The organism is Flavobacterium sp. (assembly GCF_032153895.1).
Classification (GTDB): Bacteria; Bacteroidota; Bacteroidia; order Flavobacteriales; family Flavobacteriaceae; genus Flavobacterium.
In genome coordinates, this window is the sequence record NZ_JALDYN010000004.1 from 57,672 (window position 1) to 114,315 (window position 56,644).

The 56,644-nt window shown below is 36.4% G+C and carries 48 protein-coding genes (1 of these 48 running past the window's edge); 25 read left to right on the forward strand and 23 right to left on the reverse strand.

Annotation, left to right across the window (positions count from 1 at the left end; translation table 11 throughout):
- A protein-coding gene (locus RUH60_RS03040; protein ID WP_313805226.1) for a 2,3,4,5-tetrahydropyridine-2,6-dicarboxylate N-succinyltransferase crosses the window boundary here: on the reverse strand, positions 1-162 show its 5' portion. 654 nt of this gene lie to the left of the window's left edge; 162 of the gene's 816 nt are visible here — the first part of the coding sequence; its start codon is at positions 160-162; its stop codon lies beyond the left edge, outside the window.
- Between the two features lie 131 nt (positions 163-293).
- Here RUH60_RS03040 and ruvX point away from each other — a divergent pair, with 131 nt between their 5' ends.
- The 7 genes from ruvX to RUH60_RS03075 all read left to right on the forward strand — a co-directional run bounded on the left by ruvX (position 294) and on the right by RUH60_RS03075 (position 5,779).
- On the forward strand, positions 294-710 hold the full coding sequence (gene ruvX / locus RUH60_RS03045; RefSeq protein WP_313805389.1) for a Holliday junction resolvase RuvX: 417 nt from the start codon (positions 294-296) through the stop codon (positions 708-710).
- A 107-nt stretch (positions 711-817) separates the two neighbouring features.
- Positions 818-2,320 carry a malate:quinone oxidoreductase gene (locus RUH60_RS03050; RefSeq protein ID WP_313805229.1) on the forward strand — a complete coding sequence of 501 codons (1,503 nt, stop codon included), beginning with the start codon at positions 818-820 and terminating at the stop codon, positions 2,318-2,320.
- Positions 2,321-2,372: 52 nt separating this feature from the next.
- Positions 2,373-2,960, forward strand: a complete 588-nt coding sequence (gene def, locus RUH60_RS03055; RefSeq protein WP_313805232.1) for a peptide deformylase — start codon at positions 2,373-2,375, stop codon at positions 2,958-2,960.
- A gap of 58 nt (positions 2,961-3,018) precedes the next feature.
- The gene (locus RUH60_RS03060; RefSeq protein WP_313805234.1) at positions 3,019-3,441 is read left to right on the forward strand and encodes a DUF5606 domain-containing protein; all 423 of its coding nucleotides are present in this window, start codon (positions 3,019-3,021) and stop codon (positions 3,439-3,441) included.
- 72 nt (positions 3,442-3,513) lie between these two features.
- Entirely contained in the window at positions 3,514-4,287 is a 774-nt protein-coding gene (gene mazG, locus RUH60_RS03065; protein WP_313805236.1) for a nucleoside triphosphate pyrophosphohydrolase, read from the forward strand.
- A gap of 34 nt (positions 4,288-4,321) precedes the next feature.
- On the forward strand, positions 4,322-4,639 hold the full coding sequence (locus RUH60_RS03070; protein WP_313805238.1) for an antibiotic biosynthesis monooxygenase: 318 nt from the start codon (positions 4,322-4,324) through the stop codon (positions 4,637-4,639).
- A gap of 12 nt (positions 4,640-4,651) precedes the next feature.
- Positions 4,652-5,779, forward strand: coding sequence for a hypothetical protein (locus RUH60_RS03075; RefSeq protein ID WP_313805240.1), 1,128 nt, complete (start codon positions 4,652-4,654; stop codon positions 5,777-5,779).
- Between the two features lie 336 nt (positions 5,780-6,115).
- Here RUH60_RS03075 and RUH60_RS03080 read toward each other — a convergent pair whose 3' ends face one another.
- The 17 genes from RUH60_RS03080 to RUH60_RS03160 form a co-directional block, all read right to left on the reverse strand.
- Positions 6,116-8,002, reverse strand: coding sequence for a DUF349 domain-containing protein (locus RUH60_RS03080; protein ID WP_313805243.1), 1,887 nt, complete (start codon positions 8,000-8,002; stop codon positions 6,116-6,118).
- Between the two features lie 162 nt (positions 8,003-8,164).
- Positions 8,165-8,914: a shikimate dehydrogenase gene (gene aroE, locus RUH60_RS03085; RefSeq protein WP_313805246.1), complete on the reverse strand. Its 750-nt coding sequence runs from the start codon at positions 8,912-8,914 to the stop codon at positions 8,165-8,167.
- A 64-nt stretch (positions 8,915-8,978) separates the two neighbouring features.
- Positions 8,979-10,385, reverse strand: a complete 1,407-nt coding sequence (locus RUH60_RS03090; RefSeq protein ID WP_313805249.1) for a tetratricopeptide repeat protein — start codon at positions 10,383-10,385, stop codon at positions 8,979-8,981.
- Between the two features lie 115 nt (positions 10,386-10,500).
- Complete coding sequence (locus tag RUH60_RS03095; protein WP_313805251.1) at positions 10,501-11,694, reverse strand: aspartate aminotransferase family protein; 1,194 nt, start codon at positions 11,692-11,694, stop codon at positions 10,501-10,503.
- Positions 11,695-11,751: 57 nt separating this feature from the next.
- A complete protein-coding gene (locus RUH60_RS03100; protein WP_313805254.1) occupies positions 11,752-13,401 on the reverse strand; it encodes an OstA-like protein in 1,650 nt (549 codons plus the stop codon).
- Positions 13,402-13,516: 115 nt separating this feature from the next.
- Positions 13,517-14,788, reverse strand: coding sequence for an adenylosuccinate synthase (locus RUH60_RS03105; RefSeq protein WP_313805257.1), 1,272 nt, complete (start codon positions 14,786-14,788; stop codon positions 13,517-13,519).
- A gap of 53 nt (positions 14,789-14,841) precedes the next feature.
- Entirely contained in the window at positions 14,842-15,282 is a 441-nt protein-coding gene (locus tag RUH60_RS03110; RefSeq protein ID WP_313805259.1) for a transcriptional repressor, read from the reverse strand.
- A gap of 78 nt (positions 15,283-15,360) precedes the next feature.
- Positions 15,361-17,583, reverse strand: a complete 2,223-nt coding sequence (locus tag RUH60_RS03115; protein WP_313805262.1) for a RelA/SpoT family protein — start codon at positions 17,581-17,583, stop codon at positions 15,361-15,363.
- Positions 17,584-17,671: 88 nt separating this feature from the next.
- Entirely contained in the window at positions 17,672-19,225 is a 1,554-nt protein-coding gene (locus RUH60_RS03120) for a serine hydrolase (protein ID WP_313805265.1), read from the reverse strand.
- Positions 19,226-19,252: 27 nt separating this feature from the next.
- On the reverse strand, positions 19,253-20,041 hold the full coding sequence (locus tag RUH60_RS03125) for an RNA methyltransferase (RefSeq protein WP_313805313.1): 789 nt from the start codon (positions 20,039-20,041) through the stop codon (positions 19,253-19,255).
- 80 nt (positions 20,042-20,121) lie between these two features.
- Entirely contained in the window at positions 20,122-21,054 is a 933-nt protein-coding gene (locus tag RUH60_RS03130; protein ID WP_313805316.1) for a DUF2167 domain-containing protein, read from the reverse strand.
- Between the two features lie 56 nt (positions 21,055-21,110).
- A complete protein-coding gene (locus RUH60_RS03135; protein ID WP_313805319.1) occupies positions 21,111-22,442 on the reverse strand; it encodes a DUF58 domain-containing protein in 1,332 nt (443 codons plus the stop codon).
- Positions 22,442-23,473: a MoxR family ATPase gene (locus RUH60_RS03140; RefSeq protein WP_313805322.1), complete on the reverse strand. Its 1,032-nt coding sequence runs from the start codon at positions 23,471-23,473 to the stop codon at positions 22,442-22,444. Before RUH60_RS03140 ends, RUH60_RS03135 begins: the two co-directional genes overlap by 1 nt.
- 12 nt (positions 23,474-23,485) lie before the next feature.
- A complete protein-coding gene (locus tag RUH60_RS03145; protein WP_313805325.1) occupies positions 23,486-24,682 on the reverse strand; it encodes a DUF4350 domain-containing protein in 1,197 nt (398 codons plus the stop codon).
- Positions 24,683-25,429, reverse strand: coding sequence for a DUF4129 domain-containing protein (locus tag RUH60_RS03150; protein WP_313805328.1), 747 nt, complete (start codon positions 25,427-25,429; stop codon positions 24,683-24,685). It lies immediately after the preceding gene.
- Positions 25,422-26,378: a hypothetical protein gene (locus RUH60_RS03155; protein WP_313805331.1), complete on the reverse strand. Its 957-nt coding sequence runs from the start codon at positions 26,376-26,378 to the stop codon at positions 25,422-25,424. Before RUH60_RS03155 ends, RUH60_RS03150 begins: the two co-directional genes overlap by 8 nt.
- Entirely contained in the window at positions 26,375-27,340 is a 966-nt protein-coding gene (locus RUH60_RS03160; RefSeq protein ID WP_313805334.1) for a stage II sporulation protein M, read from the reverse strand. Before RUH60_RS03160 ends, RUH60_RS03155 begins: the two co-directional genes overlap by 4 nt.
- A gap of 20 nt (positions 27,341-27,360) precedes the next feature.
- Between RUH60_RS03160 and RUH60_RS03165 the strand changes: the two genes are divergently transcribed.
- On the forward strand, positions 27,361-28,101 hold the full coding sequence (locus RUH60_RS03165; RefSeq protein WP_313805337.1) for an RDD family protein: 741 nt from the start codon (positions 27,361-27,363) through the stop codon (positions 28,099-28,101).
- Positions 28,101-28,703 carry a trimeric intracellular cation channel family protein gene (locus RUH60_RS03170; protein WP_313805340.1) on the forward strand — a complete coding sequence of 201 codons (603 nt, stop codon included), beginning with the start codon at positions 28,101-28,103 and terminating at the stop codon, positions 28,701-28,703. Before RUH60_RS03165 ends, RUH60_RS03170 begins: the two co-directional genes overlap by 1 nt.
- Here the strand turns inward: RUH60_RS03170 and RUH60_RS03175 are convergent, their stop codons facing one another.
- Positions 28,704-30,461 carry a gliding motility-associated C-terminal domain-containing protein gene (locus RUH60_RS03175; RefSeq protein WP_313805343.1) on the reverse strand — a complete coding sequence of 586 codons (1,758 nt, stop codon included), beginning with the start codon at positions 30,459-30,461 and terminating at the stop codon, positions 28,704-28,706. It abuts the gene before it with no gap.
- A gap of 339 nt (positions 30,462-30,800) precedes the next feature.
- On the opposite strand from RUH60_RS03175, the gene RUH60_RS03180 reads away from it, so the two are divergent.
- From RUH60_RS03180 to RUH60_RS03200, 5 genes are read left to right on the forward strand one after another with little or no spacing between them, the layout of a single operon-like run.
- Positions 30,801-31,634 carry a GNAT family N-acetyltransferase gene (locus RUH60_RS03180; RefSeq protein WP_313805346.1) on the forward strand — a complete coding sequence of 278 codons (834 nt, stop codon included), beginning with the start codon at positions 30,801-30,803 and terminating at the stop codon, positions 31,632-31,634.
- Entirely contained in the window at positions 31,631-32,710 is a 1,080-nt protein-coding gene (locus tag RUH60_RS03185) for a DegT/DnrJ/EryC1/StrS family aminotransferase (RefSeq protein ID WP_313805349.1), read from the forward strand. The genes RUH60_RS03180 and RUH60_RS03185 overlap by 4 nt, the downstream gene beginning before the upstream one ends.
- 1 nt (position 32,711) lies before the next feature.
- On the forward strand, positions 32,712-33,983 hold the full coding sequence (locus RUH60_RS03190) for an O-antigen translocase (RefSeq protein WP_313805352.1): 1,272 nt from the start codon (positions 32,712-32,714) through the stop codon (positions 33,981-33,983).
- A 48-nt stretch (positions 33,984-34,031) separates the two neighbouring features.
- A complete protein-coding gene (locus RUH60_RS03195) occupies positions 34,032-34,970 on the forward strand; it encodes a hypothetical protein (protein WP_313805355.1) in 939 nt (312 codons plus the stop codon).
- A gap of 28 nt (positions 34,971-34,998) precedes the next feature.
- Positions 34,999-36,765, forward strand: coding sequence for a T9SS type A sorting domain-containing protein (locus tag RUH60_RS03200; protein WP_313805358.1), 1,767 nt, complete (start codon positions 34,999-35,001; stop codon positions 36,763-36,765).
- Positions 36,766-36,848: 83 nt separating this feature from the next.
- Here RUH60_RS03200 and RUH60_RS03205 read toward each other — a convergent pair whose 3' ends face one another.
- Positions 36,849-37,991, reverse strand: a complete 1,143-nt coding sequence (locus RUH60_RS03205) for a glycosyltransferase (protein ID WP_313805361.1) — start codon at positions 37,989-37,991, stop codon at positions 36,849-36,851.
- A 37-nt stretch (positions 37,992-38,028) separates the two neighbouring features.
- Between RUH60_RS03205 and RUH60_RS03210 the strand changes: the two genes are divergently transcribed.
- On the forward strand, positions 38,029-39,126 hold the full coding sequence (locus RUH60_RS03210) for a glycosyltransferase (RefSeq protein ID WP_313805364.1): 1,098 nt from the start codon (positions 38,029-38,031) through the stop codon (positions 39,124-39,126).
- Between the two features lie 9 nt (positions 39,127-39,135).
- On the forward strand, positions 39,136-39,540 hold the full coding sequence (locus RUH60_RS03215) for an FdtA/QdtA family cupin domain-containing protein (RefSeq protein WP_313805366.1): 405 nt from the start codon (positions 39,136-39,138) through the stop codon (positions 39,538-39,540).
- Here the strand turns inward: RUH60_RS03215 and RUH60_RS03220 are convergent.
- The 3 genes from RUH60_RS03220 to RUH60_RS03230 are packed head-to-tail and all read right to left on the reverse strand — an operon-like array spanning position 39,527 to position 42,035.
- A complete protein-coding gene (locus RUH60_RS03220) occupies positions 39,527-40,462 on the reverse strand; it encodes a glycosyltransferase family A protein (RefSeq protein ID WP_313805368.1) in 936 nt (311 codons plus the stop codon). The genes RUH60_RS03215 and RUH60_RS03220 overlap by 14 nt on opposite strands.
- Complete coding sequence (locus RUH60_RS03225) at positions 40,459-41,352, reverse strand: glycosyltransferase (protein ID WP_313805369.1); 894 nt, start codon at positions 41,350-41,352, stop codon at positions 40,459-40,461. The genes RUH60_RS03220 and RUH60_RS03225 overlap by 4 nt, the downstream gene beginning before the upstream one ends.
- The gene (locus RUH60_RS03230) at positions 41,352-42,035 is read right to left on the reverse strand and encodes a cell division ATP-binding protein FtsE (protein ID WP_313805371.1); all 684 of its coding nucleotides are present in this window, start codon (positions 42,033-42,035) and stop codon (positions 41,352-41,354) included. Before RUH60_RS03230 ends, RUH60_RS03225 begins: the two co-directional genes overlap by 1 nt.
- 185 nt (positions 42,036-42,220) lie before the next feature.
- Between RUH60_RS03230 and RUH60_RS03235 the strand changes: the two genes are divergently transcribed.
- From RUH60_RS03235 to RUH60_RS03275, 9 genes are all read left to right on the forward strand, one after another.
- Positions 42,221-45,235, forward strand: a complete 3,015-nt coding sequence (locus RUH60_RS03235; RefSeq protein WP_313805373.1) for a tetratricopeptide repeat protein — start codon at positions 42,221-42,223, stop codon at positions 45,233-45,235.
- Positions 45,236-45,265: 30 nt separating this feature from the next.
- Positions 45,266-47,011, forward strand: a complete 1,746-nt coding sequence (locus RUH60_RS03240) for a TonB-dependent receptor (protein WP_313805376.1) — start codon at positions 45,266-45,268, stop codon at positions 47,009-47,011.
- Between the two features lie 63 nt (positions 47,012-47,074).
- The gene (locus RUH60_RS03245; RefSeq protein ID WP_313805378.1) at positions 47,075-47,524 is read left to right on the forward strand and encodes a GreA/GreB family elongation factor; all 450 of its coding nucleotides are present in this window, start codon (positions 47,075-47,077) and stop codon (positions 47,522-47,524) included.
- A 31-nt stretch (positions 47,525-47,555) separates the two neighbouring features.
- Positions 47,556-49,181: an amidohydrolase gene (locus tag RUH60_RS03250; protein WP_313805380.1), complete on the forward strand. Its 1,626-nt coding sequence runs from the start codon at positions 47,556-47,558 to the stop codon at positions 49,179-49,181.
- Between the two features lie 193 nt (positions 49,182-49,374).
- Positions 49,375-50,997, forward strand: a complete 1,623-nt coding sequence (gene asnB / locus RUH60_RS03255; RefSeq protein WP_313805382.1) for an asparagine synthase B — start codon at positions 49,375-49,377, stop codon at positions 50,995-50,997.
- A gap of 181 nt (positions 50,998-51,178) precedes the next feature.
- Positions 51,179-53,119, forward strand: a complete 1,941-nt coding sequence (gene gyrB / locus RUH60_RS03260) for a DNA topoisomerase (ATP-hydrolyzing) subunit B (protein ID WP_313805384.1) — start codon at positions 51,179-51,181, stop codon at positions 53,117-53,119.
- Positions 53,100-54,119, forward strand: a complete 1,020-nt coding sequence (locus tag RUH60_RS03265) for a DUF6588 family protein (protein ID WP_313805385.1) — start codon at positions 53,100-53,102, stop codon at positions 54,117-54,119. The genes gyrB and RUH60_RS03265 overlap by 20 nt, the downstream gene beginning before the upstream one ends.
- A gap of 50 nt (positions 54,120-54,169) precedes the next feature.
- Positions 54,170-55,105 carry a malate dehydrogenase gene (locus RUH60_RS03270; protein WP_313805387.1) on the forward strand — a complete coding sequence of 312 codons (936 nt, stop codon included), beginning with the start codon at positions 54,170-54,172 and terminating at the stop codon, positions 55,103-55,105.
- Positions 55,106-55,239: 134 nt separating this feature from the next.
- A partial coding sequence (locus RUH60_RS03275) for a SecDF P1 head subdomain-containing protein (protein WP_409559646.1) occupies positions 55,240-56,644 on the forward strand: 1,405 nt, incomplete at its 3' end.

Below are 56,644 nucleotides of genomic sequence, written 5' to 3' on the forward strand. Positions count from 1 at the left end.
CCATTCGTTTACTTGCCAGCCATTTTCAACGGGTTCAGCAACACGTAATTTTCCTGAATCCAAAAGTTCAATAACTTCTCTAATAGCTTTTGTTGTGTTTTCTTCCTGTAACAAGGCGCGGTTTTCCCAAGCCTGCTCTATGATTGTCTGTAATGCTTCCATGTTGTATTATTTATGATGCAAATATATGTATTGTAGCTATGATGTGCCAAAATATTTGATTTTTCATTTTACGAAATTGAAGGAAGTGGATCCGGAGAGAAACAAATAGCTTAAATTTGTCAAAAAAAGAAATGCCGAGAATTCTAGCAATTGATTACGGACTCAAAAGAACCGGAATCGCCGTAACTGATGAAATGCAGATTATTGCGTCTGGTTTAACTACTATTCCATCTGAAACCGTTTTGTCTTTTCTAACCGATTATTTCAATAAAGAAAAAGTAGGAAAAGTATTGATTGGTGAGCCCAAACAAATGAATGGACAGCCTTCAGAAAGCACTCCGATTATTGAAGCTTTTGTGGATAAATTCAAGCAAACTTTTCCTGAAATGACATTGGAACGTGTCGATGAACGTTTCACTTCTAAAATGGCTTTTCAAACGATGATTGATAGCGGTATGAAAAAGAAACAACGTCAAAATAAAGCGCTAATTGATGAGATTTCGGCAACAATTATGCTTCAGGATTATTTATCTAAAAAAATCTTCTAAAATTCCTTTAAGAATTCTTAAAAATGAATTAAGCACTGCTAAACCCTTGAAAATTAAGATAATTTTTGCAATGTAAGCCGTAAATTTGTGCATTCAAATTCATTGCAATGACAACAACAACACAAAAATCAGATGCTGATGTAGTTTTGATTGGTGCCGGTATTATGAGCGCTACTTTAGGCTTGCTTCTGAAAGAATTAAATCCCAAGTTTAAAATCGAAATCTTTGAACGCCTAGACGTTGCAGCTGCCGAAAGTTCTGATGCCTGGAACAATGCTGGAACAGGACATGCCGCGTTTTGTGAATTGAACTATACCCCTGAAAAGCCAGATGGTTCGATTGATACTTCTAAAGCGGAAAAAATTGTAGAAGCCTTTGAAGTTTCCCGTCAGTTTTGGTCGTATTTGGTAGAAAAAGGATTGCTTGAAAATCCAGAAAGTTTTATCAAACATGTTCCGCACATGAGTTTTGTTTGGGGAGAAAAGAATACCAAATACCTTAAAAAGAGATACGACGCATTACAGCAATTCCATTTGTTTAAAGACATGGAATACACTGAAGACGCTGAGCAGATTAAAGAATGGGCACCCTTAATTATGGAAGGCAGAAAAGGAGCTAAGAAATTAGCCGCAACTTCTATGAAATACGGAACCGATGTTAACTTTGGTGCTTTAACCCGCAGTATTTTCAAATATTTGGAGACCTTAGATGGCGTTTCGTTGCATTTCAATCATGAAGTGACCAAATTACGACGATATGATGACGGAGCTTGGCGTGTAAAAGTGAAAGATTTGGCAACTGGTGGAAAAAAACGTGTTAGAACCAAATTCGTTTTCATTGGAGCTGGTGGAGGTTCATTATTGTTGTTGGAGAAAGCAAACATTCCGGAAGGAGAAGGTTACGGTGGTTTCCCGGTGAGCGGTCAGTGGTTGAAATGTACCAATGAAGCATTAATCGCTAAACATCAAGTGAAAGTTTATGGAAAAGCAGCGGTTGGAGCACCACCGATGTCAGTTCCGCATATTGATACCCGAATGATTGATGGTAAAAAAGCCTTGTTGTTCGGGCCTTACGCTGGTTTTTCGACTAAATTTTTGAAAAACGGTTCTTATTTAGACTTGGCAAAATCCATTCAAATGGACAATATTAAGCCTATGCTTTCTGCCGGAATCAACAATATTCCTTTAACGAAATACTTAATTGAGCAGGTTTTCCAATCGTCAGATGATCGAATGAAAGCCTTGAGAGAATATTTGCCAGATGCAAAACCAGAAGACTGGACTTTAGAAAATGCCGGTCAGCGTGTTCAGGTTATCAAAAAAGATAAAAACGGAAAAGGGGTTTTGGAATTCGGAACCGAAGTTGTGAACTGTGAAGACGGTTCGCTAGCAGTTCTTTTAGGTGCTTCACCAGGAGCATCCACAGCAGTTTCCATTATGCTGGATTTGATAAACCGTTGTTTCAAATACGAATTGACGAGCCCGGAATGGCAGGCAAAATTAAAAGAAATGATTCCATCATACGGACAGTCGCTAAATGACAATCCGCAATTGGCTGACGAAATCCGCTACAAAACAGGAACTGTTTTGAAATTACGTCCTGTTGAATAAAGTACAATAAACTATTTTTGGTTACTTTTGCGGCATAATTAAGTAGTAGAAAATGATTTTACCAATTATAGGATACGGCGATCCGGTACTTCGTAAAGTAGGGGAAGAAGTTTCAAAAGACTATCCGAACTTAAAAGAAACGATTGCCAACATGTATGAAACCATGTATAATGCACATGGCGTTGGTTTGGCAGCACCACAGGTTGGTTTGGCTATCCGCATTTTTATTGTGGATTGCGAGCCTTTCAGCGACAGCGATGATTTGACCAAAGAGGAAGAAGAACAATTAAGAACGTTCAAAAAAACCTTCATCAACGCTAAAATTTTAAAAGAAGAAGGCGAGGAGTGGGGTTTCAACGAAGGCTGTTTGAGTATTCCGGATGTGCGTGAGGATGTTTTCCGTCATGAGCAGATCACCATTGAATATTACGACGAAGATTTCAATAAACATACAGAGGTTTACGACGGACTGATTGCCAGAGTAATACAACACGAGTACGACCACATTGAAGGAATTTTGTTTACCGACAGAATATCTTCGCTTAAAAAACGTTTAATTTCCAAGAAACTGCAAAACATAATGGAAGGGAAAGCCCGACCGGATTATAAAATGAAATTTGCAGCCAAAAAAGGACGTTAATTTTGTTTTTTGCTATAAAGATTTAGATATATTTGCTACCCTTTTAAAATAATACACAATGAGCATAGAAAGAATATTAGCCATTTCAGGTAAACCGGGATTATACGATTTGAAATTACAAACCAGAACAGGTTTCGTAGCTGAGTCCTTAATCGATGGAAAAAAGATTACTGTAGGAATGAGAAGTAACGTGAGTTTGTTATCTGAAATCTCAATTTATACCAACAGTGGAGAAGTACGTTTGTCTGAAGTATTCAGAAAAATTGCTGAAAAGGAAAACAATGGACCAGCGATTTCACATAAAGAAGACAATGCTAAATTAGAATCTTATTTTTCAGAAGTATTACCGGATTACGATCAGGACAGAGTATATGCTTCGGATATCAAAAAAGTATTGAACTGGTACAACATGCTTCAGGCAAAAGGAATCGTTTCTAAAGACGCTCCGGCTGAAACTGAAGTTGAAAAAACGGAAGAATAATTCTTTTTAAAAGAACGAAATAAAATCCTGCCTTCGGGCGGGATTTCTTATTTTTACACAAATTTTGACGCTATGAACACACGCCAGCAACAATTAGACGCTTTCAGCAGATTGCTAGATATTATGGACGATTTGCGCGAAAAATGTCCTTGGGATAAAAAGCAAACTTTGGAAAGTTTACGCCATTTAACCATCGAAGAAGTTTACGAATTAGGCGATGCGATTCTGGATAACGATTTAGACGAAATCAAGAAAGAGTTGGGCGATGTGTTGCTGCATATCGTTTTCTATTCCAAAATAGGAAGTGAGAAAAAGGCTTTTGACATAGCTGATGTAGCGAATTCAATTTGCGACAAACTGATAGACCGTCATCCGCACATTTATGGTGATGTTGTAGTGGAAAACGAAGAACAGGTCAAACAAAACTGGGAAAAACTGAAGTTGAAAGAAGGCAAGAAATCCGTTTTGGAAGGCGTTCCGAAGAGTTTGCCAGCCATGGTGAAAGCCAGCCGAATTCAGGACAAGGTGAAAGGCGTTGGTTTCGATTGGGAAGAGCCGCATCAGGTTTGGGAAAAAGTACAGGAAGAACTTTCCGAATTGCAACATGAAGTTTCAACAGGCAATCAGGACAAAATAGAAGCCGAATTTGGCGATGTTTTGTTTTCGATGATAAATTATGCACGGTTTTTGAATGTGAATCCGGAGGATGCTTTAGAACGCACCAATAAAAAGTTTATGAAGCGATTTATGTATCTGGAAAGCAAGGCGAATGAAATCGGTAAACCGCTGTCGGATATGACACTTGCTGAAATGGATGTGTTTTGGGAAGAAGCGAAGAAACTTTAGTTTTCAGTCTCGGCCACAGTAAACAGTTAGAAATATGATAGCAAAAACACAAGAAACACCCTATTACGCCGTGATTTTTACATCGGTTAGAACAGAAATCGAAGATAATTACGGGGATACTGCCAATCGGATGATGGAATTGGCGGCTGAACAGCCAGGTTTTTTAGGCGTGGAATCGGCACGAAATGAAATCGGTATTACAGTTTCGTATTGGTCTGATTTGGAAGCTATCAAAAACTGGAAAATGAATGCTGAGCATACTATTGCCAGAGAAACAGGAAGAAGCGATTGGTATCAAGCTTTCAAAGTGCGCATTGCCAAGGTGGAGCGCGATTATGATTTTACAAAATGAATTGATTAAAAGATGAGAAAAATTCTTTTATTGTTACTGATTTCGGTAACTTCTTATGCTCAAAAAACGGTTAAGATTACAGAACAAACCTTAAAATTGAAACCGAATACTACGCAAGAATGGTTGTTTGGCTTTGCTTCAGGCGATGAAGTTCAGTTTTCGTTTGTGGAAGAAAACGGTAAACTTTTATCTGAAGTTAGCGTTTCTGAATATCCTGAAATAGTAAAGTTTAGAGCTGTAGATGTAAAAAAAGTAAAGAAAGAACGTTTGAAGTTACAGCATTCGTCAGTTCTTCAATTTCAACTGAAAAATCAATCTGACAAAGAATTGGTGGTTTCAGTAGCAATCAACCGCATTCCAAAAAGCAAAGCATTGCAAAACTTCAATACAGCGGTTACTTGGGTTACGAAGCAAGATACGATTTGGACTTCGGTTGCCAAAGATGTTGTTGTGGGTTACGATACGCTTTTGGTTCAGAAAACCCGAAAAGTAGCTTATTACGATAAGAAATATGAAGAATTGGTTTTGGATAAAAATCAGCGGGTAAATGCCAAAACCACCTTCAGTTCCAGCACTTCTGAAATGGCTTTTTCACTGCCTAAAAATCAAATCAATGAAGATGAAACCAAAAAAGTCATCGCTTGGGCGTATTGGGTTGGCGTAGGAAAAGAAAGTAACGAATATTGGAACCAGAACCGGAAGATGATTGTTGGTGCGGTTCAGGGCGTCGCGTCTTATTTTACAACACCATTGGGCGGAATTGCTGCCGGAGCCATTACCAATTTAACGTTGCCGTCAAACGGGGAAGATGTAGCTTATACGTTTTTAGATGAAACCAATAAAAAGCTGTTTTTAGCCGAAAAGCCATTCAAATCCTACGATTCTGGAAAAGGAATTGCTGCTTACAAACGTTTTACAGAAACCGGTTTATTACAAGGCAATTATGTTATACTGTTGAATAACGACAACTATGTACAACCGATTGACGTGAACGTGAAAATTTCGGCTATTATGGAGCATAAGAAGTTCAAAACCGAAATGTATACCGATAAACAAATCACACCGCGATACGAAAAAAGGATAATTTCCGAACCGAGTATTGAGTCCAAGAAAATTCCGGTAACATCTAATTATAAATAATTGAGAATCGTTGATTTTTTAATAGCTTGTTCCTTTTTTCAGATTATCATGTTTATAATATCTGAAAAAAAGCATTTTTCATATTTGAAAAGTGTAGCTATTCTTTTGCTTTTTGTAGGTAACTGTTTTTTCTTTCCCAAATATTTTATTAACGAATTGTTAGATAATGAGAGTTATAGGGTAAATTGCGGAATGCCGCAAATGAGTATTTTTTTAATTTTTTGGATAATTGGAAATCTTATGATAATTGTTACCGGATTTCTTTATTGGCTATTGAGGAAGGTGATAATTAAGTATTATAATAAAAAAGCCGCAATTTAAATTGCGACTTTTTTATTACTCCTGTTTCAAACTTCTGATTTGTTTCAGTTTTTCTTTCCAGGTTTTTAACTCTTCTTTGTGGCGTTCGATACTTTTATTTACTTCCTTCACTAAAGGGTTGTCCGCTTTTGCGTTGGAAATGAATTGTACATTGTTTTCCAATTGGAAGATTTCATTCTGTACTTCATCAATCTTGCGCATAATGAACAATTGCTCGTTCTGCAACTGACGCTGATCGCCATCGGCTAACTGCTCCAAACGATTACTGAATTTTGCCATTTCCGCATCTTTTTTAGAAAGGCTCAGTTTGTCGAACAACGCATCCAGAATTTTATTGAATTTTCCTTCGATATGACGTTTGTTATGCGGCACTTTTCCGAAGGATTTCCAGGTTTCGATATGTTTTTTAATCGCGTCTAAATCGGTTTTGTGTTCGCCGATAAGCTGAAAATCTTTCAAAGAATCCAAATAGTCTTTTTTCTTGTCGAAGGCTTCATTTTCTTCCGCAGACGATTCGTTTCTTTTGGCGTGCATTCTGTCGAAATAATGGTTGCAAGCACCTTTGAATTCCCCCCAAATCGAATCGGAATATTTTCTCGGCACATGACCGATTTTTTTCCAATCTTCCTGAATTTGCTTCATAATTGGTGTGGTAGCGGCAAAGTCGTCATTATTCATAAGTGACTTAGCTCTTTCTACCAAAGCATTTTTCTTAGTCAGATTATCGTTTTGGTCTTTTTTGATGTCTTTGTAAAAAGCATTTTTCTGCGCATTAAACTGACGTACCGCTTCTTTGAATTCCGACCAAACTTCTTCATTAACTTCAATCGGAACTTTTCCTGCCTGGAAAAATTCGTTACGTAAGGCTTCAATTTTGTCAATCTGACCTTGCCATTGGCTGTGAGCCGTTACTTCTTCTTTGGTAACAGCATCAATTCTGCTGATGATGTCTTTTTTCTTGGCAAGATTATCAGTTTCAGCTTCTCTTAACTTTGAATAAAGTGCTTCACGCTTACTGTGCAATTGATGTGTAAGTTCACTAAAACGATTCCATAAATCTTCGCGATGTTCTTTAGAAACCGGTCCGATTTCTTCTTTCCAGATTTTATGCAACGATTGTAATTCGCGGAACGATTTCGTAATATCTTCTTCCTGAAGCAATTCTTCCACACGAGTGATGATTTTTTGCTTCTGTTCTAGATTGTGCTTGAAATCCAAATCTCGGGCTTCGCGGTCTAAATGCAGATGATCGTAAAAACGCTCAATGTGGAAATGGAAGTTGTTCCAAACGTGATTGTATTTATCACGCGGAATCGGTCCGGCTTTTTTCCAACGGTCGCGGATATCGTTGATATGTTTTAAAGCGTCAGCGATAGTTTCGTCGGAATTGTCAACTAAGTTTTTCAATTCTTCGATGATTGCCAAACGATTATTTAGATTGCTTTTTAAGTTGTCTTGTAACTTTTTATGATATTGATTTTTCGATTCTTTGTATTTGTTGTAAACTGAATCAAATTTGCTTTTTAATGGGAAATGATAGTCAAAGCCAGTTGTGTCGCCATTGTTTTCATGGCTGTATTCGTCACGTTTTTCATCAATGAAATGATGGTATTTGGCCATGAAATCTTTACGGATTTCTTCCACGTGATTGCGGATTGCCATGGCTTTCTCATTCTCGACCAAATGACTCAATTCGTCACAAAGCGCGTCCATCGACATCGCTTCGTAATTCTTCATCGGAATGTTGTGAGATTCACCAATGGAATCGTCTTCGTTTTCCTCTGCATTCGAATTTTCAATCGCTTCTAACGCTGACTGATTTTCGTTCTGAACCGTTTCGTCCTGAATTGTTTCGTGTTGTCCATCTGCTTCGTGCAGGTTATCGTTCTTTTCTTCTGACATTGTATAAATGCTTAAGTTTAACAAAAAATGAGTGGAAAGATAGTGAAGCAGCCCGTAAAATCAAAGAAAATTCAGTTAAATAAACGGTTTTTTCGGATTAAATGCGTGTTGTTTTTGCTACTTTTTCTAATCAGTCTAAAACGATTTTGGCCAAGGTTTATTTTAAGTATTCCAAATTTCCCATGCTTTTTCTGCCTGAAAAACTAACATGTCATAGCCGTTTTTGATGATTGCTCCATTCGCTTTTGCATTTTTCAAAAATTGAGTTTCTTCCGGATTGTATACCAAATCGTAGGCGATATGATTTTTTGTGAAAAGCGAATAATCAAGTTCGGGAGCATCATTTACGTTTGGAAAAGTGCCAATTGGCGTGGTGTTGATGATGATTTGATATTCGTTGAAAACCTCCTGATTCAGTTCGTCGTAGCCAAATTCATATTCGGAAGGCGTTCTCGAAACAAAATCGAATTCAATTTTCAGTTTTCTCAAGGCAAAGGCAATGGCTTTACTGGCGCCTCCGGTTCCTAAAATCAAAGCTTTTTTATGTTGCTCTTCTAAAAGTGGTTTAAGAGACTTTTTAAAACCATAAAAATCAGTATTGTAGCCTTTTAGGTTGTCTTCTTTTGAAATTTTGATAGTGTTTACCGCACCAATAATTTTAGCGCTTTTGGAAAGTTTGGTTAAGTAGGGAATAACACTTTCCTTATATGGAATTGTGACATTCAAACCTTTAAGATTTTTTGTGTCTTTCAGAACAGATTTTATTTCATCGATGGAAGTAAGATCGAAATTTTGATATGAAAAGTGCGTGATGCCTGATTTTTCGAACTTGTCGGTAAAGTATTTTCGTGAAAAGGAATAGTCAATATTTTTGCCGATTAATCCGAAACGTTTTTTTTTCAACTTTTTCATAAAAAAATGGTCAGCCATTTTTGATGGCTGACCATAAAGGTACTTGTAAATTGTGGTATTTGTGTTATTGTTGGTCTGTTTTTTTATGTTTCTGAATAAATGTCTGAACGGTTTTTCGATTCCAGACTACCGGGAAAAGTTCTTCCAACAAAGTGCTGTTTTCGGAATTTAATCGTAATCCGTTAGCTAAATGGAATTTACCTTTGATGTCATCTTGCAGCATGAAGTACAATCCGGCTAATCGGTATTCAACTTCAAATTCTTCCGGAAAATATTCTGCCGCTTGTAATAATGTCTGTACGGCACTATCAGATTCGCCTAAAAACTGAAGAATATCGGCCCAAAACAACCAAGTGTCTAGTTCTAAATCACCGTATTCGATGGCTTTTCGGTAGCCGTATTCGGCTTCTTCATAGAAATTTAAAGCTCGGTTGATTGCAGCATAACGTTTCCAGTACAAACGGTTTTCAGTGTCAATTCCGAGCGCTTTATTGGTGTAATACAGTGCTTTTTGGAAATCTTTCTGACGGATGTAAAAATCGGTAATCGCTATCCATGCTTTGTCCAACAACGGATCTTCGTGTACGGTTTTTTGATAAAACTGAAGCGCTAACTCTTTGTTGCCTAATCGTTCATGACATTTTCCAACGCGTAATAAAGCAAACGAAGTCGGATCATCTAACTGCATGGTAATGTTGTAGCAGTCAATGGCTTCCTGATATTTTTTTAATTTTTCAAGCGATTTGGCTTTTTCAAGATAAGCGCCTAAGAAGTTTTCATCAATTAAAGTAGCATAATCAAAAGCACGAACAGCTTGATCGTAATCTTTTACCGTATAATGTTGTCTTCCCAACTGATGCCAGGCAATTTCACTGTACGGATTTCGGTCAATAAAACTATTTAAAAACAGAATCGCTTCGTTGTTTTGATCTAAAAAGTCGAAACAATACACCACATTATAAAGTGCGGATTGATCTTCAAAATCTTCCTCTAAACATTTGATGAAATTCTCTTTTGCAGACTCTAATTCGTCCATGAAAAGATATTCCATCCCGATTAAATTGTACACATCGGCATAATCATCGGTGTATTTTAGTGCTTCTTTTAACAGCTCGATTGCTTTTTCGTGCTCATCGCGCTTGGAGTGGATATTCGCTTTCTGGATGTATATTTCTTCATTGGTGGGTTCGATGGCAAACAATTCGTTGCATAATTTTTCGGCAATGTCAAGTTTGTCTTCGAAAATCAAAAGTTCTACCTGAACCAACTTTAAACCTGTAGATTTGGGATGTTGTTCAAGACCTAATTTAAGTGCCTTTTTGGCTAAGTTTATACGCCCCGTGTCAAGATAGTGAAGAATGATGTCTTCAAACTCTTCGGAGTCAAAGAAGAATACCTTGTTGGTTTTCAACATCGATTCAAACTTTGATAAGGATAAACTGTTTTCCTCTTCCTCGTTACTCAAATACATACTCCTTTTGTTTAAATTATCCTTATTAAAATTACTAAGACTTTGCAGCCTTTTTATGATGAACGGGTTTAGGTTGTAAACAATTTAATTAACAATTTTTACATTGTTTTGATTGTTAGCTTTTTAACTCGGCCATCACTTCATTCATAGCTTCAAGAATGATGCCACAACCTTCTTCGATTTCTTCCATAGAAAGGGTTAATGGTGGTGTGATGCGGATAGCACAGCCTTCGAAGAGTAACCAGAATAATATCAGTCCTTTTTCCTGACATTTGAAGATGATTTTATTAGTAATTTCAGGACTTTCTGTCATGGGAGCGAGCATTAAGCCTTCGCCTCGAATTTCTTTGATTAACGGATGAACCAATAACTTACGGATTAACTGCTCTTTTTCTAAAGCTTGAGCCATTAAATCGGTTTCCAGTAATTCTTTTAAAGTTGCCAGACAAGCTGCGGCAATTACAGGATGGCCGCCAAATGTGGTTATGTGTCCTAATTTCGGGTCGTGACTTAATAAATCCATGTATTCCGATTTGGCCATAAAAGCACCAACCGGCATTCCGCCGCCCATGCCTTTACCCATAACTACAACATCGGGTACAATATCATAATTCTGAAATCCGAATAATTTTCCTGTTCTTCCAAAACCGGGCTGAATTTCGTCTAAAATCATCAGAGCACCTACTTCATCACAACGTTTACGAACTTTTTTCAAAAACTCGTTATGTGGTTGAATAAAACCAGCGCCACCTTGGATGGTTTCTAAAATAATTCCGGCTGTTTTTTCGGTAATCTTCAGTAAATCTTCTTCGTTGTTGAAGGTGATAAAATCAACATCAGGAATTAACGGACGGAAAATCTGTTTTCTTTCTTCAAAACCCATGACACTCATCGAACCCATAGTGTTTCCGTGATAGGCGTTGAAACACGAAATCAGTTGACTTCTTCCTGTTACACGTCGGGCTAATTTTAAAGCGCCTTCGGTAGCTTCCGTTCCGGAGTTTACCAAATAGACTTTATCGAGCGGAGCACGAGTGTTTTCGGCTAAAAGTTTACACAATTCTACAGCAGGATCTTGCGCATATTCGCCATAAACCATTACGTGCGCATATTTATCAAGCTGATTAACAATCGCTTCACGCACACGCGGATGTTGATGCCCAAGCGTACAAGCGGAAACACCGGCCACAAAGTCCAGATAAGCCTTTCCGTTGGTGTCGTAGATGTAAGAACCTTTGGCGTGTGACACTTCCATTCCTAAAGGGTAAGGGGAGGTTTGTGCCTGATATTTATAGAAATCTTTTAGCATTAATTGGGGTAATATAGATGTTTGATAAGACGATTAGCTGAAAGCTGCGACTAAAAATTATTTCTTCTTCTTTTTAGGAGTAGTTACTTTTTGCACAGGTTTCCCGTATTCCAAAGTTTCCTTTTTTATTTCCATTGGCTTTTCAGCTTCAATAGCGTCTTTTTTACTTTCGAGTTGTGCTTTTTCATCGAGCGCTAATTCTTCTTGAGAAAAAATATCTTCCAGTCGTTTTATTTCTTCGTCACCACGCCAAATGAAACCGCGCAGTTTTCTCGCATTTTCAGGAAATTCAGTTTCAGGGTAAATTTGTCCTTCCGGATCAGTAAATTTAGTAACCGTTTGAATTTGATTGTCTTCCAACTCCAAATGAATCGAACTTGCCACACCTTTGTCAATGCCAACCAATTCATTTTTGTCGTCGTACATGTAGTAAATCATTTCGGTGTTTTTGACCAAATCGACTTCATATAATTTATTGTCACGGAATTTTCCATACAAATTCACACCTTTTACCTGATTGTATCCGTTTCCGATAGTGTCTTTTTGAATGATAAACGCGTTGTTCATCACTTTTAAGGAATCCAATTTTTCAGTTTGGTTATTGCCGATTAAGTGCATTATGTCGCCCGATAATTGACTTTTCTGACTCCATAAAACTGGTCTTCCGATAAGTTGCGTTAAGCCTTTAGTTTGATCGGAATGGATGGAATCACATTTTCCGCTCATATCCGATTTGAAAATTCTGGCGTTTTTGAAACCGCGTACAACCCGTTCTCCGGTCTTTCCGGTTACCAATAATTTTTCCGCATGAATGTACACCGAATCATTTTCCACGAAACTTGCAATTAACGCTTTTTTGGTGATGAACATCGAATCTTTGGCGCGGTGCATCTCGGCGTAATGTCCGGTAACAACCATTCTGTTAATGGTATCGGTGATTTTTACGTTGTTAGTGGCGGATGAGAAATTCCGTTTGCCGTCGTAATAAATTTTGTCACCCTTTATTTTCCGGTTTTGGTAATCAATCGTTGAATTTTTAGACAAATTGGAGGTTTGGTTCTTCGTATCGTAAAAACCATTTTCAGTATAAATTACATTGCCTTTGTTGTTGATGGTAGATGGTCCGAAAACATAAGCATGACCTGAATCTTCATAATAATCCAAGTGATTGGTTTTAATGGTAGATTCCGGACTGGTAACCGTTACGGCTGTTTTAAACTGATATTTTTTCTCGTTTACAAAATAGCGTCCGGATTTGCTTCGAAGCGTATTTTCTTTGTTGATAATCGTTCCGTAAGTATTGTAGTACGCTTGTTGAATGCCGCGGTCAAAGTTGATGGTATCGGTCGTTAAAGTAGATTCCGGAGAACGTAAAACAACATCACCAGTTGCAAAGGCGAATTTTTGATTTCCGTTGTACTCAGCGTATTTACTGGACATTGTAATGGTATCACCTTGGTTCAGACGTACATTTCCGAATGCTTTTACATAATTTTCATCCTTAAAATGATACGCTTTGTTACAGCTGATTAAAACACCATCGTGCTCTACTTGAACATTTCCGGTAAATAAAATTGCGCCCGGAATTTCAGTCTGATTCATATCGATGAAATCCGAATGTAAAATTTTAATGATTTTCTTTTCCTGTGCCAAAGCTGGCAAACTGATGAAAAGAGCACAGAATATAAATAGAATATGATTTCTCAAAGGTTCAAATTTTGCCCAAATTTAAGTAAAATCCGTGAATGATGATTTTTGTTAAGAATTATTTATAATTCACTAGTAATCAAAAAAAACGCCTTCCGAAGAAAGCGTTTAAAAATTATTTTACAATCGTTTGTGTTCTGTCCGGTCCAACTGAGATTACTCGAATCGGTACGCCAACTTCACTTTCGATGAATTCTACGTATTCTTTTAATTCGGAAGGTAAATCTTCGTACTTGGTCATTCCGGTTAAATCAGCTTTCCAGCCTTTTTTCTCCACATAAACCGGAGTTACGTTTTCTTCCTCAATGTTGTAAGGTAAGTGGTTGATTACTTCGCCGTTGTATTTGTAACCAGTACAAACTTTTAAAGTATCAAACCCTGAAAGAACGTCACCTTTCATCATGTACAATTCGGTTACACCGTTTACTTCCACAGCATATTTTAAAGCTACCAAATCCAACCATCCGCAACGACGGGCACGACCGGTTACCGAACCAAATTCGTTTCCAACTTTGGCGATAGTTTGTCCCACTTCGTCAAACAATTCAGTAGGGAATGGACCGCTTCCAACGCGAGTTGTGTACGCTTTGAAAATTCCGAATACTTCTTTAACGCGGTTCGGAGCAATTCCTAAACCGGTACAAGCTCCGGCAGCTGTTGTATTTGAAGAGGTTACAAATGGATACGTTCCGAAGTCAATATCCAATAAGGAACCTTGTGCACCTTCCGCCAAAATTGATTTTCCGGCTTTCAAAGCTTGGTTCAAATATTCTTCACTATCAATGAATTGTAATGTTTTTAATACTTCGATGGAAGCAAAAAACTCGTCTTCCATTTCTTTCAGGTTGTACTGCATGTCTACATCGTAGAACGCAATCATTGCTTCGTGTTTGTCAGCTAAGTTTCGGTACCTTTCTTTAAAATCAGCTAATTCGATATCCCCAACGCGCAATCCATTTCTACCGGTCTTGTCCATATAGGTTGGACCTATTCCTTTTAATGTAGAACCAATTTTAGCTTTACCTTTTGCTGCTTCAGAAGCCGCATCTAGTAAACGGTGCGTTGGTAAAATTAAGTGTGCTTTTCTAGAAATCAGTAGTTTAGATTTTAAATCCATGTTGAATTTTTCTAAACCTTCCAATTCTTTCTGGAAAACTACCGGGTCAATTACAACGCCGTTTCCAATGATGTTGATTGAGTTTTTGTGGAAAATACCAGATGGAATCGTTCTTAAAACGTGTTTGATTCCGTCAAATTCCAAAGTGTGTCCGGCGTTGGGTCCGCCTTGAAAACGAGCAATAATGTCGTATTTTGAAGTTAAAACGTCTACAATTTTTCCTTTTCCTTCATCGCCCCATTGTAGGCCTAGCAGTAAATCTACTGTCATTGTGTTGTTGTTGTTTTAGTTGTTGTTATTGTTGAGCCAAAATCGGCTTTTGTTTATTCTTGTTTTTTAGTTCCGTAGAAATACAGCGAATGATTGTGAATTTCAATTCCGAAAATCTCTTCAATAGTTTGTTTGATGGTTTGAATACGCGGGTCGCAAAACTCGATCACTTCACCTGTATCAGTCATGATGATGTGGTCGTGCTGTTTGTCGAAATACGATTTTTCATAATGCGCCTGATTTTGTCCGAACTGATGACGACGCACCAAGCCACATTCCAGCAATAATTCAATAGTATTGTAAAGCGTTGCACGACTTACACGATAGTTTTTGTTTTTCATTTTGATGTACAACGATTCGATATCAAAATGTTCTTCACTATCGTAAATTTCCTGAAGAATAGCATAGCGCTCCGGAGTTTTTCGGTGTCCTTTTTCTTCAAGATATTTGGTGAAGACGTTTTTTACAACTTCTTGATTGTTATTATTTTCCATATTTTTCTACGAAAGACTGGCAAAGATAAGGTTATTTTTTTTGAGGTGAAAACTTTACAGATGTTAGTTTGTAAACAATTATCCGTTGGTAACCCTTGTAACCTTATCCACACCATCAATCTTTTTAATATTATCAATTAATTTTTTGAGGATAATGTTATTCGGAACGACAACTGTAACCTGACCGTTGAATAATCCTGCTTCCCCGCTTAAGGAAATACTCTGAATATTTACCGTCATTTGGTTAGAAATCACTTTAGTAAGTTCATTGGTAAGACCTAAAGTATCCATTCCGGTTATTTTTAAAGTAGCTTTGAATTCTTCCTGAGACGAATCAATCCATTTCGCCTGAATGATACGATAAGCGAAGTTTGACTGCATACTGATAGCATTCGGACAATCTTTACGATGCACTTTAATTCCTTCGTTTATAGTCACAAATCCAAAAACTTCGTCGCCCGGAATCGGATGACAACATGTCGATAGTTTGTAGTCCAGTTTGTCTTGTTCGGCACCAAAAACCAATAAATCGTAGTTTTTACTGATTTCTTCTCTGTGGATATGTTCAGGTTGCGCACTCGGAGAACGTTTGATGGTTTTCTTGAAGAAATTCATCAGCGTATTGCTCTTCTGAGCTGCGAAATCTTTCAGTTTCTGGTTGTCGATAGTTCCTAATCCGGCACGATAGAATAAATCGAGACTGGTTTGTAATTTGAAATAATTAACCAGTTCGTTTACAGTCTGTTCATTCAATGTGATTTTTAAATGACGCAGTTTTCGGGTAAGGATTTCTTTTCCGTCTTCGGCAATTTTTTTGGTACTTTCGTTCAGTACGTTTTTGATTTTGTTGCGTGCTCTTGAAGTCGAAACATATTCCAGCCAGTGTGCCGTTGGTTTTTGGTTTGGCGATGTGATAACTTCGATTTGATCACCGCTGTTTAAAACATGATTTAAAGGAACTAATTTTCCGTTTACACGAGTTCCGCGAGTTTTGATTCCGATTTCGGAGTGAATACTGAAAGCAAAATCTAAAGCAGTTGCTCCTTTTGGTAATGATTTGATTTCTCCTTTTGGCGTAAATACATAGATTTCTTTTGCGTACAGATTCAGTTTGAAATCTTCCACAAAATCAACAGCATTGCTTTCTGAATTTTCTAAAGCTTCCCGAAGTTGATTCAGCCAAACGTCCAGACTATTTTCTTCGGTTGCACCTTGTTTGTATTTGTAATGGGCTGCGTAACCTTTTTCAGCAATTTCATCCATTCGTTCACTGCGGACCTGAATTTCCACCCAACGCCCTTTCGGTCCCATAACCGTGATGTGAAGCGCTTCATATCCGGTAGATTTAGGTGATGAAATCCAATCGCGTAAACGACTTGGTGACGGACGATAATGATCAGTTACAATCGAATAGATTTTCCAAGCTAAGAATTTTTCATCATGCTGATTGTCAGATTTGTAAATGATTCGTAAAGCAAATTTGTCATATACTTCATCAAATGTAACGCCTTGGGCCAGCATTTTTCTGCGGATGGAATAAACCGATTTCGGACGACCTTTCATCGTGTAATCGATGCCTTCTTCATCCAAAGATTGTTGCAATACATCAGAAATAGATTTGATGTACTGCATCTGTTCTTCCTTAGTCTCTTTCATTTTTCCGACAATATCGTTGTACACGACAGGTTCGGTGTATTTTAAGCCTAAATCTTCAAGCTGGGTTTTAATGTTATAAAGCCCTAGTCGATGAGCTAATGGGGCATAGATGTATAGCGTTTCCGATGCAATTTTGGCTTGTTTATAATCCGCCATACTACCCATGGTCTGCATATTGTGTAAACGATCAGCAATTTTGATGAGAATTACACGAACATCATCATGAAGCGTCAATAGCATTTTACGGAAATTTTCTGCCTGAATGGAAATTTCCTGGTCGGTTTTTACCTTCGCCATTTTGGTTAAACCGTCAACAATTTTGGCGATTTTCGGGTTGAACATCCGCTCGATGTCTTCAACAGTAGTGTCAGTATCTTCAACTACATCATGCATCAAAGCTGCGGCAATTGAAGTCGCACCCAAACCAATTTCGGCAGCTACAATTTTAGCTACGGCAATCGGGTGGAAGATGTAAGCTTCTCCGGATTTACGGCGTTGGTCTTTATGGGCATCAACAGCTACGTCAAACGCTTTTCGGATGAGTTTTTTGTCTTCTTCGGAAAGGGTTTGGTAACTGATGCGAAGTAATTCTTTATATTCCTTGGCAATTGCCTTGTTTTCAGCTTCTAAATCAATTTCTGTCATGGTCGTTCATTCAGTACCTAAATATAAGCGATATCGAATGAATTTCCAAATCCAACAATTCAATTTTTAAAAGTTGTAAAAAAGTGCTTTACGGATTAACACGATAAAAATCCAAATCCTGAAAATCGTAGCTGAAATCAGTTAGCGGAGAAATCGGTTTCATCTTAATATTGGTCAGATAACCAAGATTGTCGTAGGTGAAAAACATAAAAGCGTCGGCATCAAAATAACGGTTGAACCATTTTACCACGAAAGTATTGTCTTTGTAAAAAAAGATTTCACCCGATAATTTAGGAGAACGTTTCGAAGTGAAAAACAGTTTACCTTTCTTTTCAATTATGGTAATTTCGCCCAACCAATTGTCTTTAAAGGTTCCGATTAGTTTTTTGGTGTCGGTTTTTAAAGTTTTGTCGGCTTGGTTTTTGGTAACGGTTGTCCAAACTTCTGTAGTTATTTTATCGGCTTCAGCAACGTTATTTTGTGTTAGCTTTTGATATTTCTCAACCCAATTCTGATTAGGAATGTTCAGATAACTGTCTTTAATCGTATTGGAAATAGCATTGAAAGCCGCCCCAGATTGCTGATTCGTCAAAACGACAATTCCTAATTGAAGCTCAGGAATCATAAGCGTTTGCGTAACGTTTCCCTCTAAGCCACCGGTGTGCGAAACCTGAAGTTTTCCGTTTATATCTGAAAGTTGCCATCCTAAACCATAAGCTTTGAAAAGGGTATTGTAGGGTGCAGAAGTTCGGTTAGGAAGTATTGTTTGCGGCGTCCACATTTCGGTATGTTGTTTCGCACTGAAAAGTTGTTGGTTCTCGCCGTATTTTCCTTTGTTCATCTGGCAGATTAGCCATTTACTCAAATCAGTAATGTTAGAATAAATTCCGCCGGCTGCATCCATAATCTGGCTTTTGTAACGTGTGATTACTTTTAGTTTTCCGTCAATCGGAACATGTGGAACCATAGTATTGGTCGTATCTTTTAAACGTGACCAAGTACCTACGCTGGCATTCATTTCCAATGGTTTCATGATTTGTGTTTCAACGAATTCTGCCCAAGATTTTCCACTAACACGTTCAACTACTTCGCCAGCTATAACATACAACAAGTTGTCGTAATCGTATTTGGTTCGAAATCCGGAAACCGGTTTTAAATATTGAATGTTATTGATGATGTCTTTTGGAGTGAAATTATGTCCGTCAGGCCAAATCATTAAATCACCAGCGCCCAAGCCTAAACCACTGCGATGCGTTAATAAATCACGTATGGTAAATTCGTCGGTAACATAACTGTTGTACATTTTAAATTCTGGAATATATTTGACAACTTTATCATCCCAATCTAGTTTTCCGTCGTCTGCTAAAATACCTAAGGCTGCTGCTGTAAATGATTTGCTGTTAGAAGCAATCCCGAATAACGTATGCTCGTCAACTTTCTGTTTGGTAATAATGGAACGCACACCATAACCTTTGGAGTGAATTACTTTCCCGTCTTTCACAACCGCAACCGCAATGCCCGGAACATCGAAAGCTTTCATGGTTTTTTCGACTAAAACATCAATTTCAGAAGTAGCCATTTGTGCCGATGAACTAAAACTGATAAAAAGAACCGAAATTAAGATGATCACTCGAAAATTCATAATTCGTAATTTTTAATTCGTAATTGGTTAAAAGCCTCTTTGTCTTTTGGCTTCAAAAATTAAGATGGCAGCGGCAACAGAAACATTCATCGAATCGATTTCTCCCTGCATTGGAATGATAATATTTTTAGTACTGGCCGTTCTCCAAGAATTGGTTAAACCGGTAGCTTCAGTTCCAACAACTAAAGCTGAAGGTGTTGTGTAGTTTTGGGTGTGATAAAAAGTCGAATCCTGTAATGTGGCGCAGTAAATCGAAATGTTTTTTGCTTTTAGAAATGCAATAACTTCTTCCGTTGAGCCTACCGCAATTTGACGCGTAAACAAACAGCCTACGCTGGAACGAACAATATTTGGGTTGTACAAATCACTCTTCGGATTAGCGATAATTACAGCGTCTAAATTCGCCGCATCAGCCGTTCTTAAAATGGCACCGATGTTTCCGGGTTTTTCCATCGCTTCGGCAACTAAAATTAAAGGATTTTCTGAAAGTTGTAAATCGGTTAACGCTAACGATTTGGTTTTGGCAACCGCTAAAATGCCTTCGGTAGTATCGCGATATGCTAATTTTTGATAGACTTCTTTAGAAATTTCAATCAGTTCAACCTTCTGTCGGGTTAGCTGACGGATTTCGTTTTCCGAAATTAATTCAGGTAAGAATAAAATCGTTTCCAGCTCATAGCCACCTTTTTGCGCTAACATGATTTCGCGCTGACCTTCAATCAGAAAAGTGCCCGTTTGCTTGCGGGTTTTGGCTTTCTCCTGAAGTTGTACCAACGATTTGATGTACGGATTCTGAACGGAACTGATTTGTTTCAAAAGACTAAAATTATTAGGTAAAAGTAATCATATTTTTAGAGCTAAAAAAAGTGCTTCATTATTTGAAGCACTCTTGGTTTTTATTCCTCGGTTTTTGTTGGATTAGTTTCTTGGTTCGCGACTGAATCGGATACTTTTCTTGTTTGTTGATCCTTGTTAGGAAATATAAACTTTTTCAAACCTGCAAAAGCAGCAATTAAACCAATAACAATAAATTTTCCAAATTTAGCCAGTAAAGCTATAAAGCCAGTTTTGGCAAGAACTTTTCCCGCAACTAATCCTCCAATTGTCCAAGCAGCAATTTCATCAGTATTGGAATCGAACTCACTATACTTGAAACCGTCTTTGTATTGAACGCTCTTTAAGATACTTGGAATTGAAGCCTTAACTTCGGCTAATTCACTCATGTTAGATACTGCTGAAACGGTATAAAATCCTTTTCTTCCTAGTATTCTTAAATCATAATTTAAGGTATTGGTTTCAGCTTTTCCGAATTTAATTTCTTTTGCCCAATGTAAGACATTTGTTTTTTCATCATAAAAAGGAGTTGATGCCCACCCTAATAATTGAACTGCTTCGAAACCGTTTTTTTCTCTTTCAGAATTTTCTTTTTCTAAATCAGACTGTATTTCTTTTAGTAAATCATCATAGTTAATATCTTTTGCATCACCGTCTTCTACATAACCTTCATTTTGATAATTAATTACGAACAACCAGCTATTGTCTCCTAAAACACCTTTGTTTTCTGGAAGTATAGCTCCTAAAATTGTGGTATCTTCTGGATTGCCCCACAAGTCCTTTAAAACGTATTGAGTTTGCTTTCCGTCAAGAAATTTAAAACCTTTTGGAACGTTTAAGTTTGCGTTTCCTTCGGTTAACTCAATTTTACCAGTTTGGTATTTTAGAGATTTTTCGATTTCATCAAAAACTACTTTAAGCGAGTCGGTGTTTTGAGAGTTTACTTTGGTAAGGATTGTTAGACAAACCAAAAGAGATAGTAAAATTTTTTTCATGTATAAAATTTGAATAATTTCTAAGTCAGCAAAAATACAGTTAATTTGAAAATCAGCTATAAAATTCCTCTCGCTTTAATCTCCAAATATTTATTAATCGTATCTAAAGTAAGATTCTCGGGTTGCGTTAACACTGAATAGATTCCGTATTTGCGCAATTCGTTTACAATCAATCGCTTTTCGAAAGCAAATTTTTCGGCGATGGTTTGGTCGTAAACATCTTGAATTGTGGTTGCTTTTTTGTGAATCAGTTCGTTCAGTTCGGTATTGTTAAAGAACACAACTACTAACAGGTGATTCTTCGCAATTCCTTTTAAATAGGGCAATTGACGATGCAATGCGTCTACTGTTTCAAAATTGGTGTACAGTAAAATTAAGCTTCGGTGGTTGATGTTTTTCTTAATATCAACATACAATCGGCTGTAATCGCTTTCGAAGAAATCCGTTTTAATGTTGTACAGATTTTCCATAATCAGGTTCATCTGCGACTGACGACGTTCGGCCATAACTCGGTTTTCCACCTTTTTGGAGAAGGAAAACATGCCGGCTTTGTCACCTTTTTTCAGAATCACGTTCGATAAAACCAAACTTGCATTAATCGAATAATCCAATAAACTCAATCCGTTAAAAGGCATTTTCATCACGCGACCTTTGTCAATCAGCATATAAACCGTTTGCGATTTTTCATCCTGAAACTGGTTTACCATCAACTGATTGCGCTTGGCAGTGGCTTTCCAGTTTAAGGTTCGTATGTCGTCGCCCTGAACATATTCTTTAATTTGTTCAAATTCCATGGTGTGCCCGATACGACGGATTTTCTTCAAACCATACTGAAACAAATGATTCGAAAACGCCATCAAATCGTACTTGCGCAACTGAATGAACGAAGGGTAGGTAGGCACCATTTTGTTATGGTCAAACTTGAACCGACGCGAAACCAAACGCAAAGGCGAGGCAATGTAAATGTTTAGGTTTCCGAAGAAATATTCACCGCGTTCAGTCGGACGCAAATGGTATTCGAATTTATCTTTGGTGTGTGCCGAAATGGTTCGTTTTATTTCAAAATCCCGCATCTGGAACTGAAACGGAATTTCGTCAATCACCTTCACAAAAACCTTAAACGAATACTGATTGTTTAGTTTTACAACGATTGGATTTTCATCACCGTTCGATAGTTTTTCTGGAACATTTCGTGACGCTTTTATTGGCTGTTTCGGAAGGAAAAGCAACAAAATGTCGAGTAGCGTAACGGTCAGTAAAACAAACAATAACAACCAAACCACTTTGTAAAGGCTTGGAAAAAAATAAGCAAAAACAAACCCTGTTATGATAGCTAAAAGCCCATAAAAAAAGAGATTGTTTAAGTATAAGCGTTTAAAAAACTGCATTAGCGCGGAATTTCTACGGTATCAATAATCTGACGGATAATTTCGGTTGAAGTGATGCCTTCCATTTCACGCTCCGGCGTAACTACAACACGGTGTTGTAATACGGGAACAGCAGCGTCTTTAATATCTTCTGGTGTTACGAAATCACGACCACGTAAAGCAGCAAAACCTTTGGCAGCGTTTAAAATCGCAATAGAAGCACGCGGCGAAGCACCCAAATACAAGAACGCATTTTCACGGGTGTTCATCACGATTTTCGCAATGTATTCCACCAAGTGGTTTTCAATCATAATTTGTTTAACCAGCTTTTGGTAATTCCCAATTTCGGCACGCGATAAAATCTTGCGGATGTTACCCAGTTTGTTGTTGTCCTGCAACGCATTTTCTTTCTGAAGGATATGGATTTCCTCTTCCAGATTCGGGTAATTGATACTGATTTTGAACAAGAATCGATCCAATTGCGCTTCCGGTAAACGATACGTTCCTTCCTGCTCAATAGGGTTTTGGGTCGCGATTACCAAATACGGAGTTTCCATCGGGTAAGCGGTTCCGTCTACGGTAATTTGGCGTTCTTCCATTACTTCGAATAGTGCGGCTTGCGTTTTAGCCGGAGCACGATTGATCTCATCAATCAAAACGAAATTCGAGAAAACCGGTCCTTTTTTGAAGTTAAATTTTGATTGCGCCAAATCGTAAACCGAAGTTCCGATGATATCCGACGGCATCAAATCCGGAGTAAACTGGATTCTGCTGAAATCCAAATCTAACGTCTTAGAAAGCAATTTTGCCGTGATGGTTTTCGCTACGCCGGGAACACCTTCCAAAAGTACGTGACCGTTGGATAAAACAGCAACCAATAACTGGTCAATCATTTTGTGTTGTCCTACAATTACGGTTCCGATTTCGGCTTTAATTTCCTGAACGCTCTGAAGCAGTGGCGCTAAATTGATTCGGGTTTCAAAATTTACGTTTTCAGACGTTGGCTGCGAAATATTTTCTAGATTTTCCGGTGTATTTTCAAAAGTCTCCATAGTACTTTGGTTTTATTTCTTTGCTAATTTTTCAATGGCTTTACTCATTTCAATTACATCATTTTCAGTGCTTTCGAGATGATTTCTGTGTTTTTTTATTAATCGAATGACGTGTTCGATATCGGCTTTGTCTTTCCCGGTTTTCTGATGCAGGCGATTTACGAAAGTTTCGTCCAAATCAAAGGTGTCGAGCAAATATTCGGTTCGTATTTTTTCTAAAAAGTAGATGATTTTCTTGCCGATAATAGTATGATGATCGCCTTCCTGCAAATACAAATTCCCGATGGTTTTGGTAAAATCAACCGTTGTATTGGCTAATGGAATTTTCTCAGGTATGATTCTTTGGTTCCGTTTGGCGTTGAAAATCATAAACACAACTGTTCCGATTAAGAAAAGATACCAAGCCCATTTTAATGCCGGCTGACTCAAAATGTAACGCATCGGTGAGCTGGAAACCGTTTCATTTCCGAAGCTTTTCGCTTGCCAGAAAATCGTTCCTTTTGGTAAATAGGATAACAAGTTGGCGCAATAATTCGGATGTTCTTTTTTCAGTAAATAATAATTAGAGAAAGCTGCAGGTTGGGTGTGTAAATAAAAATTACCGCGTTTGTAAGGAATTTTGATAAAGTTCACTTTCTTACCTGATTTTCCTTCCTGATACCCTAAAACGGTACTGCGCAAAGTGTCAATTTCATTGAAATAAGTAAAGCCAACACCTTTGTCAAATGCATATTTTCTCTTTGGAAAAGCTTTGTTGGCTAAGGATAATTTCAATTCGTTTTCCGAATCGAAGAAGTTTTCCGTTTCAAAATTCAGGGAATCTTTCAAGGCTTCCGGAAAGTCTTTCATGCTCAAAAAAGCCGAATTTCCGTGTTCTACAAACCAAATGACTTCGTCCAGAGAACTTTTGTCAATCTGATCGTATTCACTTACCATAAAAATGTTGCCTTTTACGGTGTAGGTCGAATCTTCGTAATCGTATTTGTCTAAAAAATATTCGTAAAACGTATTTCCGAAACGCTCTATTTTATCATCCGGAAACAAATGCTTCATTTCATGGTCTAAAACGTAAAGACCGAAAGGGATTTTGTCTTTAACAGCATACGTTGGCGTCCACACAATAGGTTTCGGTCGGTTAGCATCCAGAGCAAAAATTCCGATAATAATTAGAATCAGAAGCGCCAAGTATATTTTGAGAGTTCTGTTCATTTAGATGGAATTTATAGTTGAAATGAAGGCTTTTTCGGCTTTAGCAAATGAAGTATGGTCTAACGCAAATTCACCGTACCAACAATGATCGTAGATATAAGACAGATACTGGAAATTGTCCTTTAATGCTGCACGCTGAATTTCATACAAATAATCGGAATTGGTTTTTTCGATGTCCCATTCAATAACATGACTGTCCGACATTTTCTTCAACAGCCACAAATAATAGTACCGAATGGTTAATCGGTAATTGTTGTCGGCTTTGTTTTTATCAATCATGGATTTGAAATCGATGGAATGAATATCTTCTTCCAGATGTTCGGAAACCCTGATTTTTTTCTTTGAAGATTTGCCGAAAATCCAACCGCCTTCCTTGTCAAGCAATGCTTTTACAATCAGATACACGACAAAAAGTACAACGGCAATCGCTAAAATTTTGATGAAAATATCCAGTGTCGATGAATTGCTGTTATCTCCAAAAGAAAAAATCTTGTCCAGCCAATTGCGCAACCAGGCTTTGAAGCTTTCCCATTTTGAGGTTTGCTTTGGTGCTATGGTTTCGTACATAAAATCTTTCGATTTATAATCGTTTTGAAAATTCTCCCGAAACGATTTTTGTATCACAGAATCTTCATCAATATGAATAGTAAAACCGCTTGCTTCAGGTGGGTTGGCATCAATGATTTCGGCCTGTGCAAAAGCGGAAAGCGTAAAAAGAAATAGTATGTAAAATCGGAAATTATTCACTTGCTGTTCCGATTAAATCGATTTCACTTTTGGGTGTGTTGTTCTCGTTTTCCTCACGAATGCTGTAATACATAATTCCCTGATTGATTAAAAGGAAATTCTGGAAAATGAAGTTCAGCAATAACGAAAGCAGCATCGCTAATCCCATCATAATCATAAAGAAAGACATGTTTTCTGGTTGCATTTGTCCTCCATTTTGACTTTCTAATGAGGTAAACATTGATACCATTCCGAAAATATAAGGAATCATAGAAACGATACCGATTACAATTTGCATAATCATGTACATAACCGCAGTTGAACCAACGCTTGGCCAAAATTTTTGGCGTAATAAGTTGAATCCGCTTCCTAAAGCATCGAAATACCCTTTTTCGGTTGAAATGTAATCGTAGAAAGCAAAGGCAAACCAGCACATTAACGCCGGGATTACAATAAACAGCAACGGAATTCCAATGATAATGAATACCAAAGCAAAACTCAGCATCATAATAATTACCATTAGTGGAATCATGATGAAAATTGAAGCAATGAAAAACACGATGATTTTACCGATTTTACTTTTGATGACATCGATAATTTCACTGGTTTCGGCGTATTCTTTTTTCTCCAATAATTTCAAATACGCAACCGGGTAAGCATAGCTTAAAATGCTCAGGAATATTGCAGCAATTATCATTAAAATTCCCAAACCAATTATCATGGGAAGATTGTCGTTCAGGAAAGTGTCAATCGGACTACTTCCGTCAAAATTCTGAACACCGAAATTGGAAAAAATGCCTTCAAAATAGACTTTTCCCAAGAAGAACATGATGACCAGCAGCAACAACAAAAAACCTCCGTTGATGATGAAATAATTGCGGTAGTAATGTTTGCCATACATTTTGAAAAAGGTAAACGTATCACTTACAAACTCGCTGAAGTTTCTTTTTTTGAATAACTGGAACATCATTTTTTATTGATTTTTCGATTAACGATAAAAGGATAAACTAAGAAATAAAAGGAAATTAAAGCCAACGTTCCAACTATAATTGCAACATTAAGAACACGCGGCATGTCAATGGAATAACGGGTGATAAAACCTTCTAGAAAACCGGCAGCAAATGTAAACGGCGTAGTACTCAGAAAGATTTTCAAGCTGTCTTTAAATCCGATTTTAAACGAATGTAGTCTGGAAAAAGTTTTCGGATATAAAATGCTGGCACCCAAAACAAAGCCCGCCGCCGATTCAATTACAATGGCAAAAATTTCCATAGCACCGTGAATCCAGATCCCGCGAACACTTTCCCACAAAACGCCCTCCTGATAGAAAAAATACTGAAACGAGCCCAGCATGATGAAATTCTGAATCATCACCAGAAAAGTACCGATGCCACCAAAAATTCCGTAGATATAGCATTTGGCGCCAACAATTAAGTTGTTTAAGGTGATTCCGATGAAACTTCCCCAATTACTACCGCTTTTATAAACTGCTACAGGATTACCTTTTTCGATGTTTTCCAAAGTCATGTTAACATACGCATCGCCCATAATCAACCTAACAAAAGTTGCATCGTTATGAGCCGAAATTACACCAATTGCTGTACAAAGAAACGAAAGGATAAATGCGTAAAGCAAATAACGTCGGTACTGATACAAGATAAGCGGAACTTCGGTTTTGAAGAAAAAAACAATACGATTACTCTCTTCGCGTTTGGTTTTATAAATCCGTTGGTAAATTTGAGAAGCTAAGTAATTCAGATAAACAGTTGTCTTACTTTTAGAGTAATACGTTTGCGCATAAGACAAATCGTTTACCAAATGAATGTACAAACTGGCGAGTTCATCTGGATTTTTTTTCTTTTTTCCGAAAATTGCTTGCTCAAATTCAAGCCATTTTTCTTTATTTTGTCTTATAAATGCAACTTCTCTCATAAAGCGCTAAAATAAAAAATATGTCAGAATTATCAATAACAACCACGCAAAATGTAAACATAAATTTTACTGCGGCTTCTGTGGGAGAGCGTATGGGAGCTCAACTTTTAGATTTAGTTATCAAAATCGCCTACGGAATTGTAGTTTTTATGCTTTGCAAATGGACGGGACTTCTTGATATTCTGATAGATATGGATCAATGGTCGATGATGGCAGTTGTTGGTCTTTTTGGATTGCCGATTATTTTCTATTCGTTGCTTCAGGAAAGTTTGTGGGAAGGACAGACTTTCGGAAAGAAAATCACTAAAATTAAAGTGATTAAAATTGACGGCTATCAGGCAGGATTTGGTGATTATCTTATCCGATGGATGTTTCGTTTGATAGAAATCAGTATCGGAAGCGGAATTATCGGTTTAATAGCCATTGTTGTCAGCAAGAAAAACCAACGTTTGGGTGATATGGCTGCGGGAACAGCTGTGATCACTTTGAAGAACAACATCAACATCAATCATACAATTTTACAGGAAATCAAGGAAGATTATGTGCCGACGTATCCTTTGGTAATCAAGCTTTCCGATAACGATGCTCGTATCATTAAAGAAACTTTTGAAGCCGCGTTGCGCAATAAAGATTTTAAATTGATTTATAAACTGAGTCAGAAAATAGCTGATGTAACCGGTATAAAACCTGTAGAGTCTTACGATTCAGAATTCATTAAAGTTGTATTGAAAGATTACAACTACTACACCCGAAATATGTAATGTTTGATATCCTAGACATACTCGGAACCATGGCGTTTGCAGTCTCCGGAGCATTAACAGCCATGAACAAAAAACTGGATCCGTTTGGGGTTTTTATCATTGCTTTCGTGACTTCTGTAGGCGGTGGAACTTTACGCGATATCTTGATTGGGAGAACTCCAGTAGGTTGGATGCTTAATCTGAATTATGTTTATGTAATTATTCTGGGTTATTTCTTGGCCGTGATTTTCAGAAAGAAGTTAGATCAATTCCGTACTTCGATGTTTTTGTTTGACACGATTGGGTTGGGCGTTTTTACACTAATCGGTTTAGAAAAAGGAATGGAAGTGAATTTACACCCGGTAATCTGTATCGCTTTAGGAACGATGACAGCATGTTTTGGCGGTGTAATCCGAGATATTTTATGCAATGACATTCCGGTGATCTTCCGTAAAGAAATTTATGCTACAATTTGTATTATTGGCGGAGTTTTCTTCTTCCTAATGAAAGGATTGGATATTCCGAAAGATATTCTTTATTTACTTACTTCAGTTTTGATTATCGCAATTCGACTGATGGCGGTCATTTTCAAATGGTCACTTCCAGCGTTGGAACGAAAATAGTTAATGATTCAGATACAAATAGCCGGTTAAAGCATCAGGATAATCTTTGTCGTGTAATTTTAAAACGTAGTAGTAAGTTCCGTCAGGTGCGTTAGAACTTCCGATGCCTTCTTTTACGTAGCCGTTCCATTCTTCGGTATTGTTATTTCCGGTCCAGACTAATCTTCCCCAACGGTTATAAACGAAAAGTTCAAAATTCATGAAAATGTTATACAAACCATCAATGTGGAACGTATCGTTTAAACCATCGCCGTTTGAAGAAACCGCATTGTAAATGGTTGGTGGACAATTTCTTGTTCTTAAAAAGAAAGAAGTGATGGAAACACAACCGTTTTCATCTTCAATCCGAACAAATATTTCTTTAGGTGTAACTTCCGAATAATAATTCATCGTATTGATGATAGGACTACTATTCGTTTCTGCATCCGTTTGATTGTTATGGAAAGAAATAAGATGAGAACTATCTGTTGGAATGCTTTGTTCGTAAGCGGAAAAATCAAAATAGGCCGCAGTTAGTCCTAAATTACAATTGACAATATCTTCCGGTTGATTGAACGCCGGTGAAACCCAAAGTGAAATAGGCTGTGTGTCGGAATTGTTGGTTTCTACTAATTCAGTAACGGCTGTATCGTAATCCGCTACAACAGAAAGCGTAAAATCAAGCGGAATACCATCCGGAACAGTAATTGTTTGCGTTAAAACAATACTTTCACCAATTTGTAAAATAACAGGAGTTTGACTTGTGCCAATAAGTTCGTTATCAGCGTAAAAACCAATTTGCGTTCCAGCGGGTAAAGGGTCGGTGCTATTTACATTGTTAACGGTATATTCAACTACGATTTCTCTTGAATTACAACTTTGTGAAAAGTTATCGATAGAAACGGTAGCATCAGGAAGTTGACTGTTGAGTTTGGTTATTATAGTACCAATCATTACATAATCTTGCGCAGATTGCATCGTTATGGAAGCTGTTGGATCGCCAATTTCAATATTTCCTTCAATGTCGTATATATCTAAGTCCATATTGTACAAATTACTTTGCCCAGTTACGCTATTTGTACCATTAAAAGCATTGTTTTCTGGGTTAAAAGGTGGATCGCCGGGGTTTAGTCCGGGGGTGCTTAATACTGAAGTATTGATTGTGAGTTTTTCCTGGATTGCAATATTTGCATCACCTTCCCAAGCAATGAAGCCAATTTTTGCTCCGTCATTGTCAATTACATTTAAATTATCAAGGGTAATTGTAACAGAATCTAAAACACCATCTCCTGGTGGAGATAAGCTTTCTAGTCCATCATAAATATTTAAAATGTTAAGCGGTAGAGAATCATTTCTATATACAATAAGTATTGCCCAACCTGCAAAATTTGTACCATTAGGATTGTAGGTGCTTACCAAATAATTTAAATCAAGTTCAGATACAGTGTAAATACCATTACCCGTTGCGAGGACAATGTCAGTAACATCATAAAAACCACTAAAAAAAGGTCTGCTTAAATTAGCCTGAACCTGGGAAGCAGCAAAAGTTCTTTGTGCAGAAATATCAATTCCATTTAGTTTTATATCAAAATCACCAGTACCGCTTCCAGCCCAATATAAATAGGCCTTCTCAACTACATCTGTAGTGTTAAGTTGTAATTCTGCAGAAGATGTTGTTAGAATATATGTTGGATAATAAGAGCTGTTAGGAAATGGATTCAACGTATTTCCCACAAAAGTAAAATCGTATCTACCAGCAAATTGCTGATATAACGACACATTTTGCGCTTCCACAACAGTTGTAAAACACAAAGAAATCCATAAAAAAAAGTAAAGTAGTTTTTGGGTCACTGCAATTTTTTTCTAAAAGTAACAAAATGTTTGATTACAAGAACAATAAAATCTGTGAAAAAACGGTAAGGATTAATGTAAAATCTGCTAAAAATTAGTATTTTTCGGAAGTTAATGCGCATTGTGAAAAACTATACCGTTCGAAAATACCAGTCGTCTGATTATCAGCTTTGGAATGATTTTATTGATCAGGCCAAAAATGCCACTTTTTTGTTTCATCGCGATTTTATGGAATATCATGCCGATAGGTTCGAAGATTATTCGTTATTGGTTTTTGAAGATGAGAAGTTGATAGCTGTTTTGCCAGCGAACTATAAAGATGATGAAGTTTTTTCACATCAGGGTTTGACTTATGGAGGTGTTGTTCTTTCGCATAAAACCAAATTTAAAGCCATACTTAAAGTTTTTAAATCTCTATTGAAGTTTTTAAATGATTCTGAAATTAAGTTTTTAACGATTAAGGAATTGCCTTTTTTTTATGCAGATAAATTTTCTTCAGAAATAAATTATTTGTTTTTTTTATTGCAAGCAAAACTAACGAGACGCGATTTACTTTCGGTTATGGACATGTCAAAAGAAATTACGCTTTCAAAAGATCGGAAAGAAGGAATTAAACGCGGTTTTAAAAACGGTCTGAAAGTAGTTGAGGTTGATGATTTTGAAGAATTTTGGCAACAAATTTTAATCCCTAATTTACAGGAAAAACATAGTGTCTTGCCTGTTCATTCTTTAGCAGAAATTCAGCAACTGAAAACAAAATTTCCTAATGCAATCCGTCAGTTCAATGTTTATCATAATGATAAAATAGTAGCTGGGACAACAATCTTTGAAACAAAAACAACTGCCCATTCACAGTATATTTCATCAAATTGTCAGAAAAATGAATTAGGAAGTCTGGATTTTCTCCATCACAAATTGATTTCTGAAGTTTTTGCTTCAAAGCGATATTTTGATTTTGGAATATCCAACGAAAATCAAGGTAAAACTATAAACGAAGGTTTGTTGTATTGGAAAGAAAGTTTTGGCAGCGGATTAGTTTCTCAAGATTTTTACCAGATCGAAACGTCTAATCATAAATTATTAGAAAAAGTATTGATATGATTTCTTTCTTAAACTTAAAAGCAATAAATAAGCAATACGAAGAGGTTTTTCAGGAAAAAATGAAAGACTTTCTAGAAAAAGGCTGGTACATTTTAGGTGATGAGGTTACTGCTTTCGAAAAAGAATTTGCAGCCTATTGTGGTTCAAAATATTGCATTGGAGTAGGGAATGGATTGGATGCTATCATTTTAAGTTTTAAGGCTTACATCGAAATGGGTAATCTGCAAATTGGAGATGAAATCATTGTTCCTGCTAACACTTATATCGCTTCGATTCTTGGTATAATGCATGCAGGTTTGGTTCCTGTTTTGATTGAGCCTGATTTAGCGACTTACAATATCAATCCGGCTTTGATTGAAGAAAAAATAACTTCGAAAACAAAGGGAATTTTAGTTGTGCATCTGTATGGTCAGTTAGCAGATATGGATGCGATTATAGAAATTGGTTACAAACACGATTTATTAATTGTTGAAGATGCTGCACAAGGTCATGGCCTGTCTTTTAAAGGAAGTCATACAAGAACATTTAGCTTTTATCCGGGTAAAAATTTAGGGGCTTTAGGCGATGCCGGAGCCGTAGTAACCAATGACGAAAAATTAGCAAAAACCATAAAGGCACTTTCAAATTACGGTTCCTCTCAAAAGTATCATAACGAATATATCGGTTTTAATTCAAGGTTGGATGAGTTGCAAGCGGCTTTTCTTCGGGTAAAATTGCCTTATTTGAAGAAGGAAAACGAGTCCAGAAGAACAATTGCAAAACGATATCTAACTGAAATTAAGAATGATAAAATTCAGCTTCCGTTTTATGATGACACCGATTCTCATGTGTTTCATCTTTTTGTTATCCGAACGGGAAATCGTAATCAGTTGCAACAGTATTTAACCGATAATGATATTCAGACTTTGATTCATTATCCAGTTGCTCCACATAAGCAAGCAAGTATGAAAGAATTTCATCATTTAAACTATCCAATAACTGAGAGAATTCATGAAGAAGTATTGAGTTTGCCAATCAGTTCGGTTTTAAGTGATGAAGATGTTGATTTCATAATTCAAGCTTTAAATAGATATTAATTTGAGATTTATTCCAAACATAATAAAGCAACCTCTTTTTAAAATTACATCATTAAACAGTTTTAGTGTAATGCTAAAAGTGGCGATTGGGCTTATTACGTCTAAAATTATTGCAATTTTTGTAGGCCCTTCCGGGATGGCTTTGGTTGGAAATCTCCGTAACTTTATTTCTAGTGTGGAAACATTATCAGTTTTCGGAATGCAAACCGGAATTGTGAAGTATGTTGCCGAAAATAAGGATGATAAAGATGGTTTGGAAAGGTTGGTTTCAACAGTTTGTATTACAATAATAAGTTTTTCTTTTGTTTTAAGTTTTGTACTTTTCGTATGGTCCTCTTATTGGAATTATACAATTTTAGGAGGAAATGAAAACTATGGTATAATTTTCAAAGCCTTTGCAATAGGACTGCCTTGGTGTGCAGTTAATTATATTTTTATAGCTATTATTAATGGTTTAGGAAAGTATAATAAGGTAATTTATATTTCAATTTTAAGTAATATTTTAGCATTGTTGGTTTCGGTATTGTTAATATGGAACTTACAGACTTTAGGAGCTCTTTTAGCTGTAGTTGTTTCACCATCATTACTTTTTATTATTTCATATCCTTTTTTAAAAACGGAGCTAGCGATTTTCAATTATTTAAAATTGCAGTGGTATGATTTTAAAGTTTTAAAAAAAATGTCATCCTACACATTGATGGCTTTAGTTTCCGGTATTTTAGGTCCAATCGTTTTTTTAGCAATTAGAAATAATGTGATAAAGAATTTAGGAGAAGAACAGGCTGGTTTCTGGGAAGCAATCACCAGGATATCAACGTATTATATGATGTTCGTTATTACATTGATATCTCTTTATTTTCTACCCAAACTAGTTGTCGCTAAAACTCATACAAGAACAAAACTTATTTTTAAAGTATATTTTAGAAACATACTCCCAGTATTTGGATTGGTTTTAATTGGATTATATTTTTTTCGTAGTTCTATAGTCGGCCTACTGTTTTCTTCTGAGTTTAAGCCAGTAGAAGAATTGTTTTTTTGGCAATTTTTTGGTGATTTTTTTAAAGCTGCGTCTTTAATTTTCGGGTATCAACTTTTGGCCCAAAAAAAAGTAAAAGTTTTTATTATTACAGAGATGATTTCGTTTGGAACTTTATTTCTTTCAGCAAATTATCTGATCCGAATATTTGGAATTGAAGGCGTGGTAGTGGCACATGCATTGACCTATATTGTTTACTTAACCGTTTTAATATTTTATTTTTTTAAAGAGAAATAGATTTTTTGTAAGTTTTTTTTTATTTTTGTATAAATTTTAAAAAAAAATATGAAAAAAATTATTTTGTCTTTGCTTTTTTTTAGCTCATTAGCAGTTAATGCACAAATTAGTACTGCAACAGGTGGGGCTTCAAACGTGTTACCTAATAGTCCGGTAACCAATACTAATGTTGGTATAGGAACAGATGATCCAAGGTTTAAATTAACTGTAGGTGGTAGTTTACCTGATGGACAAACATTTTCTTCTCAACAAGAGGAATTACAAAAATCAATGATTTTTTCTGCTGGAGCTGTTAAAGATGCTACTAATAAAACAAGATTATTGAACTTTTTCGACTTTCCTGCTTCAAACTATAAGGCAAAATCAAGTTTTTGGTTTTCCATTGAAGATAGAGCAGATAATGCAAGGTTAACAATGAGTGCTTATACGGATGGTTTTGGAATGTTTAAATTATACAATAAAAGTCAGGATGGAATTTTTCACGTTTCTAATGATGGAGATTTTGTACTTTCAGAATTCCCAAAGCCAGATTCTCATTTTATTATCGGAGGTACACAAGCATATCCCATTGAGCATTCTTTTTGGGTTAAAACAGGTACATCAAAATTTGAAGGTGATGTATTTGTGAATACGAATTTAGGAATTGGGACTACAAACTTTGTGGATGGAGCCAATACTTATAGACTTTCTGTGAAAGGTAAAATCAGAGCTGATGAAGTTAAAGTATACAATACTTGGGCCGATTATGTTTTTGCAGACGATTATAAACTTAAATCCCTAAATGAAGTTGAAAAATATATTCAGACAAATGGGCATTTACCAAATGTGCCTTCTGCAAAAGAGGTAACTGAGAATGGTCTGGAATTAGGTGAAATGTCAAAAATTCAACAAGAAAAGATTGAAGAGCTGACACTTTACTTAATTGAACAAAATAAAGAAATTGAACAACTGAAAGAACAAGTGAAATTGCTTTTAGAGAAAAAATAATTGGTGTTTAACATTTAACATTTTATTTATGAGAAACACATATTTATCTGCCTTACTTTTTCTCTTCAGTATAAGTATGGTTTATGGGCAAAATGAGAATAACCATTGGATTCTTGGTAAAACCGATCTTAATTTTTCATCAGCCTCACCCACAGCTAATGTTTTAAGCAGTACAAATTATGGCTTGGCTTCTGTTAGTGACAGTAACGGTGATTTGTTGTTTTATACCGATGGAATTAAGGTTTGGAACAAGAACCATTCGATTATGACAAACGGTAATAATGTTGGTTATAACGGAGTTTTAAGAGTGGTAATTGTTCCTAATCCGGCGAATAGCAATCAATATTTTATAATCCGTTCAGAAAATTATCTTTGTTTATGTTTACAGCCAGATCCGGTTTTTTATCTTTATTCTGTAGTTGAATTTAATGCGTCTAACCCTTTAGGTATTGTTCAGAACATTAATGCAAACCCTTCATTAGGGACTCCTGAAAATTCATACTCTGTAGCACTTAAAGAGGCTTCTAGTAGTTTTATTAGTAATGTTTTTTATTTTGGGCCAATCACTGTCACAAAAAATAGCAATTCAGATGCAAACTGGCTTATTGTTCAAAGCAAAAACAAGATGTTAAGCTATAAAATTGATGCTTACGGATTTAATCAAACACCAATTGAGTCTACTTTTTCAGCTTCTCAGATTTATAATTATGGCTTTTTCGATAATTATACGGGAACAATCGCTCAGATAGAAGGATCAAATTTTAGAGTGGCCCCCAATAATAATTTTTTGATTGGGCTTGCCTATAGTAAAATTTCTGGAGTAAACGATCCTGATTCTGATCCTGCCACATTTAGGAATAATTTTTATAAACTTGATTTTAATGCAGCAACTGGCCAGTTTTCAAATTTTCAGCTCCTTACCGGATACGGAGGTATGATTTATGAGTTTGAGATTTCTAATAATTCGGGAAATTTGTTTTTTGCAAGGATGAAACATCCCTATTTGAGTACTACAGATGGTGAAATTATTGTCAAGGATTTGACTAATGACAATACACCTATAAGAATTTTAAACGAGTTTGGAACAAGTACACCATCATCTAAGTTTAATTATCTCCAGAAGGACAGACAAGGAAATTTACTTTTAAGTTCTTTTTTTACTGACAATAACAGGAATAAGTATTTGCATAAAATTGACAACCAAGATTCGTTTTCAAACAGTTCTGTAAATGTTAACTTTTTGTCTTTAAACGGTAATTCTGTTTCAGTATTTCCACAATTAATCCCTGTTTTGCAAACCTGTTTTGCTACTTTGTCAATTGCACAAAACGTAACGTCTGGTATTGATAAAAAGCAAGCCTCAAACACTATTACAGCTTCAAATGTAATAAATTCAGGTGTCGGTGCAATTTACCATGCAGGAAATTCAGTAACACTGACCAGTGGTTTTCAGGCAGTATCCGGTTCAACTTTCAGAGCTTATATTGAGGGTTGTACAAACAGTTTTGTAGGACGTAATACAAATTTTGATTTTAAAAGTGAAGGGGATTTGATTTCCGAAAGCAATGATGTTAAGCTTTATCCAAATCCTAACAATGGTGTTTTTACTTTGGATTTGGGAACTATAAAAAATTTAGATATTAATGTTTATGATACTTTAGGGAAACTGATTTACCATTCTTCTAACAATGAGAGTATCATTAATATTAATTTAAACCATTTACCTTCTGGTTTGTATATAGCTCAGTTGAATGGAGAAGGTATTGATAAATCAATAAAATTTATTAAGAAGTAGTAGTTAATTTAAGTAATGGAGGGTTGTGCCCTCCATTTTACTTTGATATTTTATTTGTCTAAATATGTGACGTTTATAAAACTTTAATTAGTTAACCAAAGATTAAGATATTCTTCAGCTATTTTTACATAATTATGTTCTTCTTCAATAAAACTTCGGGCACGTTTTCCGATAGCTATTATTTCATTCGGATTTTCTATTAAAAAAGACATTTTTTGTACTAAATAATCGACATCTGGTAGTGCATTAATAGCAACTTGGTCCTGTTCAAGTGAATAATGCTCTAAAAATTCTTTTTCAGCTCCAGTAAAAACGACTTTCCCTTTTGCCATCGCTTCTAAGGCATTATATCCTTGATCATGAGCAAAAACTTGATCTAATACGATGTGAGCGTTATTAAAGCTATCGATGTATTTGTTGTATGGTAAGTTTTCTACAATTACAATTTCAACTTTATCAGAATATTTCTCTTGGATTAGTTTTAACGCCTTCTCAAAATAGATAATGCCTTTTTGATGATAGTTCCAACGATTTATACCTAAAAAGAATACTACTTTAGAATCAATAGAAGGAATCGTATATTTCAGATTGCTTAAATTGATAGGATTGGGGATTAGCCCTAAAAACTTTGGATGGTTAAATAATGGAGGAACGTAATCAAAATCTGACGCTATAATTCCTTGACAATTTTGAATAATATAATTATGAATTAAGACATGTTTAGATGAAGTATAATTCAAAACATATTTATATTCTTCCTTTAAGGATTCATTTTTGAAATAAGGTTGAAGTATTGATTTTTTATGTTGATTCTGAAAAGAATATTTAACATTGAGATGGTCTGCTCCACAGGATAGAAGAAAAGTTTTTTTATTTTGAGAAATAATTTTTTTCAGAAAGTATAATTCAAGACTCTTAGTAGTTTGTATAGGGCATTCATTAATTAGTTGTACTATATCAAAATTTTTAAGTTTAGGTAGTAAAAAATAAAATCGCAATGCTTTTTCCCAAAGAGCAATATCAAACTTAAAAACTCTAAAAATTAGTTGTCTTAAAATATTAATAATACTATTTTCACAGAATTTAGGTTTAATACTGTAATCAAGTGGGTAATTTTTAAAACCATCTCCGCTTGCTACAATGAGTGTCTCATGTCCAAGGACTGTTAAGCCTTCTTTAAGTGAATTATGAAGTCGACTATATTCTCCGAGAAGTAAAATCCGCATAGATGTTTATATTTGTTACGAAAATAATTAATCAATAGTGATAAAGCAAGATAAAGTAATCAAAGTAGCGCTTGTAGGTGACTGTTTAGCAAATGGAGGAGCTGAAAAAGTTCATGCTTTATTGTCCAATTATTTTTATAAGGAAGGATTAGAGGTTCATAATTGTATTTTTATGGATTGGGTGACATACGAGTATTCAGGTTCATTATGCAATTTGGGCACGATTGCTTCTAATTCAAATTCAGTTTACCGTAAAATAAAGCGTTTTTTAGCTTTTAAAACATTTGTAAATAGCAATAGCTTTGACATAATTATTGATTTCAGAATACGGAATATTTTTTTAAAGGAGTTGATGTTTGTCAGGATAATTTACCCTAAGAATATTATATATACAGTTCATAGCGGTTTTTTAGAATTTTATTTCCCTAGAACCGCATTTTTATCTCGTTTGATTTATAACAATAAAAAAATAGTTTCGGTTTCTAAGGCAATTCAAGATGAAATTCTGAAGAATGAACTTGCTAATAAGGTTCAATATTTGCATAACCCTTTAGATTTTGAGTCCATAGAAGTTTTCAAAATGGAGAAAAATAAAGAATATGGGTTGTATGTTTTGGCTGTAGGTCGCATGAATAATGATATAAAGCAGTTTGATAGATTGATAGAGGCATATTTTAAATCTGATTTGCCAAATAAAAAGATTAAGTTGGTTTTGTTAGGAGATGGAGAAAATAGGTCAAAATATGAAGAATTATCATTTACTTTAGGTTTGAGCGAGTTAGTGGTTTTTGAAGGAGTGGTCTCCAATCCATTTCCATATTATAAATCGGCTTTGTTTACAGTTTTAGCCAGTAAGAATGAAGGTTTTCCAAACACAATTATTGAGTCATTAGCAGTAAATACACCGGTTGTTTCATTTGATTGCTTTAGCGGACCTAACGAAATAATAAAAGATAAAACAAACGGATTGTTAGTTGAAAATCAAAATTTTGAAAAATTAATTTCGTCTATGAATTTATTTATAAATGATCAGCAGTTATATCAAAATTGTAAAAAGAATAGCAGGGAGAGTGTATCTCAATATGATATTGAAATAATTGGTAAACAATGGTTAGATTTGTTCAATAAAGCTTAAGTTAGTAGAATGAATATCGAAATATTTAACATTCCAAAAATTGAAAATAGTTTAGGAAGTATCGCTGTTATTGAAAATGGAGCTATACCTTTCAATATCAAGAGATGTTATTATCTTTTTGATATTCCAAGTTATGCTAAACGAGGTGGGCATTCACATAAAGAGTTAAACCAAATCCTTATTGCAATATCTGGAAGCTTTGATGTGATATTACACGATGGGAAAGAAAAAAAAACAGTTACTTTAAACAAACCAGATAAAGGATTACTGATTAAACCAAACATTTGGAGGGAATTGGAAAATTTTTCATCGGGTTCTGTTTGTTTGGTTTTGGCATCAGAAGTCTTTGATGAAGAAGATTATATCAGAGATTTTGAAGATTTTTTAAACTACATGAATACTAATCATAAGTAGTTAGTCTAATACCTTTTGAAAGTAAAACAGAACGTATTTTTTTTATTAAGATAAGAATCAATTTAGGCGAATTAATGAGGATTCGTTGTTTGTAATTGAGGTTTGCCATGTTTAATCCTTTTTTCATTTTTTCAACCATAGCAGAATTGTTTTCAAGGATGTAATGCTTTGCCATTATATACCTGTTAAAATCAAGATATTTTTTCATCTCGGATGACGTTTCCTTCCCATCATACTTGTCAAAGTCAGTTATTTTTTTGTTGGATAATTTACTTTGTGTTATCTGATTTTCGGTAACTGTAAAATATTTAACTAACGGATTTGTCGAATATGCTAATTTTAATTTAGAATTTATCCGAATGTTAAAATCTACATCTTCACCGTAAGTAATATTCTCGTCGTAATAACCAATAGATTCGAAAATTGATTTCTGTACACATAAGCTAGAAGGGCAATAAAGTGGTTGCGCCAAGCTTATTTTGAAAAAATTAGGCACTATTGTATAAACTTCAAGTTTATCAGAATTATTTGCCGGGATGATACTGGTTTTGTTTGGAAAAATTTCCTGATAATTTGTGGCAAATAAGTCAGCTTCTGGAAATTTATGAATTAGAGTTTGAATTTCTTCAAGAAAATTGATTTCCCAAAGATCATCTGCATCTAAAAAAGCAATGTATTTTCCGTTAGCATTTTTAATTCCTGTGTTTCTTGAAGCAGAAAGACCCTTGTTTTCTTGGTGTCTGATAATCTTGATTTTTTCAGAATTTATTGCAGAAGCCTTAGTTAAACTTGAATCTGTAGAGCAATCTTCAACAAGGATGATTTCAAAATCCTGAAAACTTTGTCTCAATACACTATTGATTGTGTTTTGAATATATCTTTCTTTATTAAAAAGCGGTATAATAACGGAAAAAAAGCTCATTGAGAATTTAGTTTACAGTAATATCCAAGTTTATAGAAATCAAGTAAAATCAAAGATGGATTGTTTGATAATAAATTTTTTTCAATTCTCATCTTAAAATAAACATAGAGTACTTTCACAATATTGTCACCGCCAAATTTTGAGATCATTTTATATACAGAAAGAACTTTAGAATCAGATGGATGTATCAAATTTAAATTATAGATGAATTTAAGGTTTTCTAATGATTTCTTTATCTTTTTGAGAAACTCATCCGACGTTTCAAGATTTAAATGGAATGCCGGGTTTTCGATGTGATGAATTGGTACTGATTTCTCTTTAAGTTGTTTTATCCACACTAAATCTTCATAACCATAGTTTTTGACTTTTTCCGGAAATGGATTTGAATGCTTAATACTTTTTTTAACAATTATATTTGAAGTGAGCGATGTCGAGTAAGGATTTTTCTCTCTGATATGGAAAGGAATTGCTTCTCTTTTTTTTCCATAAATCCAACGAAGAAGATTTTCTGAATTTGGTCTTTTTTTTTCATATGCGATGCCACCGTAAATGATTTCACCGATTGAATTTGATATGGAATCGATATAATTTAAAATGAAATCTGATGAAGTTGGATACATATCACAATCTAGAATTAAAAGCCATTCATATTTTGCTTTTTTAGATAGAGAATTAATGTTTACTCCACGTCCAAGATTCGAATTGTTACTTGAAAACCAACAATAGTTTAATGAATTAACCCTCTCGTTTTCCAGATTTAAAGGCGATTTTGAAGCATCGTCCTGCGCTAAAATTTCAAAAGTAATCCCGAGTTTCGTGCACTGTTGATGCAGTTCGTACACCAACGGATAAACATTGTAATTATATATCGGAATTAAAATCGAAAGCATTACACCGTTCTCTGCACCACTTCAAACACCTGACCGTTTTCACATTTCAGGGTTTTAGCAGGATATTTCATAATCAAGGCATAATCGTGCGTAGCCATCATGATGGTTTTACCGTTCTGGTTGATTTTTTTCAACACTTCCATTACTTCCACAGAAGTTTGCGGATCTAGGTTTCCGGTAGGCTCATCGGCTAAAATCAATTCTGGGTCGTTAAGTAAAGCACGGGCGATGGCAACGCGTTGTTGTTCCCCACCAGATAACTGATGCGGCATTTTTCCGGTCATCGCTTTCATGCCAACTTTGTCTAAAACTTCGTCAATTTTTACTTGAATTTCTTCTTTTTCAGACCAACCTGTGGCTCTTAAAACGAATTCCAAGTTGTCGTGAATGTTTCGATCCGGAAGCAATTTGAAATCCTGAAACACAATACCCAATTTTCTTCTTAAGTAAGGAATATCAGCTTCTTTCAGGTTTTTCAAATTGTAATCTACAATCGTTCCTTCACCGAATTTTAAATCCAAATCCGCGTACAACGTTTTCATCAAACTACTTTTCCCAGAACCTGTTTTTCCGATAACATAGAGAAAATCTCCGTGTTTGATATCCAGATTAACATTTGATAGAATGGCATTACCTTCCTGAAATATAGTAACATCATGTAATGAAAGAATCGTTTGTGACATGTTGCAGATTTTAATTTTGGTAAAAGTAATAAGTAGAACGAACTTTTTCAAATAAAATTACTTTTCTGTAGAATATTGTCAATTTGGCTCGAATTTTGTTGAAAACATATATAATAAACCCCGAATTCCGCACGTTATTAACCACAGGAATTTGATATATTTGAATACTTTTAAAAGCCAAAATTATGCGAAAACTGAATAGGTTTCTTTGTACTTCACTCATTTTGAGCGCGATCAATCTCTCGGCGCAACAATCGAACATCTATACACACGAACTTACCGATTACGATAAAGCAGTTGCTTTGTATAAAGACAAGCAATATCAGGCAGCTCAAATTCTGTTTGATAAAGTGAAAACGGGAAGCAACAGTGATGAGGTAAAATCCGATTGTGCTTATTACAGCGCCAATTGTGCGATTCGTCTGGAACAGTCCGGAGCGGATGCCATGATGGAAGATTTCGTAGAAAAGTACCCAACTTCATCCAAGCAAAATCAGGCGTTTATTGAAGTGGCGCATTATTATTTCGACCAGGGAAATTATCCGCAGGCTTTGAAGTATTTCGACCGAGTGGATGAAGGTTCCATGACCAATGATGAGCGCGATAAATTCAACTTTCAAAAGGGTTACAGCTATTTTTCTGCCAAGAATAAAAAAGAAGCCGACAAGTATTTCAACAAAGTGGTAAACTCAGAACAATACGGTTCTCAGGCGAAATATTATTTAGGTTATATGGCTTATGAAACCGATAATTATCAGGAAGCAACCCAATATTTCGATCAGGTTCAGGATAAAGACAAATACAAAGAAAAAATGTCTTATTTCCAGGCGGATATGAATTTTAAATTGGGGAATTTCCAAAAAGCGATAGATGTTGGTGTGCCGCAATTATCAAAATCCAACGCCGAAGAAAAATCGGAACTGAATAAAATCATAGGAGAAAGTTATTTCAACTTAAAACAATACGACAAAGCGCTTCCGTATTTAAAAGAATATCGAGGTAAAAAAGGAAAGTGGAATAATACTGATTTTTACCAGTTAGGATACGCTTATTACAAAGCCGGCGATTATGAAAACGCTATCGGGGAATTCAATAAAATAATTGGCGGACAAGACCACGTGGCACAAAACGCCTATTACCATTTAGGGGAAAGTTATTTAAAAGTAGGGAAGAAGCAGGAAGCATTAAACGCTTTCAAAAATGCATCTGAAATGGAATTTGAAGCAAAAATTCAGGAAGATGCCTATTTGAATTATGCGAAATTGAGTTACGAAATCGGAAACCCGTATCAAAGTGTACCCGAAGTGTTAATCGGTTATCTGAACAAATATCCGCAGACAGCGTATAAACAGGAAATTGAAAACCTGTTGATTAATTCGTACATCACTTCCAAAAACTACAAAGAAGCCTTGACATTGCTGGAGAAAAACAAAAATCCACAAAATCGTCAGGCGTATCAGAAAGTAGCTTTTTATCGTGGTTTGGAATTGTACACCGATGGAAATTATCAGGAAGCTTTGGCTTTGTTCAAAAAATCAATTGCTGAACCAAGAGATGCGAAATTCACAGCTCGCGCCACGTTTTGGAAAGGTGAAACCGAATACAATTTGGACCAGTTCAACGAAGCTTTGTTAAGTTTCAAACAATTTGCAGGTTCATCCGAAGCGAAAAATGTTCCGGAAGCGAAAAACGCGGATTACAACATCGCTTACACTTATTTCAAACTGAAAGAATACGAGAATGCAGCAAAACATTTTCAGGATTATGTAGCTTCCAATCAAACGGATAACGTGCGTTTAACGGATGCTTATTTGCGAATGGGAGACAGTCATTTCGTGTCGACAAAATATTGGCCTGCGATGGATGCTTACAACAAAGCCATCGAATTGCGCAGTGTTGATGCCGATTACGCGCATTTCCAAAAAGCAATTTCTTATGGATTTGTCGGGAAAAACGATAAAAAAATTGAAGATCTAACGTTGTTCATGAAGCAACATCCGAAATCCCAATATGCTGATGATGCGTTATACGAATTAGGAAATACCTATGTAAACCAAAACAACGTCGATAAAGCTGTTGATACTTACGAACGTCTGAAAAACGAATACAAATCGAGTTCGTACGTTTCGAAAGCGATTTTGCGTCAAGGATTGGTGTATTACAATAACGATAAAAGTGACAAAGCTTTAACGAAATTCAAAGAAGTAGTTTCAAAATACCCAAGAACGCCGGAAGCGAATGAAGCCGTTGCCACAGCCCGTTTAATCTACATGGATAACAACAAAGTGGATGAATATGCAGCTTGGGTTAAAACACTCGATTTCGTAGAAGTTTCCAATGCTGATTTGGATAACGATACGTACAACGCAGCCGAAAAACAATATTTGCAGAACAATTCCAAACAGGCGATTTCAGGTTTCAGTGGTTATTTAGCCAATTTCCCGAACGGATTACACGCTTTGAAAGCGAATTTCTATTTAGCACAATTGTATTTCGCAGATAATTTGCCGAACAACGCTATCCCTAATTATGAATATGTAATCGGTAAATCGCGAAATGAATTTACGGAGCAATCGTTGGCGCGTTTGAGTGAAATCTACTTGAAAAATAAAACCTACGATAAAGCTATTGTAGTGCTGAAACGTCTGGAAACAGAAGCTGATTTTCCTCAAAATATAACTTTTGCACAATCCAATTTGATGAAATCGTACTATGATTTGAAAGATTACAGCAACGCAGTAGTTTATGCCGATAAAGTTTTAGCGAATTCCAAAACGGATGATAAAGTTAAAAGTGATGCGCAAATTATCGTAGCACGTTCGGCCATCAAAACCAACGATGAGGCGAAGGCAAAAGAAGCTTACGCGAAATTGCAGAAAATTGCCAAAGGTGAAGTTGCCGCCGAAGCTTTGTTTTACGATGCTTATTTCAAAAATAAAGAAGGGAAATTTGAGGTTTCCAACACTTTGGTTCAAAAGTTAGCAAAAGATTATTCCGGTTATAAATATTTCGGAGCCAAAGGATTGATTGTAATGGCGAAGAATTTCTACGGTTTGAAAGACAGTTTCCAAGCAACTTACATTTTAGAAAGTGTGATTAAAAACTTCACGCAATACGAAGATGTGGTAGCCGAAGCCCAAACCGAATTGGATATCATCAAAGGAGAAGAAGCCAAACGCAATTCATCCATTACAGAATAAACTATAAGCCGCAATTAAAAATTAAAAGAGATGAGTAAGACTTTCAGATATATTATAGCCGCAAGTTTGTTTTTCACAGGATTGCAAACTTTCGCACAAAAGAAAGATGAGAATATCGGAACCGAAGTGGTAAATGTGGTAAAACCGTATACACCAACCATTTCCGATGCTTTTAAAGTAAAAGAAACACCAGTAATTGAAGACGATGTAAACACTGATAAAGAGGAAATCAAGTACAATATTTTCTCCTTTCCGGTAGCTTCCACGTTTACGCCGGCTAAAGGTCGGGCAGCTTCCGTAGATAAAGAAGCTAAAGAACGAATCTTCAAAAATTACGCAACCTTAGGCGTTGGAAATTACGGAACCGTAAACGGCGAATTGTTCATTACTGAAAATATCAGTAATACCGATTATGTTGGTGGAATGTTACGTCATTTATCTTCACAAGGCGGAATTGAAGGCGTGAAATTAGACGACAAATATTACGATACTTCACTAGATTTAACTTACGGAAGCCGTACCCGCGATTTCGACTGGAATGCCGATTTAGGTTACAAACATCAACTGTACAACTGGTATGGTTTACCAACCGAATTCGTAACGTTTACTGATGATGCTATTAAACTGATTGACGAGCAACAAACCTATCAAACCTTAACATTAGGTGCGAAAATCGGGATGAAAGAAAGTGTATTGGAAGATACTTCATTGCAATTTAAACGTTTTTGGGATACACACGGTTCTCAGGAAAACAGATTTTTTGTGAAGCCAGCGATTAATTTTGAAGTGGATAATTTCAAATTCAAATCCGGTTTTGTCGTGGATTATGTAGGCGGAAGTTTTGAAAAAGATTATTTCGATACCGGTGATATTTCCTATTCGTATTTAAACTTTGGCGTGCAACCATCTATTTTATTGCAACAGGATGATTTGTCGGTTCAGGCCGGTGCCGGATTCTTCTATAGTGTTGGAAAATTTAATACCGAAAGCGAAAACAAGTTTTACATCTTCCCACAGGTAAAAGCGTCATATAAATTAGTAGGTGATATTATGATTGCCTACGCCGGAGCTGAAGGAACGCTAAAACAGAACACATTTGCAGATTTCGCCGATGAAAACAAATTCGTTTCTCCAACTTTAGCCATCGCGCCAACCAATCAACAATATGATATTTATGTAGGGTTGAAAGGAAAATTAGCCAACACGGTTACGTTCAATGTAAGAGGTTCGTATATGGCAGAAGATGACAAAGCATTCTTCATGTCAAATCAATATGAAACGGCTAATACCAATACAGAAGGCTATACCTATGGAAATTCTTTTGGTGTAGTTTATGATAATTTGACAACCATCAGTGTTTTCGGAGAATTGAAAATGGATTTCTCTAAAAATGCCACTTTCGGAATCAACGGAACATTCAACAGTTTTACAACCGATCAAGCAGAAGCCTGGAACTTACCAAGTATGAAAGTTGGTGCTAATCTAGATGTTAACATCACTAAAAAATGGTATGCCGGAACGAATGTTTTCTTCGTAGGCGAACGTAAAGATCAAGTCTATTACAACGATATTTCTTTAACAGAACCGTTTGTAAAAACAGTAACTCTAGACAGTTATTTCGATTTGAATGCTCATTTAGGATACAAATACAACGAGCGTTTAACCGGTTTCTTAAAACTGAACAATATTGCGAACCAACAATACGAGCGTTGGGTAAATTATCCGGTGCAAGGGTTTCAGTTCTTAATCGGAGCGAATTACAAATTTGATTTTTAAATTCAGTTATAACAAGTACATTTGAAGCGCGGAAGATTTTCTTTCGCGTTTTTATTTTAGCCGATGACCTTCAAACAAAAAATACTTCAACATCATATGGTATTGTTGCAAGACAAAATCGATGTCTATCGCGATATGATTTCCGGTTTAGCCGATGATGCTCAGAATGATGCTAAAAGCTCTGCCGGTGATAAACATGAAACTGCTTTATCGATGATGCATCTGGAACAGGAAAAGCTAAGCGCTAAGCTGCAAGAAGCGATTCATTTCAAAGAAATCCTGAGCAAAATTGATGTTTCGATGGATAGTGATAAAGTGATTTTAGGAAGTTTGGTTAAGGCGAATAACCTGCAACTTTTTATCAGTGCTGCATTGCCAAAAATTACCATTGACGGAATTTCCGTTTTAGCACTTTCGCCGCAATCTCCATTAGGTTCGCAATTAATAGGGAAAGAGGTTGGGGACGAAGTTGAGGTTAACGGTTCAAAATTTACCGTAGAAGCTGTTCAGTAATTTGTTATTTTAGCGTTTCAAATCGTTTAAAATGAAACTGAAGCACTATATTTTTTTACTTCTTGTAGTTACAACTGTTCAGGCACAGAAGAAAATCCAAGCCGATTTCATCATCACCAATGCTAAAATTTACACCGTAAATAAAGATTTCACGATTACACAGGCGATGGCTGTAAAAGACGGAAAAATTCTCGAAGCCGGAACCAATTCTGTTGTTCAGAAAAAGTTTTCTTCAGCCAAAATTATTAACGCCACAGGAAAATTTATTTACCCGGGTTTTTACGATGCTCACGCTCATTTTCATAGTTATGGTTTAAACTTACAACGTGTCGATTTACGCGGAACCAGAAGCTTTGATGAGGTTTTGGCTAAAATTGTGGCTTTTCAAAAAGAAAAGAACCTCGATTATATTCAAGGAAGAGGTTGGGACCAAAACGATTGGAAAGTAAAAGAATTTCCAACCAAAGCAGAACTTGATAAGTTGTTTCCCAATACACCGGTAGCCATTACCAGAATTGACGGACATGCTTTGCTTGCCAACTCCAAAGCACTTCAAATGGCAGGAATCACGACGAAAACAAAAGTGGAAGGCGGCGAAATCGAAATCAAAAACGGACAACTTACCGGAATTATCATCGATAACCCAATGGAATTGGTCTACAACAGCATTCCGAAACCATCCAAAGCTACAGAAGTAAAAGCTTTGCAAGAGGCTGAAAAAGTCATGTTTGATTACGGTTTAACGACCATAAACGAAGCAGGTTTAGAGCGTGAAACCATAGAATTAATTGATAGTCTGCAGCAAGCAAATCAATTGGATATTAATGTTTATGCGATGGCGATGGCTTCTAAAGACAACGTCGATTATTACACACAACTCGGCATTTATAAAACAGATAAACTTAATGTGCGCTCATTTAAATTTATGGGTGACGGTGCTTTGGGTTCTCGTGGCGCTTGTCTGCATAAATCTTATTCTGATAAACCAAAGCATTTCGGTGCGTTGTTGTCTTCAATTAAAGATATTCGTTCAATCGCGCAGCAAATTGCAGATTCAGAGTATCAGATGAATACCCACGCTATCGGAGATTCTACCAATTCGGTTTTACTGAAAATCTACAAAGAAGTTTTAGCCGATAAACCCAACCGAAGATGGAAAATCGAACATGCCCAAATCATGAGAGAAGCTGATTTTGATTACTTTAAATTTGGTATCATTCCTTCAGTTCAACCAACACACGCTACTTCGGATATGTATTGGGCAGAAGAAAGAGTAGGGAAAGACCGCATCAAAAATGCTTACGCCTACAAAAAAATACTCAATCACGCCGGATTAATTGCCTTAGGTACTGATTTCCCAATTGAAGAAGTCAACCCGATGTACACCTTTTACGCCGCCGTTACCCGCAAAGATTTGAAAAATTATCCAGAAGGCGGCTTTCAGTCAGAAAACGCTTTGACTCGTGAAGAAGCTTTAAAGGGAATGACAATCTGGGCAGCCTATTCCGATTTTGAAGAAGATGAAAAAGGCAGTTTAGAGCCTGGAAAGTGGGCGGATTTTACCATTTTTGAGACTGATATCATGACTATGGATATTGGTGCGGTGCCTTATGTTAAACCTGTAAATACTTTTATCAAAGGAAAGCAAGTGAAGTAACACAATCATAAACTTTAATCATCTGTAATTACAATCTGTAATTCATAACGCTACTTTTTATCTTTAAGAGTTACACTTTCTATATCAAATTTTTATTTTTTGTTTAAAAATGTAATTAAAATTAATTTTAAGATTTCAATATAAAACTTTAAAACGCAATTTTGTTTCATTATAAAATTTAAATGAAATAATTATGTGCGGAATTTTAGCAGTAATCGGAAAAGATGTCGAGGCACAAAAAGTACAACAGCTATCCAAAAGAATGGCGCATCGCGGTAAAGACGAAAGCGATATGCATGTTACGGAAAAAGGATATGTTTTGTGTCACGAGCGTTTGTCAATTGTAGATTTAAAAAGTGGGAAACAACCAATCCAAGGAACAAATAGCGCCTGGATGGTTCACAACGGTGAAATTTACAATCACGAGCAACTGCGAAATTCAGTTTTAGCACATCATTCGTTTCGTACGGGTTCTGATTCCGAAGTAATTGTGCATTTGTATGAAGAATTCGGATATGATTTCTGCGATCAATTAGACGGCATTTTTGCCTTTGTAGTGATCGATGGCGACGATTTTATTGCTGGTCGCGATCCGCTTGGTGTTAAGCCGTTGTATTACGGAAAAGATTCTGAAGGACGTTTGTATTTCGCTTCTGAAATGAAAGCTCTTGCCGATCAATGTGAATCGTTTGAAGCCTTTCCTCCAGGACATTATTACACGCCAAAAACGGGTTTTGTAAAGTACTATCAACCGAAATGGGAAGATGAAACTCTAGCTGTTGAAAAGTTGGATTTGAAAGCTATCCGTGAAACTTTAACCGAAGCCGTTCGCAAGCGTTTGATGAGCGATGTTCCGGTTGGAGTATTGCTTTCAGGTGGCTTGGATTCTTCACTAACATCGTCCATCGCGGCTAGATTGTTGAAAGAAACCGATAAAAAATTACATTCGTTTTCTATCGGATTAGATGCAGCGGCTCCTGATGCAGTGGCGGCTCGTGAAGTAGCTAAATTTTTAGGAACGGAACACCACGAAATCCATTTCACTATTGAAGAAGGAATTCAGATTCTTGAAAAATTAATCTGGCATTTGGAAACATATGATGTGACTTCTGTTCGCGCCAGCACACCAATGTATTTCTTGTCGAAAGCAATTACCGATATGGGAATAAAAGTGGTGCTTTCCGGAGAAGGTTCTGATGAAATTTTTGGAGGCTATCTGTATTTCAGAAATGCGCCAAGTGTAGCCGATTTCCAAAAAGAAACAATTGAGCGTGTCCAACGATTATCTACCGCTGATTTATTGCGTGCCGATAAATCAACCATGGCGCACGGATTGGAAGCCAGAGTTCCGTTTTTGGACAAAGCGTTTTTGGAGTTGGCAATCAAAATTCAACCCGAAGAAAAAATGCCGAAAACCTACGATGGAATTGAAAAATATATCCTTCGGAAAGCATTCGATACACCTGAACAGCCTTATTTACCGGAATCGGTTTTATGGCGTCAGAAAGAGCAATTTTCAGATGGGGTAGGCTACAACTGGATTGATACGTTAATCGAATATTGTAGTGCAGAAGTAACCGATGAACAAATGGAGAAGGCGTCAGAACTATTTCCATACAACACACCAGTTACGAAAGAAGCCTATTTCTACCGAACCATTTTTCATAAATATTTTCCTCAGGAAAGTGCAGCAAAAACAGTTCGTAAATGGATTCCGAAATGGCAAACCAATCAAGACCCGAGTGGCCGTGCTAATGCCGCACACGTTCAGGCTGATACTACTATAGCGGCTCCCGCAGAAAAAGCAGTTGCATAAGTAAATGTAATTTTGTTTGTTTGTTCGAAGCGTCGGTGAAAACTGGCGCTTTTTTTGTGGAAAACATTCGTATTTTGTTGATAACTTACCTCTTGAAACGGTCTTTTTAGGTGCAAAATCAGCTTCGTTTTTCATATATTTGCTCGTTATACAAAAAAAACAGACATTCAGAATATAGATTATGAGCGAAGAAGTAAAGAAAAACAATTATTCGGCAGACAGTATTCAGGCGCTTGAGGGAATGGAACACGTAAGGATGCGTCCTTCGATGTACATCGGTGATACAGGGGTTCGAGGACTTCACCACTTAGTTTACGAGGTAGTGGATAACTCGATTGATGAGGCGCTTGCCGGACATTGTGATACTATTTTTGTAAGCATTAATGAAGATAATTCCATTACGGTTGAAGATAACGGACGTGGAATTCCGGTAGATATTCACAAGAAAGAAGGTGTTTCCGCATTAGAGGTTGTAATGACTAAAATTGGTGCCGGAGGTAAATTCGACAAAGATTCCTATAAAGTTTCCGGAGGTTTGCACGGAGTTGGGGTATCGTGTGTTAACGCGTTGTCCGATCATTTGAAAGCAACCGTTTTCAGAGAAGGAAAAGTTTACGAACAGGAATACGAGCGCGGAAAAGCGATGTATCCGGTAAAACAAGTTGGAGAAACTGACAAGCGCGGAACAACCGTTTGGTTCAAGCCCGACGGAACAATCTTCCAACAAACTCTGGAGTATTCATACGATACTTTAGCGGCGCGTATGCGCGAGTTGGCGTTCTTGAACAAAGGAATCACAATCACTTTAACCGATAAAAGAGAAACCGATAAAGACGGAAATTTCGTTGGCGAAACTTTCCACTCTAAAGAAGGTTTAAAAGAGTTTGTTAAGTTTTTGGATGGAAACCGTGTGCCAATTATCGGTCACGTAATCAGCATGGAAAACGACAAAGGAGAAGTTCCTGTGGAAGTGGCTTTGATTTATAATGATAGCTACTCTGAAAACATTTTCTCTTATGTAAATAACATCAACACCCACGAAGGAGGTACGCATTTACAAGGTTTTCGTATGGGATTAACCCGTACCTTGAAGAAATATGCCGATGCTTCCGGATTGTTGGATAAATTGAAATTCGAAATCTCTGGAGACGACTTCCGTGAAGGTTTAACAGCAATTATTTCGGTAAAAGTGGCTGAGCCTCAGTTTGAAGGACAGACCAAAACCAAATTAGGAAACAGAGAAGTAGTTTCGCCGGTTTCTCAGGCAGTTGCAGAGATGTTGGAGAACTATTTGGAAGAAAATCCAAACGATGCGAAAATCATTGTTCAGAAAGTAATTTTAGCGGCTCAGGCACGTCACGCAGCGAAAAAAGCTCGTGAAATGGTACAACGTAAAACCGTTATGGGCGGTGGAGGTTTACCTGGTAAGCTTTCAGATTGTTCGGAGCAGGATCCGGCAAAATGTGAAGTATTCCTTGTCGAGGGAGACTCCGCAGGTGGAACGGCTAAACAAGGTCGTGATCGTGCATTCCAAGCGATTTTGCCATTGCGTGGTAAGATTTTGAACGTGGAAAAAGCGATGCACCACAAAGTATTCGAAAACGAGGAAATCCGTAATATTTTTACAGCATTAGGGGTTACTATCGGAACTGAAGAAGATAGTAAAGCATTGAACCTTGAAAAACTACGTTACCATAAAGTAGTCATCATGTGTGATGCTGACGTTGACGGTAGCCACATTTCTACCTTGATTTTGACCTTCTTCTTCCGTTATATGAAAGAGTTGATTGAAAACGGTTACGTTTATATCGCGACTCCGCCTTTGTATATGGTGAAAAAAGGAAACAAAAAAGAATACGCTTGGACAGATGCTATGCGTGATGAAATCTCTGAAAGAATGGGCGGTGGAACATCAATCCAACGTTATAAAGGTCTTGGAGAGATGAATGCGGAGCAATTGTGGGAAACTACGATGAATCCAGAATTCAGAACGTTGCGTCAGGTTTCAATCGACAGTCTTGCAGAAGCGGACAGAATCTTCTCGATGTTAATGGGAGACGAAGTACCGCCTCGTAGAGAATTTATTGAGAAAAATGCGGCTTATGCTAAAATTGACGCGTAAGCTATTTGGAATATCGGGCTTGTTAGTGACTTTGTTGTTTTGTGAAACGGCTAAGTCACAAACATCCCAAACATTTGAAGACTTAGGGTATCTGTTAAACGATGCCCTTTTCTTTTCTGATCAATACATTACTCCGGCTACGGATGCTGCGGTGTATCAGGCAGCTTCGGGTTGGATGACTTCGCCTAAAAAACGCGAGTTGTGGGATGTAACTTTGGGTATTCATACCAATATTTTCTTTGTGCCTAATCGGGATAGAAGTTTTCAAATTCAGAATAGCGATTTTCAGTTTTTTGAAATTGAAGGTGCTACATCGGCAACCGTTCCGACTGCTTTAGGGGATGATACTCAAATTTATTTAGTGGGTGAATTAGATGGAGAAGAAATTCGGTTAAAAAGCCCCGAAGGTGTTAATCAGGAAACTATTTTCTATCCTTATCTGCAAGGTTCAATTGCATTGCCTTACGGTTTTGAAATCGTGGGTAAATATTCAACTAAAACCAAGTTGAAGAAAGGCGATTATCAGGTGTATGGTTTCGGTGTAAAACATAATCTGAATCAGTATTTCAAATCTTTGGAAGCTAAAAAAATCAATTTGGCAGCTTTAGCGGTATATTCTAAAGAGGATATTAGTTTTGATTTCATCAGCATTCCGACACAATACGGAAGTTTGGGGATAAATCGTTTAAATGGTTTGGTAGATACTTGGCAACTTCAACTTAGTGGTTCGAAAGAATTTAAAAATTTTGAACTGATGGCAAGTCTTATTGCAAACACAAGTAGTTTTAAGTATAAAGTAGGTGGTGAGAGAGGTGAAATCGAAGATTTTATTCCGCTTCAGGCAATTCTGAATGAAAAACTGGAAGAAATTTCGAAAACCAAAACTAATGTGATCGGAGAAATCTCGGGTCGTTATCAGATTAAAAAGTTCTACATTCAGCCGATTGTTGCCTTTGGGAAATTTGTTAACACCAATTTTTCTGTGCAGTATGAATTTTAATTCCTATATTTAGAACCTTAATTAACCAACCCAAAAAATTATATAATATCATGAAAGTAACAATAGTTGGCGCTGGAAACGTAGGTGCCACTTGTGCAGACGTAATCTCATACAGAGGGATTGCAAGCGAGGTAGTATTATTGGATATCAAAGAAGGTTTTGCTGAAGGTAAAGCGATGGATATTTCACAATGTGCTACGACTACAGGATTCAATACACGTCTTGTTGGTTCTACAAACGATTATACGAAAACGGCTGGAAGTGATGTAGTGGTAATTACATCGGGTATTCCTAGAAAGCCGGGTATGACTCGTGAAGAACTAATCGGAATCAATGCCGGAATTGTAAAAGGTGTGGCTGAAAATGTATTGAAGCATTCTCCAAACGCTATTATTGTTGTGGTGTCTAACCCAATGGATACGATGACCTATTTAACTTTAAAAGCAACAGGATTGCCTAAAAACCGTATCATCGGAATGGGTGGTGCGTTAGACAGTTCTCGTTTCAAATACTATTTGTCAAAAGCGTTGAACAAACCGTCTAATGATGTGGACGGAATGGTAATTGGAGGTCACGGTGATACAACCATGATTCCGTTAACGCGCTTGGCTTCTTATTGCGGAACGCCGGTTTCAACGTATCTTTCTCAGGAAGAAATGGACAAAGTAGCTGCTGATACTATGGTTGGAGGAGCAACTTTAACAGGTTTATTAGGAACTTCGGCTTGGTATGCACCGGGAGCTTCGGTGGCTTATTTGGTGGATAGTATCTTAAATGATCAGCGTAAAATGATTCCTTGTTCTGTGTTTTTAGAAGGGGAATACGGTCAGGAAGATATCTGTATGGGAGTACCTTGTATCATCGGTAAAAACGGTATCGAATCGATTGTTGATATCAAGTTAAACGATGCTGAAAAGGCTTTGTTTGCTAAAAGTGCAGACGCTGTTCGTGCGATGAACGGCGATTTGAAATCGGTTTTAGTATAATCCAAATTGAATATAAAATTGAAGACTGCTTCGGGCAGTCTTTTTTTTGATATAATTAAGAAATAAATTGGTAAATAGTATTGTAAAGTATATATTTGCTCGTTTTTGAAAAAAATAATTAATTTTTAGTAATAATGCAGAATAAAGGACTCATTAAATTTTTTGCAATTTTATTTGCATTGGTAAGTATTTACCAGCTTTCCTTCACGGTTGTTACCAATAATATTGAGAAAAAAGCGAAAGCTTTTGCCAATGGTGATTCTAAAAAAGAATTGGCGTATTTGGACTCAATTGGTAGAGAAAAAGTATTTTTAGGTAATACTTTTAATGAAGTAAGAGAAAAGCAAATCAACAAAGGTCTTGATTTGGAAGGTGGTATCAACGTAACCTTGCAAATTTCAGTAAAAGACGTATTAAAAGGATTAGCGAACAATTCTAAAAACCCTGTTTTCAACCAAGCGTTGTCTGAGGCAACAAAAAACAGAGAAGGAAATCAGGATTATTTAGATGCATTTTTCATCGCATTTGATAATGTTTCTAAAGGAAGTACAAAATTAGCATCGCCTGAAATCTTTGCTAACAGAAATCTTACCGAAGTAGATTCAAAAATGACTGATGCTCAGGTTAAGCCAATCATCAGACAAAAAGTTAAAGAGTCAATCGAGAGTGCGTTCAACGTATTGCGTGAGCGTATCGATAAATTCGGGGTTACGCAGCCAAACATCCAGAAAATTGGAGAGTCTGGTAGAATCTTGGTAGAATTACCGGGAGCGAAAGACGTAGACCGTATTACAAAATTATTGCAGAGTACTGCTCAGTTAGAGTTTTGGCAAACGTACAAAATGGAAGAAATCGGTTCTTTCCTTTTGTCGGCTAACGAAGCTTTAAAGAAAACAGAAAAACCAGTTGCTGCAGTTAAAGAAGAAGCACCAAAAACTTCTCAAATTGATTCCTTATTGACAGGGTCAACTTCAAAAGATACTACAGCTGCGGCTTCAATCGCTAACAGTCCTTTATTAGGATTGGTTAAAGGTGGTGGTCAGCCAGGTGGTCCGGTTTTAGCTTATTTCAGCCCGAAAGACACGGCTAAAGTAAACAGCTATTTAAAAAGAGATGATATCAGAGCTTTATTGCCAGCAGAACAGCGTTTCGCTCGTTTCGCTTGGGGTAAAGTAAATCCTAAATCACCTGAGGTTGTTGAATTATATGCTTTAAAAACCACTCGTGATAATGTGCCACCAGTAGGAGGTAGTGTTGTTACGGCTGCAAAAGACGATTTCAACCAATTAGGAAAACCATGTGTTACGATTCAGTTTAACGCTGCTGGCGCTAGAAAATGGGAAGATTTCACAGGAGAAGTTTCTAAAACTGTTGGATTTATTGCTATTGTTTTAGATAATACAGTTCACTCAGCACCACGTGTTGAAAAACCAATTCCTGGTGGAAGTTGTGAGATTTCAGGAGCATTCGAAATTTCTGAAACGAAAGACTTAGCAAACATCTTAAGAGCTGGTAAATTACCTGCTTCTGCAGAAATTG

Coding starts and splice junctions, on each gene's coding strand:
- ruvX (WP_313805389.1), top strand. CDS start 294: ATGCCGAGAATTCTAGCAATTGATTACGGACTCAAAAGAACCGGAATC.
- RUH60_RS03050 (WP_313805229.1), top strand. CDS start 818: ATGACAACAACAACACAAAAATCAGATGCTGATGTAGTTTTGATTGGT.
- def (WP_313805232.1), top strand. CDS start 2,373: ATGATTTTACCAATTATAGGATACGGCGATCCGGTACTTCGTAAAGTA.
- RUH60_RS03060 (WP_313805234.1), top strand. CDS start 3,019: ATGAGCATAGAAAGAATATTAGCCATTTCAGGTAAACCGGGATTATAC.
- mazG (WP_313805236.1), top strand. CDS start 3,514: ATGAACACACGCCAGCAACAATTAGACGCTTTCAGCAGATTGCTAGAT.
- RUH60_RS03070 (WP_313805238.1), top strand. CDS start 4,322: ATGATAGCAAAAACACAAGAAACACCCTATTACGCCGTGATTTTTACA.
- RUH60_RS03075 (WP_313805240.1), top strand. CDS start 4,652: ATGAGAAAAATTCTTTTATTGTTACTGATTTCGGTAACTTCTTATGCT.
- RUH60_RS03080 (WP_313805243.1), bottom strand. CDS start 8,002: ATGTCAGAAGAAAAGAACGATAACCTGCACGAAGCAGATGGACAACAC.
- aroE (WP_313805246.1), bottom strand. CDS start 8,914: ATGAAAAAGTTGAAAAAAAAACGTTTCGGATTAATCGGCAAAAATATT.
- RUH60_RS03090 (WP_313805249.1), bottom strand. CDS start 10,385: ATGTATTTGAGTAACGAGGAAGAGGAAAACAGTTTATCCTTATCAAAG.
- RUH60_RS03095 (WP_313805251.1), bottom strand. CDS start 11,694: ATGCTAAAAGATTTCTATAAATATCAGGCACAAACCTCCCCTTACCCT.
- RUH60_RS03105 (WP_313805257.1), bottom strand. CDS start 14,788: ATGACAGTAGATTTACTGCTAGGCCTACAATGGGGCGATGAAGGAAAA.
- RUH60_RS03110 (WP_313805259.1), bottom strand. CDS start 15,282: ATGGAAAATAATAACAATCAAGAAGTTGTAAAAAACGTCTTCACCAAA.
- RUH60_RS03115 (WP_313805262.1), bottom strand. CDS start 17,583: ATGACAGAAATTGATTTAGAAGCTGAAAACAAGGCAATTGCCAAGGAA.
- RUH60_RS03120 (WP_313805265.1), bottom strand. CDS start 19,225: ATGAATTTTCGAGTGATCATCTTAATTTCGGTTCTTTTTATCAGTTTT.
- RUH60_RS03130 (WP_313805316.1), bottom strand. CDS start 21,054: ATGAAAAAAATTTTACTATCTCTTTTGGTTTGTCTAACAATCCTTACC.
- RUH60_RS03135 (WP_313805319.1), bottom strand. CDS start 22,442: ATGCAGTTTTTTAAACGCTTATACTTAAACAATCTCTTTTTTTATGGG.
- RUH60_RS03140 (WP_313805322.1), bottom strand. CDS start 23,473: ATGGAGACTTTTGAAAATACACCGGAAAATCTAGAAAATATTTCGCAG.
- RUH60_RS03145 (WP_313805325.1), bottom strand. CDS start 24,682: ATGAACAGAACTCTCAAAATATACTTGGCGCTTCTGATTCTAATTATT.
- RUH60_RS03155 (WP_313805331.1), bottom strand. CDS start 26,378: ATGATGTTCCAGTTATTCAAAAAAAGAAACTTCAGCGAGTTTGTAAGT.
- RUH60_RS03160 (WP_313805334.1), bottom strand. CDS start 27,340: ATGAGAGAAGTTGCATTTATAAGACAAAATAAAGAAAAATGGCTTGAA.
- RUH60_RS03165 (WP_313805337.1), top strand. CDS start 27,361: ATGTCAGAATTATCAATAACAACCACGCAAAATGTAAACATAAATTTT.
- RUH60_RS03170 (WP_313805340.1), top strand. CDS start 28,101: ATGTTTGATATCCTAGACATACTCGGAACCATGGCGTTTGCAGTCTCC.
- RUH60_RS03185 (WP_313805349.1), top strand. CDS start 31,631: ATGATTTCTTTCTTAAACTTAAAAGCAATAAATAAGCAATACGAAGAG.
- RUH60_RS03195 (WP_313805355.1), top strand. CDS start 34,032: ATGAAAAAAATTATTTTGTCTTTGCTTTTTTTTAGCTCATTAGCAGTT.
- RUH60_RS03200 (WP_313805358.1), top strand. CDS start 34,999: ATGAGAAACACATATTTATCTGCCTTACTTTTTCTCTTCAGTATAAGT.
- RUH60_RS03205 (WP_313805361.1), bottom strand. CDS start 37,991: ATGCGGATTTTACTTCTCGGAGAATATAGTCGACTTCATAATTCACTT.
- RUH60_RS03215 (WP_313805366.1), top strand. CDS start 39,136: ATGAATATCGAAATATTTAACATTCCAAAAATTGAAAATAGTTTAGGA.
- RUH60_RS03220 (WP_313805368.1), bottom strand. CDS start 40,462: ATGAGCTTTTTTTCCGTTATTATACCGCTTTTTAATAAAGAAAGATAT.
- RUH60_RS03225 (WP_313805369.1), bottom strand. CDS start 41,352: ATGCTTTCGATTTTAATTCCGATATATAATTACAATGTTTATCCGTTG.
- RUH60_RS03230 (WP_313805371.1), bottom strand. CDS start 42,035: ATGTCACAAACGATTCTTTCATTACATGATGTTACTATATTTCAGGAA.
- RUH60_RS03235 (WP_313805373.1), top strand. CDS start 42,221: ATGCGAAAACTGAATAGGTTTCTTTGTACTTCACTCATTTTGAGCGCG.
- RUH60_RS03240 (WP_313805376.1), top strand. CDS start 45,266: ATGAGTAAGACTTTCAGATATATTATAGCCGCAAGTTTGTTTTTCACA.
- RUH60_RS03245 (WP_313805378.1), top strand. CDS start 47,075: ATGACCTTCAAACAAAAAATACTTCAACATCATATGGTATTGTTGCAA.
- RUH60_RS03250 (WP_313805380.1), top strand. CDS start 47,556: ATGAAACTGAAGCACTATATTTTTTTACTTCTTGTAGTTACAACTGTT.
- asnB (WP_313805382.1), top strand. CDS start 49,375: ATGTGCGGAATTTTAGCAGTAATCGGAAAAGATGTCGAGGCACAAAAA.
- gyrB (WP_313805384.1), top strand. CDS start 51,179: ATGAGCGAAGAAGTAAAGAAAAACAATTATTCGGCAGACAGTATTCAG.
- RUH60_RS03265 (WP_313805385.1), top strand. CDS start 53,100: ATGCTAAAATTGACGCGTAAGCTATTTGGAATATCGGGCTTGTTAGTG.
- RUH60_RS03270 (WP_313805387.1), top strand. CDS start 54,170: ATGAAAGTAACAATAGTTGGCGCTGGAAACGTAGGTGCCACTTGTGCA.